Source organism: Acinetobacter sp. Root1280 (assembly GCF_001425285.1).
Taxonomy (GTDB): domain Bacteria; phylum Pseudomonadota; class Gammaproteobacteria; order Pseudomonadales; family Moraxellaceae; genus Acinetobacter; species Acinetobacter guillouiae.
The window spans coordinates 345,085-402,755 of sequence record NZ_LMED01000001.1; the positions used below are offsets into that span (position 1 = coordinate 345,085).

Consider the following 57,671-nt stretch of genomic DNA (forward strand, 5'->3'; position numbering starts at 1 on the left):
AATGTGGATGAAATGATATAAAAATAATTTTAATGGGTTGAATCAGCTATAGAAATATCAAATTTCTATATTCGAATACTGAGATTTAAACTCAGCGATTGTACAATAAAAAAAGAAGGATAATTCACGAATTATTGATTGATTTATATTAATGATTTTACTAAATTTTATTTTATAAGCTTTGCATTTTTTTTGGCTTGTAATATTTGTTTTTATTTATATAACATATACTTATAATTTAATGAAACCTAGGGTTGCTGTTGGTTTTATCGATTTTATTAACAATTTTTAATTTTATTTTTCAATAAAAATTAATTTATAGTGTCAGCTCAACTTTATAATATTGACTCAGGTATAACATGAATAAAAGAAAAGTTATTACAGTCTTCATTACAAGTGGTATGGTCACTTTTGCGATAGCCGCAACCACACTATCACCAAACCAGAATAACCAGAGTGGAATCATCCCAACAGGCTATGATGATCTGATATTTAGTGTATCTAATGGCAATTGGGTGAAGAATATTTCCTTACCGAATGTAGCAAAAGAAGGTGCCTTAATTACAATTCAATCAACTGCGGGTTATGACAGTGATATTGATTTAAGTAATGTAAATATTGAAAAAAAAGGCGTTCTCACACTAAAGTCTGGAAACAGTTATCGTTTTAAATTTAGTAATGGAAAATGGGAGTTTTATGCGCCTGAAACTGCCAATTTTACGCCTGAAAAAAATGGCAATACCATTCCAGTATTTCAACAATCACAGGCTCAATATGTTGTAAGTGATGCTGCTTGGACTGATACAATTCATTTACCGCAAACAGGTCAGAATGGCCAGATCCTTGTGGTTAAGTCTAATGCGCTTAAATCCTCAAAAATTAATTCACAAAATGCTTTATTTCCAAGTACATTGGTTGTTAATAAAAATGATGCATATATCTTTCAATATAATCAAGAACTGAGTAAATGGATTCCACTGTCTGTTCCGACACGTATTATCAACGTGATCAATGGTAATACTGCGGCATTAAATACGGCTTTGCAAAATTTAACTGCACCTAAAACAGAAATTCGTTTTGCTGATGGGGCGTGGGTGTCTTCATTAAAATTACCGCAAACAGCAAACGACCGAGATCGTATCATTGTTAGCTCAACTGCAAGCTGGCAATCAGTGATTGAAAATGAAAATACCAATACCACCGCAACCCTAAAACTCAACAAGGGCAATCGTTACGAGTTCATTTATATTGCAGATAAATCGTATTGGGTTTTGGCTTCGTCTCCTAAAACTGTATTCACTGCAAACACCGCTGCACAAGGTTTTACATTTAAAACCCCTGTTGTTGAAATAACCGCTGATAATGCACAATGGGCACCTGTTGTAAACTTGCCAGCGGCTCAGTCGGGTGACAAGGTCATCGTATCTAATTCTGCGGATACAGCGTTTACAGTTTCAGGTAGCAACATTAGTGCAAGTTTGAAAAAAGGCGATAAAATCCGTTTGATATTCAACAATGGGGTTTGGAACACCGATAGCTATCAGATTGATCTATTGCTTGTGAATAGCCCGGTAGTCAATGACAAACTCGGTGCAACTGCTGCAAAAATTCAAGCCCGTGAAGCACTTAGATTAACCAATGAAGCGCTTGAAAACTCGCAAGCAAAAGCCTACTACAAAGAAGTCGGATACTTGGATTATCGAATCCCTGGAACGACACTCGGTGATGCTATTAATTTAGGACGTTCAGATGCCACTGTACAAGCGGAAAGAACCAGAACAGGTGCTGATGCGATATATACCATTACAGATCATTCTGGTTGCGGTCTCGCCTATGTAAATAGCACACCGAGCAAGTACAACATGATCGGATCACATAATTATGGTTGTGGTATCACTGCAATGCGACATGAGTTAGGGCATAACATGGGGCTAGGACATAGTTTTGATCGAACCACAGGTTATAACTGGGGATTTGGTCATCCTTTAGGCAGTACCATTATGGGAGGAAATCAAATTGGCTTATATTCGAGCCCAGATATCTATAGCCCCGAATATGGTGTGCGTTTAGGTGAAACTGACAAATTTGATGGCTTAAGAAAAATTAATGAAAATGTTGAAGCCATTTCAAAATTTTTAGTGGCGGTTAATCCATAATGAATAAACGGATATATCTCATTATTTCCGTTGTTTTAACTGTTTTGGTGGTTTCTTTGTTGGCTTGGTTCATCTCAGGTCAACAGGAGACAGCTGATACAGCTAAAACGATTGTGTCTAAACAAAATGAACAAATCGATCAAGTGAATTCACCGAAGCTAAATGCAAATCTAACCGAAACACAAGTATTGCAACGTATAAAAGACAGCCATGCTCGCCGTAAACTTGTAACACTGGATGAGGACAAATTACGTGCAGGGATTTTCAATCAACAGATGTTCAATTTGAGTACTGTCGATACTGTGTCTATGCATAATCCCGTTCCTTTGACAGATGCACAAAAAAAAGATGGGCGAATATTTCTGAGGAATGATCTATATACCTTAGAGGCGAAGAATGTCGGCGATCAAATCGTGTTTAATGTGTCAGGCTATGGTTTAAACAGACAGGCTGTTATAGAACGTATAGAAGTAGATCCAGGTGAAGATATTGTTAGTTGGTCAGGCTCTCTAGAAGGAGGAGATCAAAATAATGAGAAGTTTCATATTACTCAAACCATTAAAGACAATTTTACCATGGGCACGATTACAGCAGATGGTAAAACCTATACCATTTTGATGAAAAATGGCTATGGATGGGTCAATGACGTTGCCAATGAATCTGCCGCACTTGAGGCAGCGGAAAAGGAGACGGATCATGTACATTAATTTTTTTAATCTAAAGACATGATTTATTCTCTAAACCTGAAGTAGCAATAAAATGAAAATAGTAATTACAGCGTCATAACAAAGATTTAGACACCTCGAAAGGTGTCTAAAATCATCATTTATTTAAAATTATTTACGTACTGAATCAAGTACTTCTTTGTTTGTCACAACTTCTTGTGCTTTTGAATAACTTTCAATCAGTAATTGATAAGCAGGGAAGATTTGAGTGTACACTTGAGCCCATTCAGCAGCATCTTCACGGTTCCAAGTTTGTTGAATTTCTGAAGCAACCGCCGCTGTATCCATCGGTACCGCACCTGCTTGAACCACACGTGCTAAGGTAATTTCTTGTGCCATTTTGCTATACGTACCTGATGCATCAACCACAACAAAAACTTTATAGCCATCAGCAATTGCACTAATCGCTGGAAAAGCCATACACACACTGGTAATCGTACCCGCAATAATCAGGGTCTTTTTACCTGTTGCTTTAACCGCTTCAACGAACTCTTGATTATGCCAAGCATTAATTTCACCTTTACGTGCGACATATTTTGCATGGGGCGCATTTGCGTGTATTTCAGGAATAAGTGGGCCATTGGGGCCTTGAGGAACTGAGGCCGTGGTAATGACAGGAATGTTTGATAATGATGCTATTTTCGCTAAGGCTGCTGCGCGTTGGCGTAGTTCTGTCATTGGCATATCAGCAACGGTTTGAAATAAACCACTTTGATGATCAATTAACAGCATAACGGAATCATTTACATCAATCACTGGGGCTTGACCATTAAAATTAGCTGGAGTAGACATTTTATATATCCTTAGTTAAGCAATCATTTGCTGTTTTTAATACTAACAGTAGGACAAACATTGAATTATACTATTTATATGACATATTGTCTTATGTAGAGAATAGTTGCGATATTTAAGGGGATATGATGAAAGACTTAAATGACCTGTATTATTTTACCAAAGTGATTGAATATGGCGGCTTTTCAGCTGCAAGTAATGCGTTGGGCGTGACCAAATCATTGTTAAGTCGAAGAGTTGCGGAATTGGAAAACCGTTTAGGAGTAAAACTACTCAATCGAACCACCAAAAGAATTTCGATTACAGATGTCGGGAACATATATTTACAACACTGTAAAGCAATGCTTGTGGAAGCTGAATCAGCTGATGAGGCAATCGCACTGTTAAGCGCAGAGCCGACTGGAATTGTAAAAATTTCTTGTCCTACAAATTTATTGCATATTAATGTCAGTAAAATGTTGAATAAATTTTTAGCACGTTATCCGAAAGTTAAATTGCATGTGGAAGCGACAAATAGAAAGGTAGACTTGTTTAATGAACGTTATGACGTTGCAATTCGAATCAGACCCTTACCTTTAAAAGATAGTGATTTGATTGTACGTAGCCTATCCATTTCAAAACAATTTATTGTCGCAAGCCCTGATTTGTTGAATCAAAATTTCTTGATTAAAACACCAGGAGAATTAACAAGATTGCCTATTTTAATGATGGAGTCTTTGTCCTTTGAATATCATTGGGATCTTTATAATTCTAATAATGAATTATATGTGGTTAAGGATGAGCCGAGGCTAACCACTACTGATTTAAGTGCATTGCATTTAGCGACCTTAGATGGCTTGGGAATTGCAAAACTACCGGAATTAATTATTGCTGAAGACTTAAAAGCGGGCAGGCTAGTTAAAGTGATTCCTGAGTGGGAACCGATGCCAGAGCTTATTCATTTGGCCTATACTTCTAGAAGAGGTCTATTACCATCGGTAAAAGCTTTAATCGAGTTTTTGGTCACTGAGTTTGACCAGGTTTAGTTCTTTACAAGAATCAGCTTTATTTGCCCACCAGAATCTTTGATCGACAACAGGTGAATACTGCAATTGGCATTGAATAAACTGTCATAATTGTTAAAATGCATTTCTTTCGCTGTTTTCATGTTGTTTTTATTTTGTATTTAGGCTGCAAGATGATCAATAACGTTATAATAAACAGTATTTTAATTAAGGATTTTTTAATGTTATCAATTTATTTAACAGATGTTCAGGAAAATGTGCAGTTTAAAGATTACCCTGGTGAGCACCCTGTTAAATTTATTTTAAATTTCAAAAAGATTTTTCCAAGTGTAATGGAAATTTTACTCCCAGTACTTCCTGATGATGAAGACTTGGATAAAATGACTTGGGAATCCACAACTGAAGATTTTGAGATTTTTAAGAAACTCCTTACAGGTTGGGGCGTGATTGAGTTACGTTTACAAGCGATTAGCCAATATAAAAATAAAAATTTTGCAGATCAATTGCTTAAACAAGCTCAAGCCAAACGTAAAGAATTTGCAAAAAAGCAGCAACAATTGTCTACGGTTGAACTGGACTACTTATTTATGCATGAAACACATGCATTGATTGACGCTGAATTGGTTGAGTTAGGTGAAAAATTCTATTTACCTACTTTGCGAGATATTTGGAAAAATTCTGTACCTGCCAAAGTGCTGAATGCTAATTTCTAGTCAAAAATTAGCAATAGATTGAAATGCTCAAATTCATGCATAAAAGGCAGTTTTAAACTGCCTTTTATTTTTTTATTCATCTGTTTAAATTCTTTAAATTGTAGGCCCAAGCGTATAAAACATAAAAAATAGAATAAATATTGAACTGATGATACTTAATATATTTAAAACTTTCATTTTCTAACCAATTGCGATATCTAAATTTTGAGTGGAAACATTTTTAATGCTTAGATTTTATTCGGCAGTTGTTTAAGCATGATGACAATGATTTAAATGAGTTCATTCATTTAGCAAGTCTGAATGATTCGATTTTAAATGTTAGTACTTCTTATTCAATCTTCTTTATTACGTGTTTGTAGGATAAAACTTCTGATTGTGGCTAAAATTATCTCAGTCTTCGTTATGAAAGTCGAAAATAGATTCACTATTATCCTTCATGCTTTACGATGTATACATCTCATGCTCAATTTTAAACTACAACGCAAGCCAGTTATGAAATGTCAACAGCCCCTTATATTTCTCCTAATTCACTTTTGCTTAGAAACATATGACAAAAGTAGATATTTCTAGCAAGTTTTTTTATGTTGTAATACTTTCGATTTTAATCAATTCATACTTGTTATGATTTTTTAAAATATCTTGATAATCTTTTTTAAAGTATCGGATTTCCCCGGGGATATATCCAAGGATATTCAGCAATGTCGAATAATTTTTTAGATTTAATTCATAAACGCCGTACAATTTATGCGATTGGACGTAATGTTAATCAATCTCCTGAGCATCTTACTGATTTGATTCAGCAAGCGATCAAGCAAAGTCCATCTTCTTTTAACTCGCAATCATCTCGGGCAGTGATCTTGTTTAATGCTGAACATGAGAAGTTCTGGAACTTTGTAAAAGTTCAACTGAAAGCTTATGCCAAAGATGAAGCGAGTGCCTTAAAAACAGAGACTAAAATGGACAGCTTTATCGCAGGCTTTGGTACCGTTCTTTTCTTTGAAGATTTAGATGTGATCCAAAACTTACAGGAAAAATTTCCAGCATATGCAGAAAACTTTCCGATTTGGGCTGAACACTCTACAGCAATCGCACAATTTTCAACGTGGACAACCTTAAATAGCGAGGGTATTGGTGCATCCTTACAGCACTACAATCCAATTGTCGATGAACAAGTCCATGCGGAATGGGATATACCCAAAACTTGGAAACTTCGTGCACAGTTGGTATTTGGTTCAATTGAAGCGGCGGCGGCTGAAAAAGCTTATATCGATGATGCTGTGCGTTTTAAAGTGTTTAAATAATTTTATTTTTTCTAGCTTCTTGGCTTGCTCAGCCAAGAAGCTTTGCTGTTGAAAATGCTAACCAATCCATTGATCTGATTATGCAAAGTGTCGGTTATCTAGACCCAAGTTCATTTCGCAGATTGTTTAGAAAGAAAATTGGCTTAACACCCTTAGAATATCGTTGCAGATTCAGTCGTCGGATATCAGCTTTTCAATTGAATTTAGCTTGAAAGTTGAGCTGGTGCTATTTACCCACTAAAAGCTGAGGCGACAATGGATGCTTTTTTAAGTTTTATTGATCATTGCTATATAACAAACAAATCATTAAAAAAGAAAACGATTTCCAAAAAAGTGCTAAAGAGGCTTTGATTTAAAATTTAAATGTACTATAGTAAAGCTAGAAAAGTTGAGTAATATGCTTGGTTTTTATGCAGTTGATTCTTTATTTCAAGTTAAAGATCTACAGTTAAAAGCAAACTTATACTTTTTTCTATCTCTCTCAATATGAGCAATCAATTGTGTTAAGAAGCAGTGGTCTGTTGCTGGCATTTGCGACAGTATTTTTACAGCTTGCGGTTTTTTTACAGCCGTTATTACCGGAGCAGTATCAAATTGCTCCGGTCTGTGAAGACATCACTCAAGCTTTATTGCGACCAACACATGCACATCTTCATCATGAGCAAGAATCTAGTTTTATTCATCACTATTTGCATTTAGATCAAGCCCAGCAAGCAAGCAGTTCAAGTCATGATCATCATGATATTAACCATCAATGTCAGTATTGTGTGGTATATGGCAATTTAGTGATGCCACCAGAAATTGGCGTAAAAGAAATCCTAGTGCGTATTCAAGTACGTTTAATGGCTTATGTTGAAAACTTTCAGCATGTCTATTTTCAATTACAACGCCTGTTTCTGATTCCTCAAGGGCGAGCCCCACCTGTAGTCTTTGCATAACACATTCACCGATCCATAGGTTTAGCATTTTTAAATAAAGGCTTTAAAGCCATGCGATCGTATTTCGAATTTATTGTGTAGAGAATGATCATGATTTTTCAAAATTTCCTCGATTTGCAGGAAAGCAGACTTTGCATGCTATTTTTAGCATTGTTTAAAAATACAGCAAAAAGAAAACAACAGATTGTACTGAATGTTCAGGCGTATGCTGAGTTTGTACAACAAAAAATGTTTATCAATGTATTCAAAATTCAACCTTTACCAACTTTACCAATGAATAAGGTGATGTCATGGATCTAGGATTAACTGCTTTAGAATTGGCGCGTATTCAGTTTGCTTTTACTGTTTCTTTCCATATTATTTTTCCTTCAATTTCTATCGGGCTTGCAAGCTTTTTAGCTGTACTTGAATGGCGCTGGTTAAAAACTCAAAATCCTGTTTACCAAGATTTATTTAAATTCTGGGTGAAAATTTTTGCTGTCGCTTTTGGGATGGGCGTGGTTTCTGGTGTGGTGATGAGTTATCAGTTTGGAACAAACTGGAGTGAATTTTCACGTGTTGCAGGCTCGGTAACTGGTCCATTACTGGCTTATGAAGTGCTGAGTGCATTTTTCTTAGAAGCTGGTTTCCTTGGCATTATGCTCTTTGGTTGGGGACGGGTAGGTCCTCGAGCGCATTTCTTTGCAACAGCTATGGTGGCCATTGGTACCTGTATTTCAATGTTTTGGATTTTATCTTCAAACAGTTGGATGCAAACACCACAAGGCTTTAGCATCGAAAATGGGATTATCGTGCCGCAAGATTGGTTTGCAATTGTGTTTAACCCCTCATTTCCTTATCGTTTAGCCCATATGGCTGCAGCAGCATTCCTTGTTTCAGCCTTACTGGTGGCTGCAACTGCTGCTTGGCATTTATTAAAAGGACGCCGTGACGCATTAATCAAAAAATCGTTCTCTATGGCATTGTGGATGATTCTGATCCTTGCACCATTACAAGTTCTCATCGGTGATAATCACGGTCTAAATACCTTAAAACATCAGCCTGCTAAACTTGCAGCGATTGAAGGGCATTGGGAAACCAACAAAGGTGAGGGCATGCCGCTATATCTGTTTGGTATTCCAGATATGCAGGCAGAAGAAACCAAATATGCTATCGGTATTCCAAATCTTGGTAGCTTAATCATGACCCATACGCTGGATGGAGAGGTAAAAGGCTTAAAAGAGTTTGCACCTGAAGATCGTCCTAATTCTACCGTGGTGTTCTGGAGTTTTAGAATCATGGTTGGAATGGGCATGCTGATGATTCTACTTGCCGTGATGGCATTGTTTCTACGTAAAGGCGGCAAGCTTTATGAAAACAAATGGTTACACCGTTTTGCTTTCGCTATGGGACCTTCAGGATTTATTGCCTTGCTTGCAGGCTGGTTTACCACAGAAGTTGGTCGTCAACCGTGGGTGGTATATGGAGTGATGCGAACCAAAGATGCTTTATCTCCAGTTTCGGCGGAACAAGTCGGCCTCACTTTAATTATTTTCGTTGTGGTGTATTGCATCGTATTTGGCATCGGCATTTACTATATGTTGAAATTGATGCACAAAGGTCCACAATTTATCTACGCCACACCAGAAAGTGTAGCGCATAGTGAAGAAGCGGTTATTTTGGCCTCTAAACGTCCATTGACGAGTGTTGAAGATAGCGTTGATTCCAATGAACAGGAGCGTAAATAATGATTGATTTATCTCTGATTTGGATTGTCATTATCGCCATTGGTGTATTCATTTATGTGGTACTAGATGGTTTTGATTTAGGGATTGGGATTTTATTTCCCTTTGTTAAGGATCAACACGAACGTGATGTGATGATGAACACCGTTGCACCTGTTTGGGATGGTAATGAAACCTGGATGGTGCTGGGCGGTGCAGCATTATATGCGGCGTTTCCAATGGTCTATGCCACTGTATTATCCGCATTATATATGCCAGTTATCCTTATGGTGATTGCTTTAATTTTCCGTGGTGTGGCTTTTGAGTTTCGTTTTAAAGCCAATCGAACCAAGCATTTATGGGACAAAGCATTTATTGGTGGTTCAATTCTTGCTAGCTTTTTCCAAGGGATGATTCTTGGTGCATATATCCAAGGGATTAAAGTTGAAAATCATATGTATGCAGGTGGTGGTTTAGACTGGTTATCGCCGTTTACTGTGTTTACAGGTATTGGTGTCGTTGTACTTTACGCAGCACTGGGTTGTGGATGGTTAATTTTTAAAACTGAACTTGATTTACAAGATCGTATGTATCAGTTGATGCCTAAATTAATCGTTGCTTTGTTTGTCATCTTTGGCGCAGTCAGTATTTATACCCCGATGGCGCATCCTGAAATTGCAGCACGCTGGTTTAGCCAACCACAATTGATGTATTTTAGTCCCGTACCAATATTGGTGGTGCTGTTTACTTTCCTAGTACTTCGCGCATGTAAAAAGCGTTATGAACTAAGCCCATTCCTTTATACCTTGGCTTTGGTTTTCCTTGCTTATACTGGGTTTATCATCAGTTTGTGGCCTTATGTGATTCCGCCATCAGTGACTATCTGGGAAGCTGCTGCGCCACAGAGCAGTCAATTGTTTGCTTTAATTGGTGCATTGATTTTAATTCCAATTATTTTGATCTATACCGGGCTTTCATATTGGGTGTTCCGAGACAAAGTTCGAATTGGTGATGAAGGTTATCACTAAACTTAAAAGTAGCATGTTTAATCTTTTGGCTTGAGTAAAAAATAGCCTAAGCAAGATTAAACATGTAGTAGGGTAAAAATTTAAAGGTTTAAATGAGGTAAGCAAGTATGAAACTATCTCAAACGCAATGGTTTGTCGTGTTATGGCTAGGTGGATTTCTAACATTGGCGCTTATTGCTGGTTTTTTTAGAATGTTGATTCAGTTGGCCTACTAAGGTTTTGCTAAAGTAAAAGTGAGGAACGCAGTTCCTCATTTTTTGTTTTTCATTAACTATTGAGATAATAGACTGAAATAAAAATATGAATCACAGTAATGGCAACAATGAAAATAATCTTAAAATAATAAAATAGCCTAAGCAAGATTATAGGAATGCAATTGGATCTTCTCTTTTATAATGACATAAAAAGTACTTTATCTAATTTAAACTGGATTTTATGTCATGTTTGGATCATTTTCTTGCCAAGATGAATGGTTAAATACCGATTCATTATGATCAATGTTTTCATTATCCATAATATATAAATGGCTGGCATTGTTGAATTTTAGTTTTTGAGTATATCTAGAAAGAAATAGGGTTCTAATTGACGAATTTCTGTGGGTTTAAGACCCGCATCTAACAAGTATTTTTCTCTATTTTCGAGAACATCACGGACATCCTTAATACATGCTCTGGCTTGATCTAGGTTTAGTCCAAAGGCATTGCTACGACTGATAAGGTTGTCATAGCTTCCAAACCGTCCATCATTGCCTAAAACCAGAGCATGTTCATTTGGAAATGAGCTTGGCATACCATGAGGTAAAACATCAAAAAGCGGGCTTAGGGCATAATGTTGCTTTTTCATGTCATACATTAAAAAACCATGATTTTTTAAATGATCGTCAGTATTGCTAATCATGACATTCAGCACCATCCGCTTATAGAGTTCTTTTTGATTACTGATAGCATCAAAACAAATCTGACTACAGACTTTGGCAATACTCATATAGGACATTTTAGGATCATCTATACGAATTTTCTGAATATTGAGCAAACTATTGGCACTGATATAGTGTTTTTTACGTTCAGGGCAATTTCGATCAAAGCGTTCAACTAAGAGAATAGGGCGACCGGCACATTCTGTTAGTTCAGCATTACATGTATTGAGCCCCATGTCTCGTGCCATATTCAGCGAAGCATATTCAACTTTACAGGTATCAAACAAATCATCACTTTTATTAAATTTGGCAATCCATTCCTTATTCTTATACATCACAAGGGTTTTGGGTCTGGCTCCGCCCATTGAAGCCCCGTTATATAACAGCTTATTTAATTCGAGTTGCTCAAGTTTCATCTCAAACGGATCTCGTTTTTTTTCGATGAGTTCAGTAATTTGTATAAAAGTTTCTAATTCTTCATATTGAATGATATTTGAATTGTTTTTTATATGCGATTTAGACAAGCTTCCAACAATACAGCCGACTGAATTTCCTTGTGAAGCGAGTAACCATTCTAATTGGTTTAATGGTGTTCTACGGTGTAAGGCATTGGTTAAGCGTTTACCCCAATTGTCTGGTGTTGCATCTGCAAGTACACCAAAACCATCTTTAGAAATAGTTTCATATGGTTTGTTATAAGACTGAAAGCTTAGATTAAGTGGATCTAAAGGGAAGGCATCTGCACGTTGTAAGTATGATTGACCATAAAGAAAGCGATAAATCGGCTTTTCATAAGAATAGTGTGCAGCAATTGTTGGCTGGGAGCCTGTATCTATGAAAACATAACATCCTTTAACTTCATCCATGTTCATTTACCTATCAGAAATCATCACTAATCACAGACTGTTTCTTTAATCTTGCACGTACTGAACTATTACGATTTTCGAGTGCTAAGCCAACTTCATCCAACTCAGGATTCGCGAGTGAGCCTAGGGTATGTTCAAGGCCAAAGATCACTAAAACTGAAATCACATTTTTTAGGCTGGTACTTGGATCACCTTTTTCCATACGTGAGATCGTTCGGTTATCTACATGAATGCGATTGGCCAAATCATGAATGGTCATATTACGTCGAAGTCGGGCTTTTTTGATATTTGTCCCAATTTGAGTCAACATGTCTTCCACACCATCAAGCATAAAATTATGCGCCGAAGTTCTCATAGCAATATCATCCAAAACATGACATAAAATGTATACTATCATGGTTAACATGGATTTTATGTCTTATTTTTATAATTTGAGTTCAATGTATTGATGCTGAATGGAATAGTTAAGTAGCTTAATTTCACCTACTAGAATGAAGAAAATCATCAAGAATAGGAATGATAGTAAATGAGCGGCTTAACTGCATGCTAAATCCAATCGTTTATAAAATAGCCTAAGCAAAAATTTTAGAAATTTCTTCTCTTAAATAAATATGCCTAGAATTTTCATTTAGCGCACCGTGCCAATAAATTCCCATATTTAATAGAGGTAGATCAATAGGATGCTCAAAAATATTGATACTTTGATCAACTTGTAAATGTGCCAGTATCTGCTTTGGAATGGTTAACATCGCATCAGGATATTGTGCTAAAACTTGCAGGGCAGTTGAATAATGCTGACAACGCATAAAAATCTGACGACGAAATTGCGCTTGATTTAAATATATATCCTCTAAAAGCAAACCAGTACGGCGTGAAGAAACACCGATATGAGGTGATGCAAAATACAGTTCAGAATTGATATTTGTATGCTGAGAACAAATCACAAAATGATCTTGAACCAAATTTTGATAATTAATTTTATCACCATAATTTTGTTCTAGATCAATGACAAAATCGACTTGTTGAGCAGCTAAATCAGCAATTACATTTTTGCGGTCAAGCTTGGTACTTAGAAACTGAATGGTTAAATTCAATTTTTGAAAATGATGAATCAATTTAGGAAAAATAATCGGTTCAATTTCATCATGTATTGCAATGCGTAAGGTTTGTACTGAACTGGGATCAAACTGTTGTTTTTGTTTGGAGATATTTTGAAAAGCAAATAAAGCATTTTGTACAGATGGATAAATCTGTTCAGCAAAAGGGGTAGGCAGCATTTTACTCCCAGCGCGAACAAATAAATCATCTTGCAAATGCAGCCTAAGTCTTTGTAAAGCATGACTTGCAGCAGACTGAGTAATGCATAAAATCTTTGCCGCTTTTGAAATATTTCTTTGTTCATAAATGGTGATAAAAAGCGGGTATAAATTAATATCAATATGATTGAAAATCGACATATCAAGATTGGTTTTATTATGAATCATATTCATAGTGAGGTATTGAATTAAATCATTTGGTTCATAATAGGTTTTCAGCTAAGGTAAAGTAAAGAGTCACTATTCAAATATTTATCCATATATTTACAGGAAGATAAGCATGTTTGAACTTTCAGCACGTGCGCAAGAATTTGTAGAACGTACCCAAGCCTTTATTAAAAATGAAATTGAACCTGTAGAAGCTGATTTTTGGAATGAAGTCCATCATTTGAATCAAGGCGGTGATTGGACAAAATGGCAATGGCCAGCACAACTTGAACTCCTGAAAAATAAAGCAAAAGCTGCTGGACTTTGGAACATGTTTTTACCAGACCCAGTATTGGGTGCAGGTTTATCTGTACAGGAATATGCCCATATCGCAGAACTGTCAGGCCGTAGTTTAATCGCACCCACAGTATTTAATTGTAATGCTCCAGATAGTGGCAATATGGAAGTGCTATGGCGTTATGGTTCAGATCAACAAAAACAACAATGGCTTAAGCCGTTATTAGAAGGAAAAATCCGTTCAGTATTCTGTATGACTGAACCAGCAGTTGCTTCATCGGACGCAACCAACATGCAGGCAACTGCAGTGGTAGATGGTGATGAAATTGTATTGAATGGTCGTAAATGGTGGTCTTCAGGTTTGGGAGATCCAAATGCGAAAATTATTATCTTTATGGCGCATACGCCTGATGAAAGCAAAGATCGTCATCATCAACATTCCATGGTTTTAGTGCCTGTAGATACTCAAGGCGTGACCATTGAACGTATGTTACCCGTGTTTGGTGATTATGATGCGCCACATGGTCACGGCGAAATTAGTTTTAATCAAGTTCGTGTACCTGTAAGTAATTTTATTGGTGGTGCTGGACAAGGGTTTGAAATTGCACAAGGGCGTCTAGGTCCGGGTCGTATTCATCATTGTATGCGATGCATTGGTGCTGCTGAAAAAGCATTAGAATTAATGATTGATCGAGGAATGAGTCGAACTGCTTTTGGTAAAGAAGTGCTTAAATTAGGTGGAAATTTAGAACGTGTGGCAGATGCTCGTGTTGCGATTGATCAAGCACGACTGTTAACCCTGTATGCGGCGTATAAAATGGATACTCAAGGGACTATGGCTGCGCTTACCGAGATTTCAGCCATTAAAGTTGTTGCACCTTCAGTTCTTGAAAAAGTAGTTGATATGGCCATTCAAATTCATGGTGGCATGGGCGTATCACGAGATACACCTTTAACAGCATTCTTTGCTCAAGCCCGCAGTTTACGTTTAGCGGATGGCCCAGATGAAGTGCATAAAGGGATGATTGCAAAATTAGAATTAAAAAAACGAGGTTATGGCTCGCGTAAAAAATAACAATTTGCTGATAAAAAATAACTGCTTTATGTTAGAGGTGTTATATATAAAGTAGTGAGCAAGTGAAGTTTTTAGTTAAAAGTATCATTCTTTAGAGATGTATGGTTTAAAACATAAGATTCAGGGAAATAATATGTCAGTCATTGATATTGGTGGAAATATACGTGAAGGCGAGGAGCTGGACATTCGTGCTGTCGGAAATTGGCTCATTGAAAATGGATCTGAAATTTCAGGCAATGTAGAAGTGACTCAATATTCTGGCGGAGCTTCAAACTGGACCTATCGTTTAAAATATGACAATGCTGATTTAATTTTACGTCGTCCACCCAAAGGGACAAAGGCGAAATCTGCACATGATATGGCGCGTGAATATCATGTACAAAAATGGCTTGCACCATACTACCCAGTTCTTCCTGAAATGGTCGCGCTGTGTCAGGATGAATCCGTAATTGGTTGTGACTTCTATGTGATGAAACGCATTGAAGGTATTATTCCGCGTGCCAAACTGCCCCCTGAGCTGAATTTTACTCAACAGCAAGTGCATGAATTATGTATTAATGTCTTAGACAAGCTGATTGAATTACATCAAGTTCCATATCAAGGCACCGAACTCGAAAAACTTGGAAAAGGTGATGGGTATTGCCGTCGTCAAGTTGAAGGTTGGGATGCACGTTATGAAAAGGCGCACACCATCAATGTGCCGAGTTTTAAATTTGTACGTAAATGGCTTAATGAAAATATTCCTGCTGACTCAAACACGTGTTTGATTCACAATGATTGGCGTTTTGATAATGTCATTCTTGACCCTAAAAACCCAACCCAAGTGATTGGTGTATTGGATTGGGAAATGGCAACTATTGGTGATCCTCTTATGGATTTAGGTTCTGCTTTGGCCTATTGGGTGGAAGATACAGACAACCAAATTTTTAAATCAACCCGTCGCCAGCCTACACATTTAAAAGGGATGCTTACCCGTAAAGAAGTGGTTGAATATTATTTAGAAAAAACCGGATTAAAACCTGATAATTGGGCATTCTACGAAGTATTTGGTATTTTCCGTTTAGCTGTAATCGCACAGCAAATTTATTATCGTTACTATCATAAACAAACAGATAATCCTGCTTTTAAAGATTTTTGGATTGTGATTCATGCCTTACATATTCGTGCATTAAAACTTATCGGTTTACAAAAAATTGAAGCCAATGAAGTTGCACAGAAATATCTTGAAAAATTTAAGGAAATTTTAGGAAAATGACCACAATCTACCTCGTTCGTCATGGACAAGCGTCATTTGGTGCAGAGAGTTATGACAAACTTTCACCCAATGGCGAGTTACAAGCCAAACTATTGGGGCAATATCTCGATAAAATTTTGAAAGAAGAGCCTTATGTGGTTGCAGGTTCAATGTTACGCCATCAGCAAACAGCAAGTTTTGCTTTGGCTGAAAGTTTTTCCGATGCTCAAATTGTGACTGACCATCATTGGAATGAATTTAACCACCAACAAGTTTTTGCTCAATATGATCCGCGTTTTAATCAACCGCATCTACTTCAACAAGATGTTGCCAAAGAAAAAAGTCCACGTGCCTATTTGGCAAAAATTTTTGAAGGGGCAATTGACCGTTGGACTGGTGGTGAATATCACCATGAGTATGACGAATCTTGGCCAGATTTTAAAAACCGTGTAGAAACGGCTTTACAGAATTTATGTGATGAGTTAGTGAAAACCAAACCTCGCTATGCAATCGTATTTACTTCTGGCGGAGTTATTTCAGTTGTTGCAGGAAAACTCTTGGAGTTAAGTGCCAATAAAACCTTTGCATTGAATTGGGCAATTGCCAATACCAGTTTAACGACATTAAGACTGGTGGGAAATGAACCGCAATTACTGAGTCTGAATGAACATCATTTTATTAAGGCTGAAGATCCGCAATTATTGACGTGGATTTAAAGTCGCACTTTTAGAAATATAAAAACAGTTTAAGGAATTTGTCATGGCAAAAACGATTTTAATCACAGGCGCAAGTTCTGGAATCGGTGCAGGAATGGCACGAGAATTTGCGCAAAAAGGTTATAACTTAGCCGTCTGTGCGCGTCGTTTAGAGCGTTTAGAAAGCTTAAAACAAGAGTTGGAGTCTAAATATGGTATCAAAGTGATTGCCAAAACTTTAGATGTGACCAACTATGAGCAAGTTTTTCAAGTCTTTCGAGCTTTTAAGCAGGACTTTGGTAAGCTCGATCGTATCATTGTCAATGCAGGTGTTGGTGATGGTCGTCGAATTGGCAATGGTAAATTTGAAATTAACCGTGCAACTGTAGAAACCAATTTCATTTCTGCACTGGCACAGTGTGAAGCCGCTGTTGAAATATTCCGTGAGCAAAAGTTTGGTCATCTGGTTGTGATTTCTTCTATGAGTGCACTTCGTGGTATGCCTAAACACTTGACCGCATATGGAGCAAGTAAAGCTGGTGTAGCTGCTTTAGCGGAAGGGATACGTGCTGAGTTAATTGACACGAAAATTAAAGTTTCTACGATTTTCCCTGGTTATATTCGTACTGAAATTAATGAAGGGGCAAAAAAACTGCCGTTTGAGGTCGATGTTGAAACAGGTTCTCATTTATTGGTTAAAGCAATTGAAAAACAACCTGTTAAAGCTTATGTACCACAATGGCCTTGGTTACCGATAGGACTAGCCATGAAAATATTGCCATTAAAAATTGTGAATAAACTCGGTTGAGTTTTATTTAGCTTTAAAAGACCCAACAAGGGTCTTTTTTATTGCATTGCATAGATAAAGCTTTAAAATCTAACTGGATAAAAAATAATGAGAATTTTAACATGTTTATCGTATTGGGTTTTTTCCTGACCAGCTTTTTAGTTTTTCTTGCGCGTATCTTGTATCTCTTCTTTTTTGAAAAGCACTGTGAAATTCAACAATGCCTTATGCAAATCGATGATATTCAAAAGTTAATGTATCTTGGTATCATTTTAATCGGGACCTATAATGCCTATTTGATGAGCAAAAGCAGAAAGTATGCGGTTTTAATTTTTGAGTTTATTGGTACATTTATATTTGCTTTTGCCTTAAATTTTGTTGATTTAGCCCAATAGCAACTTGGCCATACAATTAAGTAAAATCGACATTGAACTTTATGATTTTAATACTGCGACAAGCTATATCTGACTCTGACTGATTTTGAGATAGCTTTGTTGGATTGGTACTCGAATATGCTTTTAAAAATCTCTACCATTGTTCTCGTTCCCGCATTAATTCTTCAAGGTTATCGCGTCAAGAAAAATACACTTCGATTAGCTGAACCTCAAGGATTGCGAAAAGGTGTTATAGGACAAGGAAAAGCACTATCTATTTTAATTTTGGGTGACTCTGCTGCCGCAGGTGTGGGGGTTGAAGATCAACGTGAAGCCTTATTGGGGTGTTTACTCGATGAATTAGCCTCTAATTTTGAAGTCACTTATCAATTAGAAGCGAAAACGGGGGATAGCACCTTAGAAATTTTGCAAAGAACCAAACAATTAGACAATCAGCAGTTTGATGTTGTGATTACATCGGTTGGAGTAAACGATGTCACAAAACTTATTTCACCACAAAAATGGATTCAGCAACAAAGGGGGCTTTATACAGAAATTGAAGCTAAGTTTTTGCCAAAGATGATTTTAGTTACGGGTGTCCCCCCAATGAATCTGTTTCCAGCATTACCAAATCCACTGGGATGGTTGTTTGGACAGTATTCGAGTGCAATGAATCAGAAGTTAGCCCAATTCATCGAAAATAAAATCAATTATCAATTGATTCGTTTTGATTTAGCCCATTTTAAAACTTTAAATTTACAAATGGCACGTGATGGTTTTCACCCGAGTCAGGAAATTTATCAAATTTGGGCAAAACAAATTTCACAGTGTATTTTTAGCAAATTCATGTGATAAAATTAAGCAAATTCAAAAAGAACATAAAATATGAATTATTACGCGAAAACTCTCTATTAGGTTTTAACTACCTAATGAGAGAAATATGGATAAACTGAAACACCTTAAACAACAATACGTAAAAGTTGTTAAGAAAGGTTTAACTGGCGATTATGATGATGAAATTTTTCCAAATCGACAAGATACTTGGTATCGCCACTACAGCGTTAAACAAGAAAAAAGTAGTTTTTTCTTGCACGAGATTGAGTATAAATCATCTTATTCTCTTAAACTAAGACGCAGACGAGGTAGGGCATTGATGTGTTCTTGGACGACTGAACATCCACCTGGTTTTTGCTATGGTGGAAAAAACTGGAAACACCATTCAAAAAGAAAACATCAATACTACCGTGAAAAGAACTAAAAATAGGGAGCTTTTAAGCTCCCTATTTTTATTTAGATACCACTAACTTAAGATATTTTATATAAAACATATATTTAATCTAAATTTTTTTAAAAATTTTAAGCGCTAAAACTTGATAAATGACCATCACTATTTTGTATCTTTACACTGAATATTTTCTTTTTCTTTGTAATAGTTTAAAGCAATATCTAAGTCTGAAAGTAATTTAGTTTCAGTATAGTTCTCTGGATTTAATTTAAGTAAATTTGGCATGTAATTCGATTTGTATTCTTTAGGATAATCTTGACATACGATTCTGGTCTTATCATCCAATGTTGTATTTGGATCATCAAGTTGATCAAGATATTTACTAATCATTTCATCTGATTGTTCAAATTGTGCAGTGAGGGTTGGTCGATCTGTTTGCGCAGTTGCATGCTGCTCAGGCTCTTTATTGCAAGCAGACAGGGCAATGACCAAGAATAATGCTGTAAAAAGTTTAATGTTCATAACGAATTGATTTTTAATGTTAAGAAAAAGTTTTCGGTTGTATAAAGTCAGTTAATATTTAAATAAATCTTAAAGAACCTTAACTATCAATTATATTACCGAGATATGCAATGATTTTTATTACCATATCTTGAAATTGTTACAAATTCAAGATATTTAATGATTTTATTTGAACTTTCCGATTAAAAACTGCACATCGCTACGTTTTGTATTTTTTATATGGGGTGGAATTGACGTTACGACTTTTATTAGCGCTAAGAATATTGATTAAAGCTCTGTTCTATATGAAATTTCTAGTAATTTTTTAAAATCAGTAATCACAGCAGCAATAAAGAATTGACCCTTCATAAAGAGATTTGATGCAAAATAGTTTTGTCGGAATGTTGTTAAAATTTATTTAAAAAATAATGGCTTAGTGGTGAAGCTAAAAAAGTCAGCTAATGCGTTGTGTTAAATAATTTTTTTGTAAGGTTTATTTCTGATCTAAACCTGAGTATCTTATCCCCAAAATATTAAGAGGGTATTTCATGAAAAAATTATTCATTATTGCTTTAACAACCTTAGCATCAAGTTTCTCCTTTGCAGAGGACTTACAGTGTGAAAAAAGCTATGAGATTTTTAATAAGCAAGGGGACAAGGAAATAGAAATACTAAAAAATGGTTCACTTGATGATGTGATCAGTTATTATGATCAAATTGAATATGATCGTAAACTTAAACCTAAGCATCAAGGACAGACTTTTTCTTCAGGCGAATGGATTAGCGATGCTGAGTACAGAAAAGACATTAAATTACAGCAAGATTTAGCCAAAGATGGATCTTATAAAAATATAGATTCTACATTTTTAAAACCAAAATTAAATTATATTTCAAGTGTAGGTGAAGTTTGTGTTGTGCCTATGCAATCACAAGATGAAATATTCAAAAAGCGTATGCAGACTAAAGCTGACATAATTTTTATACGCGATATTCAAACTAATGAATGGAGAAGATTTATCTATTTTGGAATTGAAGATAAAAAAGACTTTAATGAGTTTTTCCCTGATTTTCCTAAAAATGTAAAGCTTGCTCAAATGTTAATTGATAACAAAAATTTTGCAGAGAGCACTTCAGAATTTGGTTTGTTAATGCTTGAAGAGATGGGTGTTGAGATCACAGCAGAGATGAAGGAAATGATGAAAAATCAAACAGAGCCTTTTAGAGTTAAGTTAAGCGCGAATGGCTACTGAGTTTTATTGTGTTTGTCGCATTTAAACCACCTGCGGGTGGTTTTATATTAAAGAAAGATAGATACATATGAGATTATTTTTACTGCTATTTACACTACTGTTAAGTCTGAATATTTTTGCTGATGTTAATGGTTCAAAAACGCAACTTAAACCGATAGAAACCCTAGAAGCTTTATTATTGAATGCGGGTATTATCAACCAAGATTATAAAATTTTAGATAATCAGGCTTTTGATGATTATCTACATAAAGTATTTTTAAAACAAATAAACCAAGGTCTACCTTATGAGATCAATAAATTTGTTGAATTAAAGAAGATTCAAATAGAAGGGAGAAATTTGCTTATTTATAATGAAATTGATAATGCTTCAATAAAGTATATCCCTGACTTTCAGACTGATGAAATCCAATCAAGACTTAAATGGGAAATTTGTAACGATGATTTTGGTTCAAGTCGGGTTTTTAGACAGGCAGAAGGATTGAACGTAATTCACTTTTTTGGTAGTCAGCAGGATCCTGAATTGTTTAAATTTGGTATTTTTTTAAAGGAATGTGATGACGTATATCTTTAATATAATTTTAGCTTGAAGCATAAATAATATTGATTCATTTTATAGATCTGCATAGACAATTTAGAGGATTAAACAGCAAGCTTGTTTATCAATTGCACTCAGATAATGAACATCTTAAAAGACCTGTCAGTTTTCCTAAATTGGAAAAGTAATTTACAGGCTTAAGTAATTATTTTTAAAAGATAATACATAGTTACAAACGCTCATTTTCTGAATTGATTTTGAGCGTTTGAGGTTTGTATTTCCTGTTTATTCCAATGTACAAAATATCAGTAGCGATGTCTTAAATGGTATGGAACTTTTTCTGATATATCATTGTGAGGATTAATGCCAGCATTGTACAAAGCATAATAATCATTGATAGATTCATAAGTGGATTAAAATTAAAGCTATGACTGATCGGCACTACAATTAAGCAAATTAAGAATTGAATAGCACCTTTAAGTGCACTTGCAGTACCCGCACGTTGACCTTGTTGAGATAATGCCAATGCATTACTGTTTGCACTTACCAATCCAAGACCTGCGACAAGACCAAACAATCCGAGCATGGTTGAGGATAGACTGACCAAATCATATCGAGGCGAGATAAATAGCCAAACCGCACTCATCACTTGGATAAGAATACCGAGTAATAAAATTCTTATAAGGTTAAATCGACCAATCAGACGAAGATTGATTTGCGAGAAAATAATCAAGCCAGCGGCATTTATACTGAAATAATAACCGAAATTTTCAGGTTTTATCTGGAATTGATCAATGAAAATCGCTGGTGCAGCGGCAATATAAGAAAAGAATGCTGCATAAGACAAACTACCTATAAGTGTAGGGGTTAAAAAACTTTTGTCCCGACAAACATGGAAATAATTGATAAAAATATCGCCAACATGAAGAGATTTTCTTTTATGGTCATTCAGTGTTTCTTCAAAATAAAAATGCACAAGAACAATATTGATGACACCAAAACAGGCAAGGAAAATGAAAATACTTTGCCATCCCCAATTGACTAAAAGCCATCCACCTAATATCGGGGCAAGAATAGGTGCCAGTCCCATCATGAGCATCATGCTGGATAAAGCTCTTGCTGACTGTTTAGGTGTTAATCGATCACGAATCGCTGCACGAACCATTGCCATTCCAACGCAACCACCTAAAGCTTGCAATACTCTTGTCATTAACAATTGATTTATTTGTGTGGTAAAAATACACAAAACAGATGCAATCACAAATAAAGTTAATCCAAAATATAGCGGTGGTTTACGACCAAATCGATCACTAATCGGGCCATAAACAAGTTGACCGATGACTAAACCTAAAAAATATGCGGGCAATGATGATGACACGACACTAGTTGTCACACCAAACTCTACAGCAATTTCAGGAAATGCAGGTAAATACATATCTATTGACATAGGGCCGAGCAAGGTTAAAAAGCTTAAAATACTGATCCATGCTAGGGTATAAGGTTTTGTTTCAGAGGGGTTATCAGTTGATTTCTGTATATGGGGTGATCGAGGCATAATCTTACCTAAATGATGATCTTCCGCAGAATGGATGAAAAAAAATAGCGTCACTCAGATTTATGCATTGTGCTCATTGCTTAAAATAAGAAGCATTTCATCCATTTTGGGAATGTCTAGATATAATGTATTCGCTAATTTAAATTCAGCTGACGTGCATTTATTTCTGAGATTCATTACCGAAATGACAAGCAAAGGTTTGCACCACGATTTTATTGTTTTTCACAATCAGCGTATCCGTGGCCATTTTTGCGTTGGGTGCTGACCAGCGGATATAGGCGACTTCACCATAGACTGTTTTTTCTTCTATGTTAATTTCACGTGTACCTTTAGGGAAAAAATCCCGATATACGCTTATAAATGTTTCTCGAATCTGATCGGTACCACGTATTACCGTATCGGTTCCATTGATAATGATGGCATCAGGTGCATAATCTTGAACAGTTAAGTCTACATCACCTAAGCGGAAAGCATTTAGATGCCTTTCTAAAACAGCTAAAGTTTCAGTTATTTCTCGATTTTCAGTATTTTGTATATTCACAGTATTCATAAATAGATCTCCAACATTGCTCTAGATAGGGGCCGTATCTAACGACTGATCAATACATTATTGTTGTATTGAAGCATCCCTTGTAGCTACAGAACAGTTGAAACACTTATTCTGATTTGTTGAAAATCTGCCAATAAAACTAATTTTTAATTGAAAGTGTTGTGTTTTTTCCCATATTCAAAGCGGATAGTTGTTGATTCAATTTTAGTTGTTCAAATTTAAGCGCAATAAAATCGATAAAACATCTAGTTTTTGCGGGCATGTGCTTTTTGCTAGAAAAATAAAGATTAGTATTTCCTAAATCTGCATACCAGTCAGGTAGGATTCTAATTAAAGTTCCATCTTCTATATATTTACTTGCATGAGCAGTGGATATCGCAGCAACACCTAATCCTAAAGCGGCGCCTTGATGTAATGCACTTGGATCATCTGCTATAAGTTTTTCATTTAAATTTAAGTAAAACTCTTGTTCATTTGGACCTGTGAATTGATATTCATGTAACTTACCTGTTTGAGGGGATTTCATGACAATGCCATCCCATTCGGAGATTTGCGCTGGATGATTGGGCCGTGTTTTATGTTTTAAATAATCAGGTGAGGCAACAATAATCATGTGCAGCGGGGACAGTGGTCTGATAATGATGCCTTGACCTAATTTAATCCCACTTCCAATTGCCACATCAAAATTATCTGTTATTAAGTTGACCTGTCTGTTAGATAAGTGCCACTCAAGTTTGATATCTGGATAGTTGCTGATAAATTCAGGCATCAATGGCAGGATATATTCCACCCCAAATCCAGCACTTAAACTGACTTTTAAAATGCCTTTGGGCTTGCTCGAATCAACATTAAATTCTGAAATAGTTGTCTGAATACTATTTAAACTGTCTCGAATACTGATAAAAAAGTGTTCACCATCTTCCGTCAATTTAAGATTTCTGGTACTTCGATGAAAAAGTCGAGCACCTAAATTTTGCTCTAACTGCGCTACATTTCGAGACACTGCAGCAGGTGTTAGGCTTAAATGTCGTGCTGCGGCAGAAAAACTTCCATATTCTGCACTTTTTATAAATGATTCGAGATTAGACAGCGTTTCCATATTCTATTTTCAATTTTTACTTGAAAAAGATTATAGCAAAAGCACTCTACTTCACAATGAGTACTGATTTTATAGTCGGGAGACTTTAATGAAAGAGTAATGTGAAATGTTAAATAAATTATCGCTGGTTGGAAAAGTTGCGTTAGTTACCGGTGGGTCGCGAAGTATTGGCGCTGAAATTGTCAAAACGCTAGCCGCCCATGGCGCTATAGTTGCTTTTACGTATCATTCTTCGCAAATCAAAGCTGAGGAATTGATTAAAGAAATTGAGTTTCATGGTGGACAAGCCATAGCGATAAAGGCAGATTCAGGAAACCCTGAAATGTTAAGCAAAGCGATAGAAGACGTTGCTAAAAAATTTCATAAAATTGATATATTAATTAACAATGCTGGAATAAGTCATTTAGGCAGTCTAGAGTCAGTATCAATCAGTGCTTTTGAGCGATTGGTGGCTGTCAATATTACGGGGGTATTTTTGGCCACACGTGAAAGTTTAAAACATATGGGGAAAGGTGGAAGAATAATAAATATAGGCAGCACGATGGTCAATTATTCTGGTTTTAGTGGAGCATCAATTTATATTCTTACAAAAGGTGCAATCACTGGATTTTCACGAGGATTAGTCAGGGAGCTTGGCGTTAAAGGTATTACAATTAATACCATTCACCCTGGTCCAACCAATACTGATATGAACCCTATAGATGGACCAATAGCAAGCTTACTACTGCCTAATATCCCCGTAGGTCGATATGGAGAGGGCATTGATATTGCGAATTCTGTTTTATTTTTAGTGAGTGAAGAAGCTAGCTATATTAGCGGTGCTGAATTAAGTGTCGATGGTGGTTTTATTGCTTAATTCCTTTGAATCAAAATAAAATTTATATGTCCAGTAGTTAGAAAATGAATTGAAATTTTCTATTCCATATCTATGGAAAAGCCCTCTATTTATAGAGGGTTAAAAACAATTCACAAATCATACTTTTCGATAGATTATTTAGGATAAGAAGCAAGCCTTTAAATAAAATAGCATCTATCGGATAAACAGGTTGAATGTGCTGTATAAAAAAGAGTATTCCGAATTTTCAGTAAAAAATTTGAAAGTACAAATTAGAGATACCAAAAGGCATAGGTAAAAAATTAAAATCCAGATAAAATCATTAAAATTTTCACTAAATTATAAACTTTGGTTCTTTTAATAAATGACTGATATCGAAATAGAAACCCACCCACTCAAACCATTTCTTCCTACAAATGCCAAGCTATTGATGCTTGGTAGCTTTCCACCGCCTCAAAGCAGATGGAAGATGGATTTTTATTATCCGAATTATCAAAATGATATGTGGCGAATTTTTGGGCTTATTTTCTTTGATAATAAAGATCACTTTTTAGATTTACCTAATAAAAATTTTAAGGAACAACATATTCGTGAATTCTTAATCGAAAAAGGTATCGCAATTTTTGATACGGCGTATCAAGTTATTCGCCTAAAAGGAAATGCCTCAGATAAATTCCTACAGATTAAAACCCCTACAGACCTATCACAGCTTTTAGCGCAAATTCCTGAATGTAACAGCATCATGACCACTGGAGATAAGGCAACAGATACCCTGATGTTATCTATGCCTGAAGAAACTGAAAAGCCACAGATAGGGCAATCTTCACAAGCTATATTTGCTGAACGAGAGATATGTTTATATCGGATGCCTTCTTCATCAAGAGCGTATCCATTAGCACTGGATAAGAAGGCAGAGGCATATAAGAACTTATTTAAAGAAATAGGCTTACTTTAAGTAAGTTTAAAACTCATAATTTGGCATCATACTTTAAATGATTCACTAATCAGTAGCGAAGAAAAAGCCAGTTTGATCATTTTTAAGAATACTGTTCCTATAAGCGTTATATTGGGTTGTTCCAATATCTGTAATTGACTGTTTTTGTTTTAGCTTAGGCATTTATCCTATTGTACTTGATTAAATCGATATACACATACAGTCAATAAATGCTTTAAGCCTTTCCATTTTCTATGCAAATCGTTTTGCCAAAGCAACACAGATCACAACTGCAAAACAAACAACAATCATCGCAAAACTTACATGCTCACCCAATAGAACCGCTGAAAGCATTAAACCAATAAACGGTTGTACCAATTGAATTTGTCCAACTTTGGCAATTCCGCCCAACGCTAAGCCTTTGTACCAAAAAATAAAACCGATCAACATACTAAACAGTGATACATAGATTAAACCAATTGTTTCTGGCCAATGAATATTTGCAAAGCTTGCAGGTAGGTAATATAGACTTGAGATAAGCATCAAGGGTAATGCAACAACTAAAGCCCAACAAATCACTTGCCATCCACCCAGTTCTCTTGAAAGCTTTCCACCTTCAGCATAACCCAATCCACAGACAACAATTGATGCAAGCATATAGAGATCACCCACACTAAAACTTAAATTACGGTTTTCATAAAACATAAATCCAACCACGATGGCACTACCGATTAAGGCAAATAACCAAAATTGTGTAGCAGGTTTTTCCCCCCCGCGTAAAACTGCAAAAATTGCAGTCGATAAAGGCAAGAGACCAACAAAGACAATAGCATGTGCAGAGGATACAGTTTGTAAAGCCAATGCGGTAAATAGAGGGAAACCAATCACCACACCTAAGGCCACAATAACCAATGATTTAAATTGGGCAAAAGAGGGTTTTGATTGCTGTAAAATAAACAGGCAGATTAAAGCAATACTTCCTGCAATCGCTGCCCGAGCTGTGGTTAAAAATTCTGGACTAAACCCCATGACGGCAATACGGGTTGCAGGCAAAGAGCCAGCAAAAATCGCTACACCAATAAAACCATTTAGCCAGCCAATATTTGTTTTATCCATCATCAATTACTCAGTCAATTTATGATGATTTAAGCGCTATTTACTGGAAATATATATGTACACTACAGTACAATTTTAAATAACTGTTATGCTATTTTTACCAGTACAATTCTACTCAATCTAACGAGTTTTCTCAGATTTCTTATCTTTAAAATATGTGGTTTTAAATGGCAAAAACTAAAATTGAACAAACAGTGCTGATGATTAAAAATCAAATTTCGAATAAAAGTTTGATTGCAGGTTCACGCTTACCTTCAGTCCGACAGTTTGCTACACAAACAAACTGTTCTGTTTCAACGATCGTTGAAGCCTATGCCAGATTAGTTGCGGAAGGTGTTTTAGAATCTCGTCTTGGTTCTGGTTACTATGTATTAGGTAAAGCTGAACCGATGCAAATGATTGATACTGAAATACAGTATCAACGTGAAATAGATCCTTTATGGATTTCAAGGCAGTCATTAGAGGCGAAGACGGATGTGCTAAAACCGGGTTGTGGCTGGTTACCCACTACTTGGATGCCTGAACAATCAATCCGTAAAGCGTTAAAACAAGCTGCTAAGTCTGAAATCATCATGCTCACCGATTATGCAACACCGCATGGACATTTGGAGTTGCGTAAATTTATTGCCAGAAAAAAAGAACTGTATGATTTAAAATTCAAACTGAATCAAATTCTTATTACTGACTCAGCAACCCAGTCCATTGATTTAATTTTCAGACACCTACTTAGCGCAGGTGATGTGATCTTGATTGATGATCCTTGCTATTTTAATTTCCGCGCTTTGATTAAGGCCCATCATTTAAAAGCCGTTCCAATTCCGTTTACAGAAACGGGACCAGATGTAGAGAAATTTGAACAAGCACTGAATTTAAAGCCAAAAATCTATTTAACCAATTCAGGGATTCATAACCCAACAGGAGCCACGATTTCGCTACAAACGGTTTATCAAATTTCCAAGCTGGTTGAGAAAACTGATTTATTGATTATTGAAGATGAAATTTTTGCTGATTTTGAATATACACCCGCACCACGTTATGCTTCATTAGCCGGTTTTAAACATGTCATTCAGATTGGCAGTTTTACCAAAACCCTTTCAGCAGCGATTCGTTGCGGTTATATCATTGCGGAGTCTGAGCTGATTGATCAATTAATAGATTTAAGAATTGCGACCAACTTTAGCAATAGTCATTTAAATGCAGAAATTATTTATCAGGCTTTAATGGACAGCAGTTATCCTAAACATTTAGATTGGTTAAAGAAACATTTGCTTAAAGTCAGCAATGAAATGATGCAAAAGTTGGGGCAACTCGGTATAAAACCGTGGATTGTGCCAACAGCAGGGATTTTTTTATGGTGCAAATTGCCAGATGGTATACATGCGGCGGAATTATCAAAATTATGTCTCAAACAGGGCGTAATTCTTGCACCGGGTAATTCTTTTAGCCAAGCTGAAAATGCAGGACAGTTCATGCGCTTTAATGTTGCACAATGCGTGGATAAAAAGGTCTTTGATATCTTAGCAATGTCAATTCAGCAGTTAAAAATAAATAACTTACAAAGTTAGCGAAAATCCTTTTCCTTATTGCTTTAAAATATGGGTAAATAGTAAGCAAATTTATATTGATTTCAGTGGAATAATTATAATGAGTGTTCAGGATGTACCAAGTCCAATTGATTTAAAAAATCCGCAAGATGCTTTGCAATGGGCTAATGAAGCCAATGAAAAACGCCCATGGCGTTATGAGTTTTTTGACTATTATGTGAATTTAATTCAAAAAGCAGCCAAAGAGAAACACTATCAAACTGATCAAAACGCGCAGTTCAATATTTTAGAAATAGGTTCAGGTCCTGGTTTTCTTGCCAAACATTTACTTAGCCGGTGTGCTGATATTGAATATACAGCGCTAGATTTCTCTGATGCAATGCATGAGCTTTCTAAAAGTAAGCTACTTTCTTCTGAGTCAGGCAGAGTGCAATATCTGATTGCTGATTTTAAAAATGAAGATTGGCGCGATCAGCTTGGACAATATGATGCCATCATTATTCATCAAGCTTTACATGAGTTACGCCATAAAAACTATGCAAATCAATTTCATCAACAAGTAAAGACATTATTAAAACGTGATGCTCTGTATTTGGTCTGTGACCATATTTTTGCATCAGATGCGATGAGCAATAATGACTTGTATATGTCGAAACATGAACATTTTCAAAGCTTAAAATATGCAGGTTTTACTGACATAGAACTGGTTAAAGAGATCAAAGGACTCTGTCTGTTTGAGTGTTATTTATAGTCTTAAGATTGTAATGCATTTAGTATGCAGGTTGTCATTACACTAAACTTACATCATCCATTCAAGTGGTAAATATGAGACGCTATACATGACAAATCGTTGGAATCGTGTTGTTTCAGGGTCAACTTTATATTCAATCACTTTGCCATCAGCACGATGATCTAGCCAGATCAGCTCACCTTGTGGATTAAGTTTTAACTCATAAGCAACCCTAAATAGGGTTTGATCCAATAGATTTGAAATTTGCTCTTGTAAAGGATCTGATTGAACAACCAGTCCAACTTCGGTATTGATATTGAATGATCTTGGATCTAGGTTAAATGAACCAATAAAGACTTTGTCATCAATATTGATAAATTTTGCATGCAAACTGGATTTATTTTTGCCTTTTTTCGGAATGATATTTCCTGTGAGGACCTCATACCAAGTACGGCGATTGCGTTCTATATAGGGTTTAAATTCATAAAGTTTTGCGCCTCCTTTAAGCAGGTCAACTCGATACTTTTGATAAAACGCATGGACAAGCGCAACATCATTTGCCATAAAGGAGTTGGTTAAAATTCTCACTTTGACATTTTGTTTAGGGAATTGGTTAATAAAATCCGTCCCATTTTTTGTAGGAACAAAATAAGCGGCAATCAAATCCATTTCTTGTTTGGGGTCACCCAAATGTTGGTGAATTTGGTGTGAAATTAATTCATTGCCGTGTGCTTGTCCTAAACTTTTCTTTGGAGAATCTGCCAGAAAATCGGCATAAGCCCAATTGATTTTATTTTGATTAAGCTCATTGGCGAGTTCTTTCTGCTCAAGATTTACTTTTTCATCTGTCGTATGTTCAGCTTGTTCAAGTCGTTCAAAGCTTTTTCGCAAAGTTAATAAATCGTGTTCAGAACCTTTATGAATAAATTGATCAATCGGATAGCTTAATTGAAAATTCCAAAAATCGGTAAAAACTTCATTTGCACGATTGACCGCTTTACCAAAAAATAAAATATCCATATCGGTAAACTGGAAAGATTCACTGGCATCAAAATATTCACTGCTGATATTTCGCCCGCCTGTCACAGCAATTGCACCATCAGCAATAATTAATTTATTGTGCATTCGATGGTTGATTCTGTTCATTCTAAAAATATAATCCATTACACGAAAGTGTCGGAATTTATAAGGATTGTATAATTTGATCGAAATGTTTGGATGTCTTAGCAATGCACTTAATTGTCGATCTATTTTTGTTCCATTTTGATCATCGATTAATAAGCGTACTTTTACACCGCGGTCAGCAGCTTTAAGCAATTCGTGTAGCATTAAATTGCCAATAAAATCATCTGCCCAAATATAGTATTGTAAATCAAGTGTATATTTGGCTTTTCGAATCAGATGGATACGTGACGCTATACTTTGGAAAGCATCATTCATGGCTAAATATGCAGTGAGCCCTTGAGTAAGCATCTGTTTTGCTTCAGGCTCATTGATCCATTGCTCTGCATATACTTTAACTTGTTGTTCTTGTTCTGGTTGATTCATAGGTAAACTGCATCCAGTGATTGAAAAAGCCAAAATAACGAAGGCAAGTGAAGTCTTTGAATGATTCATTCTTTCAATGAGTACTTTAAATTTTACTAAATCATATCATCAAGTTAATGGTTGAATCTGTAAAGAGAAAAAGGTTACTGTAGTCCAACTGTTAAAACACAAACCTATTAGGATATTTAGCTATGAAATCACGTGCTGCTGTTGCATTTGGTCCAGGAAAACCTTTAGAAATTGTGGAAATTGATGTTGCTCCCCCACAAAAAGGCGAAGTCCTTGTTAAAATTACCCATACAGGGGTTTGTCATACAGATGCATTTACTTTATCAGGTGATGATCCAGAAGGCGTATTTCCAGCAGTTTTAGGTCATGAAGGGGCTGGTATTGTTGTCGAAGTTGGTGAAGGGGTAACTTCAGTAAAACCTGGGGATCATGTGATTCCTTTATATACGGCAGAATGTGGCGAATGCTTATTCTGTAAATCAGGCAAAACCAACCTGTGTACAGCCGTCCGTGCTACTCAAGGTAAAGGGGTTATGCCTGATGGAACGACACGTTTTTCTTATAATGGTGAACCTATTTACCACTATATGGGGTGTTCAACTTTTAGTGAATATACTGTCGTTGCTGAAGTTTCATTGGCTAAAATTAACCCAGAGGCAAATCCTGAACATGTTTGTTTACTGGGTTGTGGTGTAACGACAGGGATTGGTGCAGTCCATAACACGGCAAAAGTACAAGAAGGCGATTCAGTTGCTGTATTTGGTTTAGGTGGTATTGGTTTGGCTGTTGTACAAGGTGCGCGCCAAGCGAAAGCAGGCCGTATCATTGTTGTTGATACCAATCCTGAAAAATTTAAATTGGCAGAAGAGTTTGGTGCGACTGATTTCGTTAATCCCAAAGACTATGACAAACCTGTTCAAGAAGTGATTGTTGAAATGACAGGTTGGGGTGTAGACCATTCATTTGAATGTATCGGCAATGTCAATGTAATGCGTTCAGCACTTGAATGTGCTCATCGTGGGTGGGGACAATCAGTCATCATTGGTGTAGCAGGTGCAGGTCAAGAAATTTCTACCCGTCCGTTCCAGCTTGTGACTGGTCGTACATGGAAAGGAACCGCATTTGGTGGGGTAAAAGGCCGTACACAATTGCCAGGTATGGTTGAAGATGCGATGAAAGGTGATATCCAACTTGCACCTTTTGTTACTCATACAATGGGCTTAGATAAAATTAATGAAGCATTTGATTTAATGCATGAAGGTAAATCAATCCGTACAGTGATTAACTTTTAAGCTTAAATACTGAGCACCACTAAGAACCAGTGATACATCATGTATCACTGGTTTTTATTTGCATGATAAATGTATGTGTTTTATATATTAATTTTCTAAGCTTATCTTTTTTTGTTATGTTATGGCTTTAAAGCAAAAAATCAAAATAGGTCGTCTTATGAAAAATGTTGCAATTTTAGGTCTTGGTATCATGGCTTTAACCGTATCAGCATGTTCTTCGCTTCAAACCAATGCAACAACGCAAGATCAAACAGCACAAAACACTCAAACGACATGTATTGCAGAACGCGCGACTCAGTTGATTGGACAAAATGATATGTCTGAAGCGAAAATTAAGCAGCTTACACAGGCATCAATCGTACGTAAAGTTGCGCCAAATCAAGGGGTAACTATGGATTATCGTATTGAACGTGTGACGGTAACTGTAGATCCTGCGACCAAAAAAATTACCCAAGCGACTTGTGGTTAATGACACAAATTTAAGTCTTATATGATTGAATAAATACTGATTTATTCAATCATCATTTTAAAGTTTAATTTAACAAATTCGCTTCATCTATTCGACATAGAACAATCATTATAAAAAACTAAAATAACAATGTTTTGCTACTGAGTGACAGATAATACTTGCTTAAAGCAGTTTTTTTGTTATGTTTTAAGCTGTACTTTTGGATGTGTAGCGTTAGAGCACAAGACTTCAATTCATTAGCTATTATTAAAACCTTATGAAAAGACTATTTTTAATCCTATTTACGATTTTGATATCAAACTCAATATTTGCTCAGAGTGAAAACTATAAAATTGCCATGGATAATTTTATAAACAACTATAATGCTGATCAGTATGAAAAAATTTATGATGTATTTTCTGCTGAAATGAAAAAGACATTGCCGCTTGAAAAGACAAAGCAATTTTTTTCAGGATTAAAATCTCAGGCAGGAAAAATTGAAAGTAAAGAATTTCTCAGCAATCAACAAGGAACTTATCAAAGTTATAAAACCAAGTTTGAGAAAATGGTGTTAACGGTCAATATTTCGCTTGATCAAGAAAATCATATCAAGGGACTTATTATGAAGCCTAATGAAGTCCAAAAAGAGATAAACAGTAGTAATACTGTGAATGCACTTAACGCTTATCCAAAAGAAATCTCAGACATCATTTTTTCGAATAGCCAAAATTTTCCAAATAATACGCAACTTTCTATTGCAGTCGTTCAAAATCAAAAAGTGAAATATTATGGGGTTATCAAAACTGATGGCAAGATCAAACCGATTGAAAACCAGAATAAGGTTTTTGAAATTGGTTCTATTACGAAAGTTTTTACATCGACCATTTTAGCTTCGCTTGTTGATGAAGGAAAAATTAAATTAACAGATGAAATCAATCCATTTTATCCATCTTTAAAATTTAAAAATAACACTCAACTGAATTTTAAAGACTTGGCTAATCATACCTCCGGTTTACCACGCTTACCTGAGAATCTAGATTTATCGAATCAAAGCAATCCCTACAAAGATTATGGTAAAAGTCAGATTGAACAATACCTTAAAGATGATTTGAAAATTGAAAATGAGCCTGAAAAAAAATATGTTTATTCTAATTTAGGGGCGGGGTTATTAGGCCATACGCTTGGCGTATCACAAGGAAAAAGCTTTCAAACATTATTACAAAAGAGAATTTTTGATAAATACACAATGAAAAACTCATTTGTAAACTCGCAAAATCTAGATAATAAGTTAGTAAAGGGACAAAATCCTGATGGACAAATCGTATCAAATTGGGATTTTGACGTTTTGTTTGGTGCTGGCGGGCTATTATCAACCACAGAGGATTTAGCAAAATTTGCAATCGCACAATTCGATCCTAAAAATACCGAATTGACTTTAACGCGTACACCGACCTTTGAAATGAACAAAGATATGAAAATCGGTTTAGCTTGGCATTTGTTGAAATCACAAAAAGGAAAAGATTTGGTTTGGCACAATGGCGGAACTGGTGGCTATTCATCTTCAATGGCTATAAATGTTGAGGATAAGACTGCTGTTATTGTGCTATCTAACCTCTCAGCTTTTCATCCAAAAACGAAAAACATTGATAAATTATGTTTTCAGCTTATAGATGAGAAGCAAAAATAATATTTGGATTTTGCATATGGGGAGGCTTAACACTGCAAATATTTTTAGTAGATTGGAAGTTTGCTTTTAGCTTGTGATAGCTGGATTGAAATAAAAAATACAAGTTTTGTCCCTCAATTGAAATTCATATTCTTGTCGTTATATGTCACTTTAGAGAGATACTAAAATGAAATACAGGGAAATTGAACCAAATGGATTTTTGAGTAATTTTGTGAAGTGTTTTTGGTATTACGAAACTATGGGAATAGATGTTCAGCATACCATTTTGCCAGATGGTTACTTTGACTTAATTATCGAGTTCGTAGATGGAAATTTAACAAAAGTAAAACTGACTGGAATATGGACAAGACCAAAAGACATACAAATTTCTAAAAACACCAAGTTCTTTGCAATCAGATTCAAGCTGTTAGCCCTTGAGTATATATTTAGAACACCGATAAAATCTATTTTAGATATGACGATAAATTTACCTGAGTTTTTTTGGAGAATTGACGAGTATCATTCAGACGAGTTTGATAAATTTGTTTCTGAAATAACGAACAATTTAGACGCTTCAATAAAATTCTTAAAGCCCATTGATCGCAGAAAATTAAAACTATTTGAAATCGTGTATCAAAAAAAATCTACATCGGTGTCTGAAATTTCCAATAGCATTTTTTGGAGTAGCAGGCAAATAAATAGATATTTTCAATCCAATTTCGGTATTACATTCAAGGAATTTTTAAGTATTGTACGTTGCAATGCGACTTACCCAGAAATTTCAAATGGTAATCTAAATCCAAATTCTGACTATTTTGATCAAGCGCATTTTATCAAAGAAATTAAAAAATATACTGGGGTAACGCCCAAAGCGTTAAGTAAAAACAAAAACGACCGATTTTTACAATTATCAAAAATGGATGAAAGGCAATAATTCTATAACTTACATTTAAAGATGAATTAAAAATGAAAATTTGCAAAATTTCTCCAAACTTTGAAGTGACTGATATTAAAAAAACAACGGCTTTTTACACAGAAAACCTAGGCTTTAATCTGATCATGGCGGTTCCGGAATTACAAGATGGAATCGATCAAACTTTTCTAGAAAATAAAGAATATGTTTATGCTCTGGTACAGAGGGATAACATGGAATTTATGTTTCAACGTTCTGATTCCTTTAAAAATGATGTTGTTTTTTCAAAAGGGCTAGTTATTGGAGCAACAGTATCTTTTTATATGGAAATAGAGGGTATTAATGAATTTTATTTAGCACTAAAGCATAAAAATCTTCAGCTCACTGAACTAAAAACAACATGGTATGGTATGCAAGAATTCTATTTAAAAGATCTGAATGGCTATATTCTTGGCTTTGCTGAAAAAGTTGGATAAATGCCTTACAACATCAATTTAACATCTTGACCAATGAAATCCGCCATATGGGCAATAAACCATTGGCGGAAAGTTTTTCAAAATGATCAGAATGAAGTAATACTTTTAACTCAGTAAAAATGCTTCATTTACTCCAGATTGCTTAACAAAACAATCATCATGAGAGACCAGAATGACAGCACCTTTAAATTGCTCAATGGCTTGCGCAAGTAATTCTCGTGACTCGATGTCTAAGTGATTTTCAGGTTCATCCAATAATAATAAATCAATATTTTGATGATGCTGACTTATTCCAAGTAATGCAACTTTAAGTTTTTCACCACCACTGAGTTGCCCCAATTTTAAGAGTGCTTTTTCGCGGCGGATCCGCAGTTGACCTAATAAATTTCGCCATTCAACCTCCAGCATATCTGGATTAAATTTCGCTAAATTCTCGATCACAGAAAGATGATCATTGAGTAAACTAAAATTTTGATCCAAATATAAACTTTGTCCAGTAAAGAAAATTTCAGCACTTTGTGATTGATCAATTATTTTTAATAAGGTGGATTTACCCACGCCATTTGCCCCTTTAAGTTGGATTTTTTCACCGGCTTGGAGTGACAACTTTATGTTCTGTGTGGTGGCATAAGGCAATTGTAAATCGTGAATTCTTAAAATTTCACCTTGCTTAGATGATTGAAATTGAAAGTCAAATCGTTGTGGTTTAATTTTTTCTAATACTGTTTGTTTCTCCTGTAAATTGCTTTGTGTTTCATCTGCTTGACGAATTTGCAGTGCACGTAATTTCCCAAAACTTTGCCCAGCTTGCTCTTTTTTAAAATCCAGTAGGATCTTGGCTTGAGAGTTCGAGTCACGCAATTGAGCACCTTTACGTTGACGCTTTTGTGCTTTCATTAAACTATCATGCTGTTGTTGCTTTAACTGTTTAAATTCACGTTTTTCTTGTTGAATAGACTGAGTTAAGGCATGGATTTGTTGTAAGTGCTGTTGAACATAATCAGCATAATTTCCCGAAACATGCTGCAAACCTTGCGCGGTTAAAGCGTAAATATGCTGCACTTGATTCAGCAATTGAAGATCATGACTAATAATACAAACACCCGCTTTATGTGCCTGAATCGATTCAATTAGCCATTTTCTTGCCATGGTATCTAAATGATTACTTGGCTCATCTAACAGTAGATAATGATCTTGTTTTAGAAATAAGCGACACAAAGCCAGCTTGGTTTTTTGACCTTCACTTAAGTGTTGTGTCGGAAAATTTAAATCAAGCGGCAGTTGTGCATTGCGTAAAATTTGTTGCCATTTTTGTGGTAAATCCCAACAGTTTTCCACCAAATCATAATCTTCAAAACTGGCACTACTGTTTTCAATACGTTCAAAAGCATTATGTAGATGAGCAATATCTAAAGCTTCAGCTATAGTTTTGGCATCTAATCGTTGTAATTGTGCTAAATAATCATGTTGGATATGCCATACAATTTGCCCTGAATAGGCTAAGTCTGAATGCTGTTGTAGGTGTAATAGTTTAAAAAGTAATGATTTTCCCAAACCATTACGGCCAATCACAGCAGAAGTTTGCCCTGAAAAAAGCACAAAATTCAGTTGCGTAAACATTGTTTGGGTGGGGAATGCCAAACTCAAATTTGAAATAATACATGCTTGTTGCATTCAATGATCCTCATATAGAGGATGCACAAAATAGTATGTAATAAAAGCTTTAAATAACAGTAGATTATTTAATTTATCGTAAATAAGGTATCAGAACCAAAAGATAAGCGTAGCCTTGAGTAGAATCTATTTTGCACATCAAAAATTAAATAAATAATGATGAGAAAATGACTTACTTCATTGGCGTTACTCTTTTAAGAAAGGGGATAAGAATGCTTATTGTATAAAAATAAATCTGTATGTCAATGTTAAGCTTTTAAAATGCTCATTTAAAAAAGAATCATCTCAAAAACTTAACTCCCTTATGAAAAGGGAGTTAAGTGGCAGTTGATTGATTCAATCAACGCTTATCAATTTATTTAAGCAGTTGCTTTAATGACTTCTGCAACAGATGTTGCTACATAATCAATATTTTTTAAATTTAAGCCCGCTGCACACATACGGCCACTACGTAGCAAATAAATGGCATATTGATCTTTCAATATATCCACTTGTTCAGCAGTTAAACCTGTATAGCTAAACATGCCTTGTTGTTCTGTAAGGTAATCAAAATTACGACCAGGTAAAGCAGTAGTTAATTTTGCTTTTAATAGTTCGCGCATTTGGATGATACGCTCACGCATTTCTTTAAGTTCTGCATGCCATTTTTCAGTTAATGTTGCATCATTCAATACATTATCAACCACTAAGGCACCCGTTGTAGGTGGGCTTGAGTATATACGGCGTACAGTTGCTTTAAGCTGACCTAAAACTTTTTGTGCAGTTGCTTGGTCATCACAAATAAAGCTTAAGCCACCAACACGCTCACCATATAGTGAGAAAATTTTAGAGAATGAATTGCTAACAATGAAATTCAATCCTGACTTGTCTAAAGCACGAATTGCATAAGCATCTTCTTCTAAGCCTTGACCAAAACCTTGGTAAGCAATATCGAGGAATGGAATTAAATCACGTGCTTTCAATACTTCAATCACACGATCCCATTCAGCAGGTGTTAAATCTGCACCTGTTGGGTTATGGCAACAAGGGTGAAGCAGAACAATGCCTTTTGCAGGGATTTGCTGTAAATCCTCTAACATGCCTTCAATATTGACACCATTGGTTGCTGCATCAAAATAGCGGTAGAAATGTGAATTGATTCCCGCACCATTAAAAATCGCAATATGGTTTTCCCACGTCGGTTGGCTCACCCAAACATCAGATTCAGGAAAGTATTTTTTTAGAAAATCTGCACCAACTTTAAGTGCACCAGAACCGCCTAGGGTTTGAATGGTCACTGCACGGCCATCTTTACGTGCTTGGCTATCTGCACCTAAAACCAATTTCTGGGTTGCTTCGTTATAAGACTTTGAACCATCCATCGGTAAATAAAGCTTTACCTTGTCATTGCTTTGTTCAATATTTTTCAAAGCCGCTTTTACAGCGTCTAACTGAGGAACAATTGTGTCCTCATTATAATAAAGACCAATACTTAAATTTACTTTGTGTGTCCGTTCATCCTTACCAAAGGCTTCCATTAGAGAAAGAATTGGATCACCTGCATAAGGATCTACATGTTGAAACATGGTCTAAAGTCCTAAATCAATCGAAAAATCAAGTCTGATAATATAGGTAATTCAAACCCCGACTCAACAGTAGATTGAGGTTTATTTTTTATTATTTATTCAACTTTAGATTAGGGTCTGTTGACAATTCGTCTACGTTTGCGAATACGTGTGTTTTTTAGGCGATACTAGGCGCGAAATATGAAATTTAGTCATTCTAAATGAGTAGTTCGTAACGACGTAGCGGCAAAAAACACACAAGTCCCGAAGGGTTGTGGCTAAAATTATCTCAGACTACGTTATGAAACTCGAAAATAGTCTCGCTATTCTCTTCGTTTCCTGCCTTGCCTGCTCAATTTTAGTCTACAACGCAAGCCATTTATGAAATGTCAACAGACCCTAAGCTCATCGCTCATTTGTCTATATTTATAGCCAAATGTGTATTCTCTACAAAATAGAGGATAAATAAGATAAAACTTAAACACTATTTCAAGTGTGGTATTGAAAGAGAGATAGCTAAGATATTGATTGTTCTTAGGTCGCAGTATTGTTAATGAATGAATGATAAAACTATTGTTCTGTATTTCTCTTCTTGTCATCATAGCGCAAGCGCAATATTTAAATTCTGGATGGTTTTTAATGTTACTGAATTATCAATACGATCAAGCTCAAGATAGCCATGGGACTCAAAAAACCACACTGGTATTGATTCACGGGTTATTTGGAAGTTTAAGTAATTTGGGCATTATTGCACGTGAATTTCAAGGTAAATTCAACTTATTGCAAATTGATGTTCGAAATCATGGCCATTCTGCACATTCAGATGAAATGAATTATCAATTGCTGGCTCAGGATGTTTTGGAAACACTTGATCATTTAAATATTGAAAAGTTTATTGCGATTGGACATTCTATGGGTGGAAAAATTGCAATGAAACTTGCAGGTTTAGCGCAAGATCGTATGCAAAAAATGATTGTCTTGGATATGACACCTTTTGCATATCAAGAAAATCACCATGATCAAATTTTTAAAGCCTTATTTGCGGTTGAAAATGCACAGATTGAATCTCGTAAAGAAGCTACAGAGATTATGCGTCAATACTTAAAAGAAGAAATGGTGATTCAATTTTTATTAAAATCATTCAGTAAGGGGAAATGGCTGTTTAATGTCCAAGCTTTATTTAATCATTATGCTGATATTTTAAGCTGGGAAAATCAGCAGGTGAATCCTATTCCAGCATTGTTTATTAAAGGTGGAAACTCACCCTATATCTCAAAAGCTGAACATTTTTCTGCAATCGAAACCCAGTTTAGTCATAGCCAAGTTAAAGTCATTGAACAAGTCGGGCATTGGTTACATGCTGAAAAACCGGCTGTAGTCAATCAAATGATCTCTGGGTTTATAGAATGAGGTTTTAGGCTCTGAATAAATTAAAACAGCATATTTAAAGGTAATATGCTGTTTATAAATGATTATTTTATAAACACTATCAGTTCTTTAGTCCAGTAGGGTCAAGAAAGTGTCTTGGTTTTGAATTTTCCATTGAGTACAAGATATGAAATTAGACCTAAAACCAAACCCCAAAATGCACCCCCAACACCAAACAAAGTGATGTTGGCTGTCGTTGAGAGAAAGGTAATAAGTGAGGCTTCTCGGCAATCGATATCACTCATCGCATTTGCAAGACTTCCAGCAATTGTACCTAATAATGCAAGTCCTGCTAGAGTACTTATAAAAGCGACTGGAAACGCTGCAAAGACAGCTGCTAACGTTACACCAAAAATTCCAACAAAAATATAAAACACACCTGCGGCAATCCCTGAAATCCAGCGTTTTGAAGGATCTTCGTGGGATTCCTTTCCAGTGCAAATTGCAGCAGTGATCGCAGCAAGATTAAACGCATGTGAACCAAACGGAGCCATGAGGAACGAACCTAAGCCTGTCACGATAAGAATCGGTTTAGCATTGGTGTGAAAACCATCATTTTTAAGAACCAGTAAACCTGGCATATATTGTCCTGTTAAGGTAATTAAAAATAAAGGTAAGGCAACACTCAGTATCGAGTTTATAGAAAAAGTTGGTGTGGTAAAAATAGGCGAGGCTAATTTTAGTTCAAATCCAGAGAAATCAATCCGTGATTGTAAAAGTAAGAAAATAAAGCCAAAAATCAAGACACTAATAATGGCAAATCTTGCAGAAAAACGCTTGGTAATTAGGTAAATCAAAAATAATGAAATAGCCAAAAAAGGATCAATTGTCATATTGGTAAAGGCTGCAATCCCAAATTGCAATAAAATACCTGCCAAGAGACCAGAGGCAATACCCGTTGGAATTAGACCAATCAATTTTTCAAAATAGCCCGTAATTCCCAAGATCACAAAAGCCAGTGCAGAAAGTAAATATGCGCCAATTGCTTCGGAATATGGCACGGTTACAAGCGTCGTAATTAAAAATGCAGCGGCAGGCGTAGACCACGCAGTGATAATGGGTTCTCGGGTATACCAACTTAATAATATTCCTGTGATACCAACCCCAATAGAAATAGACCACACCCATGAGGCTGTGAGTTCAGGGCTAAGACCAGCCATCTGCGCAGCTTGGAAGATTAAAATAAAGGTACCACCATAATTAACGATGACCGAAATTAAACCTGCCATAATGGGGGGAAGAAAATCATTAGAATGATGCTGAAAAGACATAAACTCTACCCCTAAGATTTTAAAAAGAAGTAGTAGAGTGTATTTTTAATGTGGTATTGCCATAAGATACACTTTTAATATTTTTTAAGGTACCAGTTTGGTAATATGACTTTATCTTCTGCCCCTTTTACTTAACTCTGGTAAAGGTGAAGGAGTTAAGAATGGTTTTTATATTGCTAAATACAATGAGAGTAGTGCTTTGAATGCAGCGAAGAAAAATACCCTCAATTTAGGTTTCTTAATGATTTTTTGAATTTCATAGATCGTACAATATAAACAGTTATTACAATTAAAAAACTATTGAAACAAGAGTTCAATAATAAATATGAGTTTATCCTCTAAGATTGAATACTAAATGAATTTTTCGATAGGATAAGAGTATGAGCCATAGTAATCAACTCACCATATTTGATGTCTTAAAGTTTAGTCATGAAAAGCAAAGAGAATTATCTGATAAATTAATTGAAACCAGTGGCAACTCAGAAGAAAGAAAGCATTATTTCTCATTACTGAAAAATGAATTATTTGCACATGCAGTGGCTGAAGACAGGTATTTTTACATACCTCTTATGATGACAGATGCAGGTTTGAATATTACAAGGCATGCTCTGTCTGAGCATCACGAAATTGATGAGCTACTTGAGCAACTTACTGAAAAAGAACTCAATAATCCGAGTTGGTTACGTATAGCAAATCAGCTACGAAAGCTTGTACATCATCATTTAGATGAAGAAGAGCATAAATTTTTCCAGCAATCTGGCAAAATTTTAAAAGATGATGAAAAAGTAAGCTTAGCTAAAAAGTATCAACGTGAATATGATAAATATATTGATAAAGACAAAACGAGTTTAATTAATTAATGATTTAAACTTTTTTTAAATTTAGTTAGATAGATAAGCCAGATTTGAAAACTGATGATTTGATGACAAGAATGCCAATCAAATTGATTGGCATTCCTTAAATAGCAAATTATTTTAGGTAAAAGCTATAATGTTTGCCACTCATTTCTTGCTTCTTCTGAATTTTTATTCAAAATTACGTTTCCATCTTTAATTTCACTCACCCAACTTAATGGAATCAGATGATGTTCATTATGTTCATCATCACTTCGAGTCAATTTAATTGAATCTTGTCCCTCAAGATGATCGACCTTACCGATCTGTGTACCACATGAAGCAATTACTGAAGCATGTTCTTTAATATCGTTTGCATTAACGTTACTCATAATGTTTGCTCATCTATTGTTCAAGTTGAAATATCAGTCTAAGACATTTAAAAATTAGTGATGTAAGTATTTTTAAGCTTTAAGTTTTGTTGAGTTAATAATGTAAGGTTTATAGATTTATTTAATTTATAAATGTCATTTTTGAATAAATATATAAAATTAAAAATAATGTGATTCTGTTCTCAATTAATTAATTTTGTTATGCTTTATTCATTTGTTTTTTGTGATTTAATTATAATTAATAAGCTTTATTGAGGTTCTTTTTGATTATTTTTTTTGTTTTTGGTCTTAATGGGGTTGTTTAAAAGCATTGCTATAAATTTATGTTTTGTAATGTTTTATTTTTAAATAATTAACGGTAAGGTTTTAATGTGTTGTATTGTAATTTGATGTTATTTATTTAAAAATTTCTAAAACGACAATACTCAATAGGGATGGTGTTTTTAGCTAATTTTATTTTAATTTGGTTAATTTAATTTTGTACAAACCTTTCTTGAAACTATAACAAATAGCAATATTAAATAAAAATATTTGATCTAGGATGATTATCGTTGATTGATTAATTGAATTAATAACTTTTATCAAAATAGAGGATTAAATATGTCAAATTCTAATATAGATAACGAAGTAGTTAAGAATCTCAGTAAAGAACAACGTGACCAATTGAATGCCGATCCAATTTCCGGTGAGCCAGGAGCACACCCAATCGGGACAGGTGTTGGAGCCGCAGGCGGTGCAGTAAGTGGTGCAGCTATTGGAGCTGTTGGCGGACCTGTAGGTGCTGCAGTCGGTGGGGTAGTAGGTGCAGTTGTTGGAGGATTAGCTGGAAAAAGCATTTCTGAAGCTGTAAATCCAACTGATGAAGATGTTTATTGGCGTGAAACTTACAACACTCGCCCTTATTATAAAGACACGATTAACTTATATGATAATGTAGATTACGATCGTGATTATCGTGATGCATATCAGCTAGGGTACACTTCTAGAAGCAATTACCCTTATGAAACAAAGTTTGAAGAAGTTGAAGCAGATCTTAAGCTTCAATGGGAAAAAACCAAAAGAGAGTCTCGTTTAAAATGGGAAGAAGCAAAGCATGCAGTAAAAGATGCTTGGGATCGAGTAACTCGTTAACAGATTCTCAAAAAAATAGCCCTTCAATGTAAGGGCTATTTTTTGTCACTAGTAAACAAATGGCAGCAATCCACTACAACCATTAATTATGGTAACATATTGAAAATACAAGTGAATGCAACGACATGCAATCTATGCCAATCCAATACAGACTGAGTGGATTCTACTTTTGGTATTATTCAATAGTTGGAACTTTTTTGCCGTATTGGAGCTTATATCTTCAAGATGAAGGATTTAATTATAAAGAAATCGGATTACTGTCCTCTATAGCCATTTTAACTCGTATATTTGCACCTTTTATTTGGGGATTTATCGCAGATAAAACGGGCAAACGAATGTTGTGGGTACGTGTGGCAACCTGGATGGAAGCTACAATCTGGTTTTTGATTTTTATTATTCCCAATAATATGCAATCAATTGCATTTCTGATGTTGATTTTTAGCTTCTTTCAAAATGCCATACTTGCGCAATTTGAAGGTGTAACGCTGTTTTGGCTGGGTAATCAACATACAGCATTGTATGGAAAAATTAGAAAATGGGGTTCTATTGGATTTATTATTGGCGTATTTAGTATCGGTGCGATTTTAGAAGTTATTGCAATTCAATATTTACCGATGATGTTGTTATGTATTGCATTTACAGCTTTTATTTGGTCCTTTTCGATTAAGGAACCTAGCGCAGCACCGAGTGCACAAAAAATATTAGAGCCATTGCTTCCCATTCTAAAAAGACCAGTGGTTTTTTCATTTTTTATCATTGAATTTATTATGCTTTTTGCACAAGCACCATTTTATAGTTTTTATAGTAATTATTTAAAACTAGCTGGTTACAGTACAACTCAGATTGGTTTTTTATGGTCAGTTGGTGTGATTGCTGAAATTATCATGTTTAACTATGCAAATTTCTTCCTAAATCGTTTTTCATGGCGAAGTTTAGTCGCACTTTGTTTAATCATGACCAGCATTCGATTTATTTTGGCAGGTTTATTTTCAGAAATTTTCATTATTCAATTTATTTCTCAAACTTTTCATGCATTTAGTTTTGGTTTATTTCATATTATTGCAATGCGGGTCATTTTGCAGAACTTTGCAGCCAAACAACAGGGCAGAGGGCAAGCACTATACAGTACCATGTGGGGACTTGGCGTTGCATCTGGCAGTATCTTAGCTGGGCAATATTGGGAAAAATTATCAGGAGAATATATTTTTATTATTGCTGGATTTTCAGCCTTGCTTGGCCTGCTATTGATTAATTTTTTACCTAAAACCTTACAAATGATTCAAAGATAAATGAATCTCTTTGCAGAAAAGAGATTCAGAACGTTCAAATCGATACTGTACGGATTAATTTAGTAAATAGACAATGAGGTGTACAATAAAAGGTCCAACCAATACCATAAAAATACCAGCTAAAACCATGGTTAAACTGGCAATAACACCTTCATCTTTATCACGAATATAAGCTTTACTTGTACCAAAACCATGTGCTGCATTACCCAAAGACGCACCTTGTGCAAAGCTTGATTTCAGTCTTAATCCACCCAATACCAAATCACCAATTAACATACCAGTCACCCCAGTAATCATGGTGAATAAAATCACCAGTTCAACAGAACCGCCGATATGGGTTGTTAGTTCCATTGCAAATGGTGTAGAGATTGAACGAGCCATTAGACTATAGGTTGTTGTTTGGTCAAAATGAAATAACTTGGCAAGGTAGAATGCACTGATCATTCCAGCAAGCATACCAATGACCACACCCATAGAAATTGAAATGAGATGTTCTTTAATGATTTGGCGATATTCAAAAATTGGGATTGCAAAGGCAACAGTTGCAGGCCCTAACATCCATATAATCCACTGACTATCAAGCATATAAGCATCATAAGAAACATGTGCTGACAGTAAAATGGTGATTAAAACAATCGGAACCAAAATTGCTGGAGATAAAATTAAGTATGGAAATTTACGATAAAGCTTTTTGACCAACACATAAGCGACTAATGTGATCACTACACAAGATATTGAAATGGCAGACATTATTTATCTCCCTGTAATACATGTACGGTTTTATGAACATGACGTTGTTTCAACTTCCGTTCTAGTTTAAAACCTATATGCACACTATAAGCAGTAAATACCATCACACAAATTGTGCCCAGTACAACCACAACAATCAGTTGCCAACCCTCAGTGATAAATAGGTTTTTATATTTCATTAACCCGATAAAACAAGGAATAAAAAATAGTACCAATTCACCTAGAATGAAATCTGAGCCTGATTTAATCCAATTTAACTTAAAAATACCTGTCATGAGCCCAATCAAAACCATAAATAAGCCAATCACAGCTGCCGAAATAGGTAAATTAAATTGCTTTTGAATGATTGAACCAATCCACCAAATCAAAATTAAAAGCCCAATTTGCAATGTGACTTTATAAATTGATGAAATTTGATGGCTTTGAGTACGCGTAGACATTTTATTGCAGATATTTAAAAAAGATGAGTTATTTTAGTTGCAAACATCACAGCATATTATGAATAATTAAACCATAATTATGCGTTTTTGGAATAATTTGTGGACATTAAAAATCTTAAAATTTTTGTGGAAATCGTCAATTCTGAAAGTTTTACTTTGGCTGCTGATCGTTTGTTTATGACACAGCCTACAATCAGTAAATCTATTAAACATTTAGAAGAAGAACTTGGCACAGCTTTGTTTAAAAAAGGTGAAGCTGGAAGAAAAAGGGAAGTTGTACTTACTTATATTGGTGAATTAATTTATCTACACGCTTTAAATATCTTAAATGAACAAAAGCAAATATTTGAAAATATAGATCAAGTACAGCAGTTAAAAAAAGGTAAATTAACCATAGGCTTACCACCATTAGGTTCGGTATTACTCAGTCCTTTAATTGCTTTATTTCATCAGAATTATCCTGATATTCAATTGAAATTCTTAGAAGTTGGTGCCAATGGTATTGAGGAAGCAATTGCTGATAAAAGTATTGATGTTGGGATTTTACTCGGTAATTTAAGACCAAGTTTTGCGGCAATTCCTGTGATAGATTCACCAATGTGTTTATTGGCTAAGAAAAATTCACATTGGAATCAAAGAGATTCAGTAAATTTGCATGAACTTAAAGAAGAAACTTTTTTACTTTACGCTGATTCTTTTACATTAAATAAGATGATTATACAGGCTGCAAATTCTGTAGGTTTTGAACCAAAAGTGGTGTGTAAAAGTAGCCAGTGGGACTTTATCACCAAAATGGTGGAGTTTAATATGGGGATCGCCATATTGCCCAAAATTTATTGTGATCAGCTAAATCAGGGGAAGTTTTGCTCAGCAATCCTTAATGAGCCTAAATTACATTGGACATTGAGTATGGCTTGGAATACGACTGTAGCAATGAGTCCTGCAACCAAAGCTTGGTTAACGATTGTAGAGATGCATCGAGATAAAATTCATTTTTAGATTGATCGATAGCTTTTAAGTCTTACTAAATTGAGATTGGCGTGGCTCAGGTTGAATTCTATAAATATTAAAACCTATGTATATCAGTGTCTTAATATAAATTATTTCGCATAATGTATATTATGTTAAATAAAATATCTAAGAGTTTTAACTTCTATTTATGTGTGCTAGTATTTGAAAAAACTATCATTCTACAGAGTCTGCTAATGAGTTTAGATCAAGCGAATTTACTTAAAGCTTGGCAACATTACATTGAAATTACAGGATGCGAAAAATCAAAAATACCTGTTAAAACAATCAATAATTGTCAAAATATTATATTCACTCATTCGGATTTCATTGAGAACCCTAAAAGTAATGGTGTATTTATTGAAATACAACCTAGTAAAATTGCTCATTTAAAAGAAAAGTTTGTTATATTTGATGAAGATACGAAAAAAGATAAACTCATTGATCCACTATCTTTTGCATTCCCTCTTTTAACTATGCATGAGAAAAACCAATCTTTTTATTTACCTATTTTTGTTATAGATCTACCTGCAGATTTTTTGATTTCAGAGAACTTCACTGGTTTTGATATATCTTCAAATCTACCTAATTTTGTGAAAGTTAATATTTCAGTATTAACAAACTATTTTGATGTTGATGCCGATCAAATTGATGAATCTAGAAATATAATTGATTTAATAGGATTGATTTGCGAAACTACTTTTATTGATTTTGAATCCATGTACTTTGGTTTTATTGAATGGGCAAATGAGAGATTAGTCATTAAAAACAATAATTTTAAAAATATATTCTTTGCTAGAAATACCGGTGGATTAATATATTCTTCAAAAAATGATGATGTCAATACAAGTGATCTTGAAGACTTTAAATTTATTCTCCATGAAATAGAAATTCACGGCGAAAATTGCGTGTCGAGTAAATATCCACTGCTGAATGAGTATTTAACCAAAATTGGTGGTGATAAATCGGTCGTGGTTCAACAGCCTGTACATCTTGTTAAGACCTATGGGTTGTTCGAAAGCAAATATTCTTTAGGTCGTGGACAGTTTCAAGCAATCCAAGCAGCAAACATTAAGCCTGAACTTCCATTGATTGCAGTGCAAGGGGCTCCAGGCACTGGTAAGACTACCCTATTCAAGTCTTTAATCGCACAGCAAGTTACTGCTCGTGCATTATCAGTCATTTCAGGTAATGACCAAAATCTTAATATGTTGGTATGTTCAACGGCCATTAAAGCAGTTGATAATGTCATTGCAGATCTTAAAGCTGAAGATTTTACACAAAATCTAAATTGGCTTTGGCTTCATGGTGGTGCTAAAGCTAAATTGGATATGGAAATTCAATCACGTTTAGCACCTCATATTGCTGATCTCGAACTTAAGGAATTTGATGAGATTCAATATCTTGAATTAAAAGATCAGATATTGAATCTCAAAAAAAATATTGATGCGATTGGTAAAAGATTTCTTACTGAAAAATCAACATTAAATTTATCAAAAGCCAAAATTCCCTTTATTACGTCTTTGAATGATTACAATTCTACGGAGCTATTCTTCGAATTATCAAAATATCAAACAGCAAAAAGTATAAATCTTGATGAACAATATAGGTATGACTCATATAGTACCGATCAGTTAACTGATATTCAGTCAAAACTTAAAGTTGAAGTTGCTGATTTAGAGAAAGAAATATCTCAAATTAAAGAAGCTTTAGCACATGTTGAGAATTTACTGGCATATTGGCCTAAAAAGTTTAATCCTTCCCAATTTTCAGACTGGATGCTTAATAAAAAAGTCAGAGGTTCATTTTCTCTATCATTTGGCGATTTCTTCAAATTACAGTTTCTAAAAATTATCACAATATTTTCTCCAGCAAAAATCAATCTGATGGATGCATGTGAAACCTTAACTAAGCATGATCTGTTACTAGATTTAGAACAAAACCTGACTCACATCAATAATCAGCTTATGATCATCAATCAGATGTTGCTTGCCTCATTATATACTCAAGAATTTAATTCTTTATATCAATCGTTCACAAAGGAATACACCGGCTGCAATGACTTAAGCGATATATTTAGGCTTAAAGCCATTAGTGAGAACCGTAAAATTTTTGAGTTGTCGATACAGTTTCTCTATCAAGAACAATTACGGTGTAAGGTTGAAGTTGTACAAGCCTTGAATCATTGGTTGGCCATGTTGTCTAGTGATAATGTACCAACGCCACATTATGGCAAATTTATAAAAGATTCTGAAAAATTCTATCAGTTAATTTCTTTGGCTTATCCAGTTGTAGCAACAACATTGGCATCAGTTTTCAAAATGTCTGGCTTTAAAAAGCTACAGCAGTTAAATGGTACAAAACCATGGAATCTAGCTTTGCTTGATGAGGCGGGAATGGTATCGGTAGAGAACCTCGTCCCGATTGTTGCTCGAAGTAATAAAGCTATGATTGTTGGTGATCCTCTTCAGCTGGAACCTATACGCACAATCTCAAAACCATCAGAACAAAAAATTTATAAAGAATACTTTTATTATCATGATGATGAGTATGCAATGTTAGGTCCTGGTCAGGTGACCACATATCATAGAGCTTCAGGAACCTTGTCTGGTGAAATAAGTGATATTGGTGATGGCATTATTTTAGATGAACATCGACGTTGTCAAGAGCCAATTGCTCAACTTTTTATTGATATAGCAAAATATAAAGGCTTAAGCATATCTTCATTCACACCAAGTGAGCGAATTCAGAAAGCGTTTGAAGGTATAGGGGCACATCATTTGATGTTCTACCATGTAGATGGTGCTAGACACTCAGGGAAAACTAATCTGGATGAAGTAAAAGGCATTGGTGAGCTTTTAGATCAGTTGGAACAGGCTGGGTATAATCTTACTTGTGATATTGGGATCATTACGCCCTATGCGGATCAAAAGCGTCAATTGATTAGTGCTTATGGTCAACGTATGGAGCAAAACAAACTGGCCAAGATAGGTACAATCCATCAGTTCCAAGGTGTTGGTTTTGAAGTGATCATCTTTAGTCCCGTGATATTTGAACAGGCTGATAGTGCAGCATTCCTTAATTCTCGACCAAATATACTGAACGTGGCTGTTTCTCGCGCTAAGCAGCAGTTCATTGTGGTTGGCAACTACCATAAACTAAAAGACTCAAAAGGTTCTTTAGGTTTAATTGCTGAGCGTACATCTTCGGACTTTTACCTAGAGCTTGGTAATCAAAGTCCAAGCTTTAAAGATTATGAAACAAGTTTTGCTGTCAAAAAGCATATCTACGATGTTCAGCATGTGAAAGCCTTTGAATACTATCTTCAAAATAGTCAGAAAAGTATTGTTATTGTCGTGCCATGGATTCGTAAACCTTATAACATATCAACGCAGCAACAACTCGAATTGCTGAAGATGGCCAAACGTCGTGGGATCAACATTAAAATCTATTATGGCTACAGTAATCTTGAGCTTAATCATAAAGATGATAACGATGAACAGTTAGTCCAAGATTATATTACTGCGTTAGGTGCTGATAATGTGATAAGACTGCCTCAGGGTACACATGAGAAGGTTTTGTTAATTGATGATCGTGTTCTTGTCGTGGGAAGTTGGAACTGGCTATCGAATGCATATTACAAATGGTATGAAAACCAGCAAAACGGAAAGTCACAGTTAGCGATACGCCGTGAAACAAGTATTATCATTATGGATCGAAAGATCATAACGGAATATAAGGCACATAATCTTATTGCATGCATTTAACGAGACAGAAAACTACCATACGATGAGCTAATTATTTTATTTTGCTGTAAAGCTCTTAATGAATGAATATTGGTAAAATTAAGTTGTTGTTTTAGCTTTTGAAGTCGCATAATGAAACCATTATGTTAAATAGAATATTGTGTAAGTTGCCTACTCATATGTTGTTTGCAATGGCTACCTAATTATTAGAATTTGACTAATTTATATTTAGAAAAAAGTTAACTAGAAAATAAGCCGTAATTTTCTATGTTAATTACACTTAAATTCCAACCCTCTCATTTTTCAACTAGCTCAGGTTATAATGGTGGTCTCCCAAAATATGGTTGATCTATTATGAACGCCTCCAATGACCCTCTACACGGCAAAAAACTTGCTGACATTTTGGATGAATTATTAGATTACTACGATGGCTTTGAAGGCTTAAGTCGTAAAATTGAAATTAGATGTTTTTGCATAGATCCAAGTGTTAAGTCATCATTGAGATTCTTACGTACTACCCCATGGGCACGTGAAAAAGTAGAAAGCTTATATTTGTATGTCTTACGCCAAAAAGCCAAACAGAAATCGTAGCTATCAAAACCCTGACTCAGCATAGACAAATTTAGTCTATTCTTAAGACCTTTTTAGTAGGAAACTATGTATTCATAGCTAGGTTCATGAACCAAATATTTTATAAATTGTTATTTTAGTGCTCTAAGTAATTAAATTTATTATTTATTAAATATAAATTTAATTGTGAACTAGGTTCTAAGTGAACATAAGTTAATTAAAATATCAGAGACAGTGGCACACAATGCTGTTGTTGCTACAGCTCAGCAACTTGAATCAGTAAAATTATTTTCAAGTTGCTGAGTATCCCAAGTAACATAATATAAGTTATGCTGAAATCAGATCGCTACTCGATTTTGTATGGTTATGACTTCAATGTACTTTCGTATTTGCTTCAGTTAAATAAGCTTTCTTCGATGTCTTATTCCATAAACACAGTTCTTGCCCTGTTTTGTTTTTCATATGTGCTTGCGGATATTTTCCTTGAATCAAGAGTGCCGAATATCCAACACGATCATCAAACAGCATGACATTGCTTACTGTCTTGGCATTTTTAAGTTGACTTGCTTTTATACAAGCCGCTTTTATTTCCTGATCATGCTTGTTCCATGCCTGCTCGGAACTTCCGAAAGCTACGCTAGTCACAGCAGAACTTGCCACAAAACCTAAAATAGAAAGATATTTTAAAAATATACGATATCTCAATATCATGATGATTGTCCTGTAAATTCGAGTGTCTGGATCTATACTGAAACAATCTGATGAGATAATCTAGCAATTTACACATGCTGTAACAGCAGATATTCAGGATTACACATATCTCTGAAAAGTTGTCCGTGATTTAGATTTTAAAATATAGATCAAAGACTTAAAAATAGTTCTATTCTATAGAAGCATTACCTGACTCACGTGATTCCATACAGTGATCAATAATTTCTCGCGTCTTATCGCTTGCCGAAATTATAATTATGACTATTAATTAAAGCGCTAAATTTGCTGTGTGGCACTGTCTATGTGATGCATCTATAGCTTGTGATCTTGAAAAGCCCATCCCTTTTTAAATATATATCTTGCGCTTTGTCTATTTTTATGTATGATTGAGTAATCACTCAATTAATATATTTGTCTATGGCCCGTCCTCGTAGTGAAGATAAACGTAATGCAATTTTAAATGCTGCTATTGAAACATTGGCAGAACTTGGAGAGCGCGCATCTACTTCAAAAATAGCCAAAGTCGCTGGTGTAGCAGAAGGTACTTTATTTACTTATTTCAGTAATAAAGAGGAATTACTCAACCAATTATACCTTTCGCTAAAGGCCGAACTGCGTCAGGTCATAATGCTGAATTATCCGAACAACTCAGACCTACAAAGCCAAATGTTTTATATCTGGCAAAGCTATTTGGACTGGAGTTTAGATGCCCCACTCAAACGTAAAGTGATGGCACAGTTGTCGACTTCAGAACAAATTACAGAGCAGAGTAAACACATTGGTATGCAAACTTTTTGTGATTTTACTAAGACTATTCAAGAACATATTGATGACGGCAAATTAAGAGATTATCCACCCTTGTTTATCGGTTCGATTTTGGGTGCACTTGCCGAAGTCACACTCAACTTTATTGCCCAAGACACTTATCAAGCTGATCTTTATCGGAAGTCAGGTTTTGAAGCGTTTTGGCATGCAGTTTCAATGTAGATAAAGACTAAAGTAAGGATGTGCAGCATTCTTATTTTTTAAATTAATTAATGAGTGATTAAATACTCATTTAAATAAATCAAAATAAGCTCTTATCTCAAGTTCTAATTTACAGATATAGCTTGTTCCACTCAAGGAAAATAAAATGACAATTTCAAACGCAACAGACTTGCCTTCTCCCGTCATGTCATCACAGCAATACAATGGAAAATATAGCAATACACGGCCGAATCTGCACACACATTCTTTCGGAAAAACGCTAGGCTTAATGTGGAAATTTCTATTTAACAAACCGAAAAATACGGTGCCAAACCGAGAAATTCCTGTGTTAAGTTTATCAAAAGAACAACTCATGAGTGCCCCAGACCATTCTCTATTTCGTCTTGGGCATTCGACCATTTTATTAAAATTACGTAATGAATTTTGGTTAACCGATCCTGTTTTTTCTGAGCGTGCCTCGCCTTTTCAGTGGATTGGCCCAAAGCGTTTTCACCAACCACCTATTAGCATTGCGGACTTACCTCCCATTAGAGGCGTGATTTTGTCGCATAACCACTATGACCATCTCGATTACCATGCAGTAATCCAACTCAAAGACAAAGTTGAACACTTCTTAACACCACTTGGTGTTGGTGACACATTGATTAAATGGGGCGTGCCAGCAGAAAAGGTTCAGCAACTTGACTGGTGGGAAACAACCCATGTGGATGGTCTTGAGCTGATTGCTACCCCTGCCCATCATTTTTCAGGTCGTGGTATGAGTGATAGCAACACAACGCTTTGGGCATCGTGGGTGATTATTGATAATGATCTACGGGTGTTTTTTAGTGGCGATACTGGTTATTTCGATGGGTTTAAAGAGATTGGACATCGTTATGGTCCTTTCGATCTTACCATGCTAGAAACTGGGGCATATGATCCAGAATGGCCAGATGTTCACATGCAACCTGAGCAAACTTTACAAGCGCATATCGATTTAAAAGGACGTCATTTGTTGCCTGTCCATAATGGGACTTTTGACTTGGCGCTTCATGCTTGGGACGACCCATTTGAACGTATCGTGGCTTTGGCTCAGCAAAATAGCTTAGCAATGAGTACCCCTCAAATGGGTGAAGTATTGAACTTAAACCAGCCAAATGTCGAAAATTATTGGTGGCGTCCGTAATTTTTTCAATCATTTTAAATTATTTACGTTCCTCAATTATCATTTAAAGGTATTTAAATTCAGTGATATAGCCCTATTGTTTTCCTCTATATTTTCTTTTAATAAAACTAGGACTAACTTTGTCTTAGTTTTATTATTGACTTAAAACACAGACTGCATTAGTCTGTGTTTGTAATTGATCAATTATGAAATGAAATGGCTTATATCACTAGTAGCGTCGAGTATGCGATTCACTGTCTTCTTTTTCTTGTAAATAATGAAGATAAACCATTGAGTAGTAAGGATTTAGCTGAATTGCAAGGCGTCTCTCCTAGCTTTATGGCCAAGATATTTCCTAAACTTGAAAAGGCAAAACTTGTTTTGGCGCAAGAAGGTGTTCGTGGCGGGTATTTACTGGCCCGATCTGCTCACGAAATCAGTTTTCTCGATATTGTGAATGCAATTGAAGGTGAAAAACCGCTTTTTGAATGCCAAGAAGTACGTGGAAAATGTGCGGTCTTTAACAATGCCCCACCCGATTGGGCAACCAGTGGTGTGTGTGCAGTGCATGCAGTTATGCTACAGGCTGAAAAAGCCATGCGAGATGCTTTAGGTGCTCATACACTTGGTGATATTGCAGACCGTTTTGGCCGTTATGCACCCGACGTTTTTTTTAGTGATGTAAATGGCTGGATCAATGAACGCATTGAAGGAAGAACAGCAAAAATGCGGAAAAGTAAAATATCACGGGATACGCCCGACTAATGAGCTTATAGGGCTTTCATCCCTAAGGTAAAACTTCTCTAAACGTTTTAAACGCCTTCTCAGATTTTTCGGACAGTCAGAGAAAGGATTCGCTCACCCAAAATTTTGGGATGAGCTGGAATTTACATGTCCGAAAACCTATCAAAAGGATAATCAAATGAGTAAGCGTATTATTATTGCAGGTTCTGGCTTTGCTGGTTTATGGGCTGCACTTGCCGCACAACGAGCAATTCATTTGGCTGCGCAAGAACAAAATATCGAAGTGCTGATGGTTTCCCCGAGTCCGAATGTTGATATTCGTCCTCGTCTTTATGAAGCTGTACTTGAAAATATGTATCCTGATATATTAGATATATTAAATGTCGTTGACGTTAAATATGTGGCTGGCTGGGTAAATGAAATTGATACTACTGCCCAAAATCTTGTGATTACAACGATCCACGGCGATCAACAAAGCTTAAGTTATGACCGTTTTATTCTGGCAACTGGAAGTACTGGCTATATGCCGCCTATATCTGGTCTTAAAGACTATGGATTTAGTGTCAGCACATTAGCAGATGCTGAAAAACTAGATCAGCATCTTAAAAGTTTAGCCAATATGCCTGTAAGTGCGGCACGTAATACCGTAGTCGTTGCTGGTGGTGGACTTACAGGGCTTGAAACAGTTGCCGAAATGCCTGAACGCCTGCGTAGCATTTTAGCTGAAACTGATATTCGTGTGGTTTTAGTCGATTCATCAGCAGAAATTGGTGCAGCATTGGGTGACGAAGCTGCAGTGGTAATTCGAGAAGCTCTTAGCGAACTCGGCGTTGAAGGTAAAGCTGGGCTACGCGTTACTGCACTTGATGCTTCTGGAGTAACACTTTCTAACGGCGAAAGAATTGAAACAGAAACTGTCATTTGGACTGCGGGCATGCGAGCGAACTCGTTGACCTCTCAAATTGTAGGTGAAAAAGATAATTTAGGTCGTATTTTAGGTGATACTTATTTACATGCACCAGAGGCCAAAAATATTTTTGTGACGGGTGATACTGTAAAAGTTCCAACCGACAATTTAGGTAATTTTAACGTGATGTCATGTCAGCATGCCATGAGCCTAGGCCGCGTAGCGGGTTACAATGCCGCGGCAGAATTGGTTGATTTGCCATTACATGTGTATAGCCAACCAAAGTATGTGACCTGTGTCGACTTAGGCCCATGGGGAGCACTTTACACTGAAGGATGGGATCGAAAAGTTCAATTTGTGCGCCACGAGGCGAAAAAAATTAAGCAAGAAATTAATACGGTATGGATTTATCCGCCAGTTGCAGACCGTGAAGCTGTTTTTGCTATAGCAAATCCTGATTTTGTAATTGTTCCTTAAAATTAGTTTTGCTAAAGCAGATCATTTTATTTAACTCCCCTAAAAGCAAAACCATCACTGATTTTGCTTTTAGGTTTTTTTGAGCATTAAGTTATGACTTTTCTAACTCTTCTATTATCACTAAAGCCGTTTTTTAGCAGAAAATGTGTTTTGTCCTGTAATTAATGTATGTTGAGATCATTGTCATTAGTTCATGAACTTAATTTACTATTTTTGAAAATTATCAGTTTAAATTATTAAATTTAATAAGTATATTTCTCCTTTCCTTATAATTATGAACTAGATTTTATATAAACATAAGTTAACTAAGATATCCAAGACTGTGGCTAGAC

General features: G+C 35.4%; 56 protein-coding genes and 1 pseudogene. 40 read left to right on the top strand and 17 right to left on the bottom strand.

Annotated elements, in window-relative coordinates; genetic code table 11:
* Positions 1 to 359 precede the first annotated feature (359 nt).
* Together cpaA and cpaB are read left to right on the top strand one after the other, a co-directional pair.
* Positions 360 to 2,156: a metalloendopeptidase CpaA gene (cpaA, locus tag ASC84_RS01695; RefSeq protein WP_056511045.1), complete on the top strand. Its 1,797-nt coding sequence runs from the start codon at positions 360 to 362 to the stop codon at positions 2,154 to 2,156.
* A complete protein-coding gene (gene cpaB, locus ASC84_RS01700; protein WP_056511047.1) occupies positions 2,156 to 2,863 on the top strand; it encodes a metalloprotease secretion chaperone CpaB in 708 nt (235 codons plus the stop codon). Before cpaA ends, cpaB begins: the two co-directional genes overlap by 1 nt.
* A gap of 129 nt (positions 2,864 to 2,992) precedes the next feature.
* On the opposite strand, the gene ASC84_RS01705 is transcribed toward cpaB, so the two are convergent.
* Positions 2,993 to 3,673 carry a hydrolase gene (locus ASC84_RS01705; protein ID WP_056511050.1) on the bottom strand — a complete coding sequence of 227 codons (681 nt, stop codon included), beginning with the start codon at positions 3,671 to 3,673 and terminating at the stop codon, positions 2,993 to 2,995.
* A 128-nt stretch (positions 3,674 to 3,801) separates the two neighbouring features.
* Between ASC84_RS01705 and ASC84_RS01710 the strand changes: the two genes are divergently transcribed.
* The 9 genes and pseudogenes from ASC84_RS01710 to ASC84_RS22585 all read left to right on the top strand — a co-directional run bounded on the left by ASC84_RS01710 (position 3,802) and on the right by ASC84_RS22585 (position 10,575).
* Positions 3,802 to 4,698, top strand: a complete 897-nt coding sequence (locus ASC84_RS01710) for a LysR substrate-binding domain-containing protein (RefSeq protein ID WP_056511052.1) — start codon at positions 3,802 to 3,804, stop codon at positions 4,696 to 4,698.
* Between the two features lie 200 nt (positions 4,699 to 4,898).
* On the top strand, positions 4,899 to 5,390 hold the full coding sequence (locus ASC84_RS01715) for a hypothetical protein (protein ID WP_004720580.1): 492 nt from the start codon (positions 4,899 to 4,901) through the stop codon (positions 5,388 to 5,390).
* A gap of 698 nt (positions 5,391 to 6,088) precedes the next feature.
* Positions 6,089 to 6,691, top strand: coding sequence for a nitroreductase family protein (locus ASC84_RS01720; RefSeq protein WP_056511055.1), 603 nt, complete (start codon positions 6,089 to 6,091; stop codon positions 6,689 to 6,691).
* Between the two features lie 59 nt (positions 6,692 to 6,750).
* Positions 6,751 to 6,903 (top strand): annotated as a pseudogene (locus ASC84_RS22580) (AraC family transcriptional regulator); the annotation flags it as partial.
* Between the two features lie 285 nt (positions 6,904 to 7,188).
* Entirely contained in the window at positions 7,189 to 7,629 is a 441-nt protein-coding gene (locus ASC84_RS01725; RefSeq protein ID WP_035370977.1) for a DUF2946 domain-containing protein, read from the top strand.
* Between the two features lie 135 nt (positions 7,630 to 7,764).
* Positions 7,765 to 7,929 (top strand): hypothetical protein, encoded by a 165-nt coding sequence (locus ASC84_RS01730; RefSeq protein WP_227515075.1) that lies wholly within the window; start codon positions 7,765 to 7,767, stop codon positions 7,927 to 7,929.
* Entirely contained in the window at positions 7,920 to 9,356 is a 1,437-nt protein-coding gene (locus ASC84_RS01735) for a cytochrome ubiquinol oxidase subunit I (protein ID WP_056511061.1), read from the top strand. The genes ASC84_RS01730 and ASC84_RS01735 overlap by 10 nt, the downstream gene beginning before the upstream one ends.
* On the top strand, positions 9,356 to 10,360 hold the full coding sequence (gene cydB, locus ASC84_RS01740; RefSeq protein WP_004821432.1) for a cytochrome d ubiquinol oxidase subunit II: 1,005 nt from the start codon (positions 9,356 to 9,358) through the stop codon (positions 10,358 to 10,360). Before ASC84_RS01735 ends, cydB begins: the two co-directional genes overlap by 1 nt.
* Positions 10,361 to 10,467: 107 nt before the next feature.
* Positions 10,468 to 10,575, top strand: a complete 108-nt coding sequence (locus ASC84_RS22585) for a hypothetical protein (RefSeq protein ID WP_004720571.1) — start codon at positions 10,468 to 10,470, stop codon at positions 10,573 to 10,575.
* 328 nt (positions 10,576 to 10,903) lie between these two features.
* On the opposite strand, the gene ASC84_RS01745 is transcribed toward ASC84_RS22585, so the two are convergent.
* From ASC84_RS01745 to ASC84_RS01755, 3 genes are all read right to left on the bottom strand, one after another.
* Positions 10,904 to 12,142: a type II toxin-antitoxin system HipA family toxin gene (locus ASC84_RS01745; protein ID WP_004720569.1), complete on the bottom strand. Its 1,239-nt coding sequence runs from the start codon at positions 12,140 to 12,142 to the stop codon at positions 10,904 to 10,906.
* Positions 12,143 to 12,155: 13 nt separating this feature from the next.
* Positions 12,156 to 12,497, bottom strand: coding sequence for a helix-turn-helix transcriptional regulator (locus ASC84_RS01750; RefSeq protein ID WP_051065603.1), 342 nt, complete (start codon positions 12,495 to 12,497; stop codon positions 12,156 to 12,158).
* 217 nt (positions 12,498 to 12,714) lie between these two features.
* Positions 12,715 to 13,632, bottom strand: coding sequence for a LysR family transcriptional regulator (locus tag ASC84_RS01755; RefSeq protein WP_056511062.1), 918 nt, complete (start codon positions 13,630 to 13,632; stop codon positions 12,715 to 12,717).
* Positions 13,633 to 13,738: 106 nt separating this feature from the next.
* On the opposite strand from ASC84_RS01755, the gene ASC84_RS01760 reads away from it, so the two are divergent.
* The 7 genes from ASC84_RS01760 to ASC84_RS01790 all read left to right on the top strand — a co-directional run bounded on the left by ASC84_RS01760 (position 13,739) and on the right by ASC84_RS01790 (position 19,325).
* Positions 13,739 to 14,977: an acyl-CoA dehydrogenase family protein gene (locus tag ASC84_RS01760; protein ID WP_056511065.1), complete on the top strand. Its 1,239-nt coding sequence runs from the start codon at positions 13,739 to 13,741 to the stop codon at positions 14,975 to 14,977.
* A gap of 133 nt (positions 14,978 to 15,110) precedes the next feature.
* The gene (locus ASC84_RS01765) at positions 15,111 to 16,232 is read left to right on the top strand and encodes a phosphotransferase family protein (RefSeq protein ID WP_034610477.1); all 1,122 of its coding nucleotides are present in this window, start codon (positions 15,111 to 15,113) and stop codon (positions 16,230 to 16,232) included.
* Positions 16,229 to 16,927, top strand: a complete 699-nt coding sequence (locus tag ASC84_RS01770) for a histidine phosphatase family protein (RefSeq protein WP_004720559.1) — start codon at positions 16,229 to 16,231, stop codon at positions 16,925 to 16,927. Before ASC84_RS01765 ends, ASC84_RS01770 begins: the two co-directional genes overlap by 4 nt.
* 43 nt (positions 16,928 to 16,970) lie before the next feature.
* Positions 16,971 to 17,714: an SDR family oxidoreductase gene (locus tag ASC84_RS01775; protein WP_004720558.1), complete on the top strand. Its 744-nt coding sequence runs from the start codon at positions 16,971 to 16,973 to the stop codon at positions 17,712 to 17,714.
* Between the two features lie 101 nt (positions 17,715 to 17,815).
* Positions 17,816 to 18,088 (top strand): hypothetical protein, encoded by a 273-nt coding sequence (locus ASC84_RS01780; protein WP_056511068.1) that lies wholly within the window; start codon positions 17,816 to 17,818, stop codon positions 18,086 to 18,088.
* A gap of 117 nt (positions 18,089 to 18,205) precedes the next feature.
* Positions 18,206 to 18,919: an SGNH/GDSL hydrolase family protein gene (locus tag ASC84_RS01785; protein ID WP_056511071.1), complete on the top strand. Its 714-nt coding sequence runs from the start codon at positions 18,206 to 18,208 to the stop codon at positions 18,917 to 18,919.
* An 88-nt stretch (positions 18,920 to 19,007) separates the two neighbouring features.
* Positions 19,008 to 19,325, top strand: coding sequence for a hypothetical protein (locus ASC84_RS01790; RefSeq protein WP_056511074.1), 318 nt, complete (start codon positions 19,008 to 19,010; stop codon positions 19,323 to 19,325).
* A 129-nt stretch (positions 19,326 to 19,454) separates the two neighbouring features.
* Here ASC84_RS01790 and ASC84_RS01795 read toward each other — a convergent pair whose 3' ends face one another.
* Complete coding sequence (locus ASC84_RS01795) at positions 19,455 to 19,814, bottom strand: hypothetical protein (protein WP_056511077.1); 360 nt, start codon at positions 19,812 to 19,814, stop codon at positions 19,455 to 19,457.
* 527 nt (positions 19,815 to 20,341) lie between these two features.
* Between ASC84_RS01795 and ASC84_RS01800 the strand changes: the two genes are divergently transcribed.
* Positions 20,342 to 21,043 carry a hypothetical protein gene (locus ASC84_RS01800; protein WP_056511079.1) on the top strand — a complete coding sequence of 234 codons (702 nt, stop codon included), beginning with the start codon at positions 20,342 to 20,344 and terminating at the stop codon, positions 21,041 to 21,043.
* Between the two features lie 67 nt (positions 21,044 to 21,110).
* A complete protein-coding gene (locus tag ASC84_RS01805) occupies positions 21,111 to 21,614 on the top strand; it encodes a hypothetical protein (protein WP_056511082.1) in 504 nt (167 codons plus the stop codon).
* Positions 21,615 to 21,897: 283 nt separating this feature from the next.
* Here ASC84_RS01805 and ASC84_RS01810 read toward each other — a convergent pair whose 3' ends face one another.
* The 3 genes from ASC84_RS01810 to ASC84_RS01820 all read right to left on the bottom strand — a co-directional run bounded on the left by ASC84_RS01810 (position 21,898) and on the right by ASC84_RS01820 (position 24,782).
* A complete protein-coding gene (locus ASC84_RS01810) occupies positions 21,898 to 23,133 on the bottom strand; it encodes a Bcr/CflA family multidrug efflux MFS transporter (RefSeq protein ID WP_056511084.1) in 1,236 nt (411 codons plus the stop codon).
* A 160-nt stretch (positions 23,134 to 23,293) separates the two neighbouring features.
* A complete protein-coding gene (locus tag ASC84_RS01815) occupies positions 23,294 to 23,683 on the bottom strand; it encodes a nuclear transport factor 2 family protein (protein WP_056511086.1) in 390 nt (129 codons plus the stop codon).
* A gap of 139 nt (positions 23,684 to 23,822) precedes the next feature.
* Positions 23,823 to 24,782, bottom strand: coding sequence for a LysR family transcriptional regulator (locus ASC84_RS01820; RefSeq protein WP_056511089.1), 960 nt, complete (start codon positions 24,780 to 24,782; stop codon positions 23,823 to 23,825).
* 106 nt (positions 24,783 to 24,888) lie between these two features.
* Here ASC84_RS01820 and ASC84_RS01825 point away from each other — a divergent pair, with 106 nt between their 5' ends.
* Together ASC84_RS01825 and ASC84_RS01830 are read left to right on the top strand one after the other, a co-directional pair.
* On the top strand, positions 24,889 to 25,638 hold the full coding sequence (locus ASC84_RS01825; protein WP_056511092.1) for a 3-oxoacyl-ACP reductase family protein: 750 nt from the start codon (positions 24,889 to 24,891) through the stop codon (positions 25,636 to 25,638).
* Between the two features lie 343 nt (positions 25,639 to 25,981).
* Positions 25,982 to 26,572 (top strand): uracil-DNA glycosylase family protein, encoded by a 591-nt coding sequence (locus ASC84_RS01830; RefSeq protein ID WP_056511095.1) that lies wholly within the window; start codon positions 25,982 to 25,984, stop codon positions 26,570 to 26,572.
* A gap of 231 nt (positions 26,573 to 26,803) precedes the next feature.
* On the opposite strand, the gene ASC84_RS01835 is transcribed toward ASC84_RS01830, so the two are convergent.
* On the bottom strand, positions 26,804 to 27,667 hold the full coding sequence (locus tag ASC84_RS01835; RefSeq protein WP_056511880.1) for a DMT family transporter: 864 nt from the start codon (positions 27,665 to 27,667) through the stop codon (positions 26,804 to 26,806).
* Positions 27,668 to 27,834: 167 nt separating this feature from the next.
* On the opposite strand from ASC84_RS01835, the gene ASC84_RS01840 reads away from it, so the two are divergent.
* Together ASC84_RS01840 and ASC84_RS01845 are read left to right on the top strand one after the other, a co-directional pair.
* Positions 27,835 to 29,232, top strand: a complete 1,398-nt coding sequence (locus ASC84_RS01840; RefSeq protein ID WP_056511098.1) for a PLP-dependent aminotransferase family protein — start codon at positions 27,835 to 27,837, stop codon at positions 29,230 to 29,232.
* Between the two features lie 79 nt (positions 29,233 to 29,311).
* A complete protein-coding gene (locus ASC84_RS01845; RefSeq protein ID WP_056511101.1) occupies positions 29,312 to 29,962 on the top strand; it encodes a bifunctional 2-polyprenyl-6-hydroxyphenol methylase/3-demethylubiquinol 3-O-methyltransferase UbiG in 651 nt (216 codons plus the stop codon).
* Positions 29,963 to 30,010: 48 nt separating this feature from the next.
* Here ASC84_RS01845 and ASC84_RS01850 read toward each other — a convergent pair whose 3' ends face one another.
* Positions 30,011 to 31,489, bottom strand: coding sequence for a phospholipase D family protein (locus tag ASC84_RS01850; protein ID WP_056511104.1), 1,479 nt, complete (start codon positions 31,487 to 31,489; stop codon positions 30,011 to 30,013).
* A gap of 191 nt (positions 31,490 to 31,680) precedes the next feature.
* Between ASC84_RS01850 and ASC84_RS01855 the strand changes: the two genes are divergently transcribed.
* The 5 genes from ASC84_RS01855 to ASC84_RS01875 all read left to right on the top strand — a co-directional run bounded on the left by ASC84_RS01855 (position 31,681) and on the right by ASC84_RS01875 (position 36,293).
* Positions 31,681 to 32,790, top strand: a complete 1,110-nt coding sequence (locus ASC84_RS01855; protein ID WP_004720535.1) for an S-(hydroxymethyl)glutathione dehydrogenase/class III alcohol dehydrogenase — start codon at positions 31,681 to 31,683, stop codon at positions 32,788 to 32,790.
* A 157-nt stretch (positions 32,791 to 32,947) separates the two neighbouring features.
* On the top strand, positions 32,948 to 33,259 hold the full coding sequence (locus tag ASC84_RS01860) for an I78 family peptidase inhibitor (RefSeq protein ID WP_004720533.1): 312 nt from the start codon (positions 32,948 to 32,950) through the stop codon (positions 33,257 to 33,259).
* Positions 33,260 to 33,515: 256 nt separating this feature from the next.
* Complete coding sequence (locus ASC84_RS01865) at positions 33,516 to 34,925, top strand: serine hydrolase (RefSeq protein ID WP_056511107.1); 1,410 nt, start codon at positions 33,516 to 33,518, stop codon at positions 34,923 to 34,925.
* Positions 34,926 to 35,091: 166 nt separating this feature from the next.
* Complete coding sequence (locus ASC84_RS01870) at positions 35,092 to 35,838, top strand: AraC family transcriptional regulator (RefSeq protein ID WP_056511109.1); 747 nt, start codon at positions 35,092 to 35,094, stop codon at positions 35,836 to 35,838.
* A gap of 32 nt (positions 35,839 to 35,870) precedes the next feature.
* Positions 35,871 to 36,293: a VOC family protein gene (locus ASC84_RS01875; RefSeq protein WP_056511112.1), complete on the top strand. Its 423-nt coding sequence runs from the start codon at positions 35,871 to 35,873 to the stop codon at positions 36,291 to 36,293.
* Between the two features lie 105 nt (positions 36,294 to 36,398).
* On the opposite strand, the gene ASC84_RS01880 is transcribed toward ASC84_RS01875, so the two are convergent.
* Both ASC84_RS01880 and ASC84_RS01885 read right to left on the bottom strand, forming a co-directional pair.
* Positions 36,399 to 37,967, bottom strand: a complete 1,569-nt coding sequence (locus ASC84_RS01880; RefSeq protein ID WP_056511114.1) for an ATP-binding cassette domain-containing protein — start codon at positions 37,965 to 37,967, stop codon at positions 36,399 to 36,401.
* 359 nt (positions 37,968 to 38,326) lie between these two features.
* The gene (locus ASC84_RS01885; RefSeq protein WP_056511116.1) at positions 38,327 to 39,532 is read right to left on the bottom strand and encodes an amino acid aminotransferase; all 1,206 of its coding nucleotides are present in this window, start codon (positions 39,530 to 39,532) and stop codon (positions 38,327 to 38,329) included.
* A gap of 618 nt (positions 39,533 to 40,150) precedes the next feature.
* Between ASC84_RS01885 and ASC84_RS01890 the strand changes: the two genes are divergently transcribed.
* Positions 40,151 to 40,921: an alpha/beta fold hydrolase gene (locus tag ASC84_RS01890; protein WP_056511120.1), complete on the top strand. Its 771-nt coding sequence runs from the start codon at positions 40,151 to 40,153 to the stop codon at positions 40,919 to 40,921.
* Between the two features lie 101 nt (positions 40,922 to 41,022).
* Here ASC84_RS01890 and ASC84_RS01895 read toward each other — a convergent pair whose 3' ends face one another.
* Positions 41,023 to 42,210 carry a benzoate/H(+) symporter BenE family transporter gene (locus ASC84_RS01895; RefSeq protein WP_056511123.1) on the bottom strand — a complete coding sequence of 396 codons (1,188 nt, stop codon included), beginning with the start codon at positions 42,208 to 42,210 and terminating at the stop codon, positions 41,023 to 41,025.
* 380 nt (positions 42,211 to 42,590) lie between these two features.
* On the opposite strand from ASC84_RS01895, the gene ASC84_RS01900 reads away from it, so the two are divergent.
* Positions 42,591 to 43,070, top strand: a complete 480-nt coding sequence (locus tag ASC84_RS01900) for a hemerythrin domain-containing protein (RefSeq protein ID WP_056511126.1) — start codon at positions 42,591 to 42,593, stop codon at positions 43,068 to 43,070.
* A 125-nt stretch (positions 43,071 to 43,195) separates the two neighbouring features.
* On the opposite strand, the gene ASC84_RS01905 is transcribed toward ASC84_RS01900, so the two are convergent.
* Positions 43,196 to 43,435: a DUF2171 domain-containing protein gene (locus ASC84_RS01905; protein WP_056511128.1), complete on the bottom strand. Its 240-nt coding sequence runs from the start codon at positions 43,433 to 43,435 to the stop codon at positions 43,196 to 43,198.
* A 600-nt stretch (positions 43,436 to 44,035) separates the two neighbouring features.
* Between ASC84_RS01905 and ASC84_RS01910 the strand changes: the two genes are divergently transcribed.
* Both ASC84_RS01910 and ASC84_RS01915 read left to right on the top strand, forming a co-directional pair.
* Entirely contained in the window at positions 44,036 to 44,566 is a 531-nt protein-coding gene (locus ASC84_RS01910; RefSeq protein WP_004720129.1) for a hypothetical protein, read from the top strand.
* Positions 44,567 to 44,691: 125 nt separating this feature from the next.
* The gene (locus ASC84_RS01915; RefSeq protein WP_056511130.1) at positions 44,692 to 45,855 is read left to right on the top strand and encodes an MFS transporter; all 1,164 of its coding nucleotides are present in this window, start codon (positions 44,692 to 44,694) and stop codon (positions 45,853 to 45,855) included.
* Between the two features lie 54 nt (positions 45,856 to 45,909).
* On the opposite strand, the gene ASC84_RS01920 is transcribed toward ASC84_RS01915, so the two are convergent.
* On the bottom strand, positions 45,910 to 46,605 hold the full coding sequence (locus ASC84_RS01920) for an LrgB family protein (RefSeq protein ID WP_056511133.1): 696 nt from the start codon (positions 46,603 to 46,605) through the stop codon (positions 45,910 to 45,912).
* Positions 46,605 to 47,045 carry a CidA/LrgA family protein gene (locus ASC84_RS01925; RefSeq protein ID WP_004821498.1) on the bottom strand — a complete coding sequence of 147 codons (441 nt, stop codon included), beginning with the start codon at positions 47,043 to 47,045 and terminating at the stop codon, positions 46,605 to 46,607. The genes ASC84_RS01920 and ASC84_RS01925 overlap by 1 nt, the downstream gene beginning before the upstream one ends.
* A gap of 99 nt (positions 47,046 to 47,144) precedes the next feature.
* Here ASC84_RS01925 and ASC84_RS01930 point away from each other — a divergent pair, with 99 nt between their 5' ends.
* The 3 genes from ASC84_RS01930 (at position 47,145) to ASC84_RS01940 (ending at position 52,390) form a co-directional block, all read left to right on the top strand.
* A complete protein-coding gene (locus ASC84_RS01930) occupies positions 47,145 to 48,044 on the top strand; it encodes a LysR family transcriptional regulator (RefSeq protein ID WP_056511136.1) in 900 nt (299 codons plus the stop codon).
* Positions 48,045 to 48,250: 206 nt separating this feature from the next.
* Positions 48,251 to 51,820 (top strand): AAA domain-containing protein, encoded by a 3,570-nt coding sequence (locus tag ASC84_RS01935; protein ID WP_056511139.1) that lies wholly within the window; start codon positions 48,251 to 48,253, stop codon positions 51,818 to 51,820.
* A 333-nt stretch (positions 51,821 to 52,153) separates the two neighbouring features.
* Positions 52,154 to 52,390, top strand: a complete 237-nt coding sequence (locus ASC84_RS01940; RefSeq protein WP_004720475.1) for a VF530 family DNA-binding protein — start codon at positions 52,154 to 52,156, stop codon at positions 52,388 to 52,390.
* A 351-nt stretch (positions 52,391 to 52,741) separates the two neighbouring features.
* On the opposite strand, the gene ASC84_RS01945 is transcribed toward ASC84_RS01940, so the two are convergent.
* A complete protein-coding gene (locus tag ASC84_RS01945; RefSeq protein ID WP_056511142.1) occupies positions 52,742 to 53,080 on the bottom strand; it encodes a hypothetical protein in 339 nt (112 codons plus the stop codon).
* A 417-nt stretch (positions 53,081 to 53,497) separates the two neighbouring features.
* Between ASC84_RS01945 and ASC84_RS01950 the strand changes: the two genes are divergently transcribed.
* From ASC84_RS01950 to ASC84_RS01965, 4 genes are all read left to right on the top strand, one after another.
* A complete protein-coding gene (locus ASC84_RS01950; RefSeq protein ID WP_056511145.1) occupies positions 53,498 to 54,067 on the top strand; it encodes a TetR/AcrR family transcriptional regulator in 570 nt (189 codons plus the stop codon).
* 145 nt (positions 54,068 to 54,212) lie between these two features.
* The gene (locus tag ASC84_RS01955; protein WP_056511147.1) at positions 54,213 to 55,232 is read left to right on the top strand and encodes an MBL fold metallo-hydrolase; all 1,020 of its coding nucleotides are present in this window, start codon (positions 54,213 to 54,215) and stop codon (positions 55,230 to 55,232) included.
* A gap of 195 nt (positions 55,233 to 55,427) precedes the next feature.
* Positions 55,428 to 55,976, top strand: a complete 549-nt coding sequence (locus ASC84_RS01960) for an Rrf2 family transcriptional regulator (RefSeq protein WP_056511150.1) — start codon at positions 55,428 to 55,430, stop codon at positions 55,974 to 55,976.
* Between the two features lie 157 nt (positions 55,977 to 56,133).
* Positions 56,134 to 57,339: an NAD(P)/FAD-dependent oxidoreductase gene (locus ASC84_RS01965; RefSeq protein WP_056511154.1), complete on the top strand. Its 1,206-nt coding sequence runs from the start codon at positions 56,134 to 56,136 to the stop codon at positions 57,337 to 57,339.
* Positions 57,340 to 57,671 lie beyond the last annotated feature (332 nt).

Excerpts from the sequence above, each read along its gene's own strand:
- ASC84_RS01965 (WP_056511154.1), top strand. The coding sequence starts at position 56,134 with ATGAGTAAGCGTATTATTATTGCAGGTTCTGGCTTTGCTGGTTTATGG.
- ASC84_RS01790 (WP_056511074.1), top strand. The coding sequence starts at position 19,008 with ATGGATAAACTGAAACACCTTAAACAACAATACGTAAAAGTTGTTAAG.
- ASC84_RS01755 (WP_056511062.1), bottom strand. The coding sequence starts at position 13,632 with ATGAATATGATTCATAATAAAACCAATCTTGATATGTCGATTTTCAAT.
- ASC84_RS01925 (WP_004821498.1), bottom strand. The coding sequence starts at position 47,045 with ATGTCTACGCGTACTCAAAGCCATCAAATTTCATCAATTTATAAAGTC.
- ASC84_RS01760 (WP_056511065.1), top strand. The coding sequence starts at position 13,739 with ATGTTTGAACTTTCAGCACGTGCGCAAGAATTTGTAGAACGTACCCAA.
- ASC84_RS01950 (WP_056511145.1), top strand. The coding sequence starts at position 53,498 with ATGGCCCGTCCTCGTAGTGAAGATAAACGTAATGCAATTTTAAATGCT.
- ASC84_RS01890 (WP_056511120.1), top strand. The coding sequence starts at position 40,151 with ATGTTACTGAATTATCAATACGATCAAGCTCAAGATAGCCATGGGACT.
- ASC84_RS01825 (WP_056511092.1), top strand. The coding sequence starts at position 24,889 with ATGTTAAATAAATTATCGCTGGTTGGAAAAGTTGCGTTAGTTACCGGT.
- ASC84_RS01865 (WP_056511107.1), top strand. The coding sequence starts at position 33,516 with ATGAAAAGACTATTTTTAATCCTATTTACGATTTTGATATCAAACTCA.
- ASC84_RS01800 (WP_056511079.1), top strand. The coding sequence starts at position 20,342 with ATGAAAAAATTATTCATTATTGCTTTAACAACCTTAGCATCAAGTTTC.
- ASC84_RS01935 (WP_056511139.1), top strand. The coding sequence starts at position 48,251 with ATGAGTTTAGATCAAGCGAATTTACTTAAAGCTTGGCAACATTACATT.
- ASC84_RS01705 (WP_056511050.1), bottom strand. The coding sequence starts at position 3,673 with ATGTCTACTCCAGCTAATTTTAATGGTCAAGCCCCAGTGATTGATGTA.
- ASC84_RS01940 (WP_004720475.1), top strand. The coding sequence starts at position 52,154 with ATGAACGCCTCCAATGACCCTCTACACGGCAAAAAACTTGCTGACATT.
- cydB (WP_004821432.1), top strand. The coding sequence starts at position 9,356 with ATGATTGATTTATCTCTGATTTGGATTGTCATTATCGCCATTGGTGTA.
- ASC84_RS01775 (WP_004720558.1), top strand. The coding sequence starts at position 16,971 with ATGGCAAAAACGATTTTAATCACAGGCGCAAGTTCTGGAATCGGTGCA.
- ASC84_RS22585 (WP_004720571.1), top strand. The coding sequence starts at position 10,468 with ATGAAACTATCTCAAACGCAATGGTTTGTCGTGTTATGGCTAGGTGGA.
- ASC84_RS01915 (WP_056511130.1), top strand. The coding sequence starts at position 44,692 with ATGCAATCTATGCCAATCCAATACAGACTGAGTGGATTCTACTTTTGG.
- ASC84_RS01820 (WP_056511089.1), bottom strand. The coding sequence starts at position 24,782 with ATGGAAACGCTGTCTAATCTCGAATCATTTATAAAAAGTGCAGAATAT.
- ASC84_RS01785 (WP_056511071.1), top strand. The coding sequence starts at position 18,206 with ATGCTTTTAAAAATCTCTACCATTGTTCTCGTTCCCGCATTAATTCTT.
- ASC84_RS01730 (WP_227515075.1), top strand. The coding sequence starts at position 7,765 with ATGCTATTTTTAGCATTGTTTAAAAATACAGCAAAAAGAAAACAACAG.
- ASC84_RS01850 (WP_056511104.1), bottom strand. The coding sequence starts at position 31,489 with ATGAATCAACCAGAACAAGAACAACAAGTTAAAGTATATGCAGAGCAA.
- ASC84_RS01710 (WP_056511052.1), top strand. The coding sequence starts at position 3,802 with ATGAAAGACTTAAATGACCTGTATTATTTTACCAAAGTGATTGAATAT.
- ASC84_RS01900 (WP_056511126.1), top strand. The coding sequence starts at position 42,591 with ATGAGCCATAGTAATCAACTCACCATATTTGATGTCTTAAAGTTTAGT.
- ASC84_RS01735 (WP_056511061.1), top strand. The coding sequence starts at position 7,920 with ATGGATCTAGGATTAACTGCTTTAGAATTGGCGCGTATTCAGTTTGCT.
- ASC84_RS01840 (WP_056511098.1), top strand. The coding sequence starts at position 27,835 with ATGGCAAAAACTAAAATTGAACAAACAGTGCTGATGATTAAAAATCAA.
- ASC84_RS01895 (WP_056511123.1), bottom strand. The coding sequence starts at position 42,210 with ATGTCTTTTCAGCATCATTCTAATGATTTTCTTCCCCCCATTATGGCA.
- ASC84_RS01780 (WP_056511068.1), top strand. The coding sequence starts at position 17,816 with ATGTTTATCGTATTGGGTTTTTTCCTGACCAGCTTTTTAGTTTTTCTT.
- ASC84_RS01920 (WP_056511133.1), bottom strand. The coding sequence starts at position 46,605 with ATGTCTGCCATTTCAATATCTTGTGTAGTGATCACATTAGTCGCTTAT.
- cpaB (WP_056511047.1), top strand. The coding sequence starts at position 2,156 with ATGAATAAACGGATATATCTCATTATTTCCGTTGTTTTAACTGTTTTG.
- ASC84_RS01750 (WP_051065603.1), bottom strand. The coding sequence starts at position 12,497 with ATGAGAACTTCGGCGCATAATTTTATGCTTGATGGTGTGGAAGACATG.
- ASC84_RS01910 (WP_004720129.1), top strand. The coding sequence starts at position 44,036 with ATGTCAAATTCTAATATAGATAACGAAGTAGTTAAGAATCTCAGTAAA.
- ASC84_RS01945 (WP_056511142.1), bottom strand. The coding sequence starts at position 53,080 with ATGATATTGAGATATCGTATATTTTTAAAATATCTTTCTATTTTAGGT.
- ASC84_RS01715 (WP_004720580.1), top strand. The coding sequence starts at position 4,899 with ATGTTATCAATTTATTTAACAGATGTTCAGGAAAATGTGCAGTTTAAA.
- ASC84_RS01830 (WP_056511095.1), top strand. The coding sequence starts at position 25,982 with ATGACTGATATCGAAATAGAAACCCACCCACTCAAACCATTTCTTCCT.
- ASC84_RS01845 (WP_056511101.1), top strand. The coding sequence starts at position 29,312 with ATGAGTGTTCAGGATGTACCAAGTCCAATTGATTTAAAAAATCCGCAA.
- ASC84_RS01795 (WP_056511077.1), bottom strand. The coding sequence starts at position 19,814 with ATGAACATTAAACTTTTTACAGCATTATTCTTGGTCATTGCCCTGTCT.
- ASC84_RS01880 (WP_056511114.1), bottom strand. The coding sequence starts at position 37,967 with ATGCAACAAGCATGTATTATTTCAAATTTGAGTTTGGCATTCCCCACC.
- ASC84_RS01810 (WP_056511084.1), bottom strand. The coding sequence starts at position 23,133 with ATGCCTCGATCACCCCATATACAGAAATCAACTGATAACCCCTCTGAA.
- ASC84_RS01770 (WP_004720559.1), top strand. The coding sequence starts at position 16,229 with ATGACCACAATCTACCTCGTTCGTCATGGACAAGCGTCATTTGGTGCA.
- ASC84_RS01805 (WP_056511082.1), top strand. The coding sequence starts at position 21,111 with ATGAGATTATTTTTACTGCTATTTACACTACTGTTAAGTCTGAATATT.
- ASC84_RS01765 (WP_034610477.1), top strand. The coding sequence starts at position 15,111 with ATGTCAGTCATTGATATTGGTGGAAATATACGTGAAGGCGAGGAGCTG.
- ASC84_RS01860 (WP_004720533.1), top strand. The coding sequence starts at position 32,948 with ATGAAAAATGTTGCAATTTTAGGTCTTGGTATCATGGCTTTAACCGTA.
- ASC84_RS01875 (WP_056511112.1), top strand. The coding sequence starts at position 35,871 with ATGAAAATTTGCAAAATTTCTCCAAACTTTGAAGTGACTGATATTAAA.
- ASC84_RS01720 (WP_056511055.1), top strand. The coding sequence starts at position 6,089 with ATGTCGAATAATTTTTTAGATTTAATTCATAAACGCCGTACAATTTAT.
- ASC84_RS01960 (WP_056511150.1), top strand. The coding sequence starts at position 55,428 with ATGGCTTATATCACTAGTAGCGTCGAGTATGCGATTCACTGTCTTCTT.
- ASC84_RS01885 (WP_056511116.1), bottom strand. The coding sequence starts at position 39,532 with ATGTTTCAACATGTAGATCCTTATGCAGGTGATCCAATTCTTTCTCTA.
- ASC84_RS01815 (WP_056511086.1), bottom strand. The coding sequence starts at position 23,683 with ATGAATACTGTGAATATACAAAATACTGAAAATCGAGAAATAACTGAA.
- ASC84_RS01835 (WP_056511880.1), bottom strand. The coding sequence starts at position 27,667 with ATGGATAAAACAAATATTGGCTGGCTAAATGGTTTTATTGGTGTAGCG.
- cpaA (WP_056511045.1), top strand. The coding sequence starts at position 360 with ATGAATAAAAGAAAAGTTATTACAGTCTTCATTACAAGTGGTATGGTC.
- ASC84_RS01870 (WP_056511109.1), top strand. The coding sequence starts at position 35,092 with ATGAAATACAGGGAAATTGAACCAAATGGATTTTTGAGTAATTTTGTG.
- ASC84_RS01855 (WP_004720535.1), top strand. The coding sequence starts at position 31,681 with ATGAAATCACGTGCTGCTGTTGCATTTGGTCCAGGAAAACCTTTAGAA.
- ASC84_RS01955 (WP_056511147.1), top strand. The coding sequence starts at position 54,213 with ATGACAATTTCAAACGCAACAGACTTGCCTTCTCCCGTCATGTCATCA.
- ASC84_RS01745 (WP_004720569.1), bottom strand. The coding sequence starts at position 12,142 with ATGGATGAAGTTAAAGGATGTTATGTTTTCATAGATACAGGCTCCCAG.
- ASC84_RS01905 (WP_056511128.1), bottom strand. The coding sequence starts at position 43,435 with ATGAGTAACGTTAATGCAAACGATATTAAAGAACATGCTTCAGTAATT.